This is a genomic window from Arthrobacter sp. efr-133-R2A-63 (assembly GCF_030209795.1).
Taxonomy (GTDB): Bacteria; Actinomycetota; Actinomycetes; order Actinomycetales; family Micrococcaceae; genus Arthrobacter; species Arthrobacter bambusae_A.
In genome coordinates this window covers 113,809-162,411 of record NZ_JARVRG010000005.1, presented here as the reverse complement: position 1 = coordinate 162,411, position 48,603 = coordinate 113,809, and the positions used below count along the sequence as shown (strand labels likewise).

The following is a 48,603-nucleotide window of genomic DNA, read 5'->3' as shown; positions in this document are numbered from 1 at the left end:
ACACACCCGGCACCACCCACACCCACAAGGGTCCAAGATCGCTCCGGAGCAACTTCCCAAACTTACCAGACACGCTCCCCCGGCACAACTCCCGAAACCAGGAACCACACCGGACAAAACACCATCCGCGACCCCCGGAAACCACACCCGAACGCAACAAAGCGAACCAGTAAAATGGTTTCCAATTGGAAGGGGGTCCGTCGCAATTTTTCCGCATCAGCGGCGGCGACTCGGTCTACTCTACACACCCCCAAGACCCGAGGCAAATCACCCCTGCATCGTCATCCCACATTTCAAAACCCGCTACAACACGCGGAATTCGGCCCCAAACACCACCCGAAGGAACGCCGTCCCGGGCGTAATCCGCAAACATGCCGTGCATCACAATCAACCCGCCGCACAAGCAGGCAAGCAGGCAAGCGAGCAAGCGGCCTAGTGCCCGGCGGCTCCCTCGGTCTTGCGCATCATGGTGGACAGCACGACGGCAACCACCGCAATCAAGGTGGCGGTCAGGAACGCTGCCTGCATCCCGGCAACAAAGCCGGACGCAGCCGAGACCACGGCGAAGATCGAAACCAGGAGTGCGGTCCCTGCGGCTCCCGCCACCTGCTGCAGGGTGCTCATGATTGCCGAGCCGTGCGAATAGAGGTGGGGCGGGAGCGGGTTGAGGCCAGTAGTGAACGCCGGGGTGAACAGCAAAGCCAAGCCCAGGCTAAGTACCGCGTAAAGGACCACGACCCACCACAGGGGGCTGCTCGCGGTGAGCATCGAGAACTGCCACAGCGTGAGTACCAACAGGATGGATCCTGTCACAGTCAGTGGGAGCGGTCCGATCTTGTCGAACAACCTACCGACCACCGGACCGAGCAGGCCCATCGCCAAGCCGCCCGGAAGAAGCGCCAGGCCGGTCTCCATCGGCTGCAGGTGGAGGACGTTCTGCAGGTAGAGCGGCAGCAGGATCACTCCGCCGAACAGGGCCATCATGGCAACCACCATGAGCAGCACCGAGACCGTGAACATGCGGAAGTTGAATGCCCTGAGGTCCAGGAGGGGCGCGTCGGACTTCTGCAACTTGAGCTGGCGGAAGACGAACGCCACCATGCACAGCACTCCGGTCACGAGCGCAGCGATCGGCAAGGCAGTCGCCCCGGCGTGGCCGCCGATCTGGCTCAGTCCATAGACCAATCCGCCGAAAGCAGGAACGGTCAGGACCACCGAGGCGAAGTCAAGCCTCACATTGCCACGCTCGCCCACGTTCGTCAGGAACTTGGCACCGATGCCCATGGCCAACAGGGCCACCGGCAGTACGAAGACGAACATGAACCGCCAGGAGAAATGGTCAAGGATGATCCCGGAAACCGTGGGGCCCAAGGCGGGCGCAACCGAAATCGCAATGGTCACGTTGCCCATCACCGCGCCGCGGCGGGACAGGGGCACCAAGGTCAAGATGGTTGTCATGAGGAGCGGGAGCATGATTGCCGTGCCGCCGGCTTGGACGATGCGTGCCAACAAGAGCACCCCAAACCCAGGGGCTAGAGCCGCGAGCAGGGTGCCGCTGCTGAACAGTCCGATGGCCAAGAGGAACGCAGCCCGAGTGGTGAGCCTCTGGAGGATGAAGCCGGTGGTGGGTATGACCACGGCCATGGTCAGCATGAATCCGGTGGAGAGCCACTGGACCGTGGGCGCGTCGACGTTGAGGTCCGTCATGAGCCGCTGCAGGGCGACGTTCATGATGGTCTCGTTGAGGATCACCACGAAGGTGGCCACAAGGAGCGTGACAATGACGGTGACAGACTCGCGCGACATCCTGTCCCTGGCGTGCTGTGTCCCCGTTTCCGGTGCGGGGCTGCCGGACCCGTCTGATGTGACGTCGGTAGACATGAGGATTCCTCAGCTGTGGGTGCGGTGGTGTCCGGCGCTCGGCACCGGTGAAGATTGCAACAGTCTAAGCCTCAACCGCACTCCCGTCAGCAGCTTAATCCAAACGTTTGCGCAGAGTCATCCGGATGTTAAGTGTCAGGAACTCAGCGGCACGTTGTCGATCAACCGTACGGGCCCGACCTGCGCCGCAATGATCGCAAGCCCTTCACCCCGGAACGGAGTTTCCTTGCAGTTTTCCGCGAGCGGTTCCAGCGTGCGGGGATCGACGACGTCGAAATAGTCCAGCTTCACGAGGGGCTGCGATTCGACGAGCGCGACGGCGGTGTCCAGCTCGAGCGGCTCGTTCGCCAGGGCGTGGGACTCGAGAAGGCGGAGGGCACGGGACAGCGCCAAGGCCGCCTCCCGCTCTTCTTCGGAAAGGAAACGGTTCCGGCTGGAAAGCGCCAGCCCTTCCGCATTGCGCACGGTAGGCACGGCCACGATGTCCACCGGGAAGCTGAGATCTGCCACCATCCGCTTCACCAGGGCCAACTGCTGGGCATCCTTCTGGCCGAAGTACGCGCGGTACGCGGCAGCACCGCCGTCGGCGGCTGGACCGCCAGGCAGACCGTAGTGCAGCAGTTTGGCGACCACTGTGAGGGCGCCGTCGAAGTGGCCGGGGCGCGAGGCTCCCTCCCATTTCTCGCCCAGGGGTCCCGAGGTCACCCGGACCAGCGGCTCCCCGCCGGGGTAGACCTCATCCACGGAAGGGGCGAAGACGAGGTCCACGCCCTCGGCGTCAAGGAGCGCCATATCGGCATCAAGCGTGCGCGGGTAGCGTTCAAGGTCCGCGGCCTCGCCGAATTGCAGGGGGTTGACGAAGATGGAGGCCACCACCACGTCGTTCTGCTCGACGGCGGTGCGGGCCAGTGCTGCGTGACCTGTGTGCAGCGCACCCATCGTGGGGACGAGGCCTTGCGAGCTGCCGCGCTTTTCAGCGAGCAACCGCACACTTTCGGCCCGCAGTTCCGCTGCGGTGGTGACGAGTTTGATGGCCATGGTCAGTTTCCTTCCTGCGTCCCGGCAGCGTCGTTGCCTGGACGGTCTTCACCGTTGTCCGGCGCACCTGGGCCGTCCAAGGCGTTGTTGATGTCGCCAAGCTGACCCTCTTTGAGCAGTCCGCGATTGGCAGCCCGGCGGGCAGTGGCCCGCGCCATGGCCCGGTAAGCAGCGAGCAGGTCGCCGCCCGCACCGCCGTCGTACTCCTTGAGGGCCTCCGCATGGGCGGCGACAGTCCCCACATCCCCGCGGGCCACGGGCCCGGTCAACGCGGATTCGCCTGAGGCCAGCGCGTTCTCCAAGGTGGCGCGGAGCAGCGGGCCGAGCATGCGTTCCGGCGCGTCGACGCCGATGTCCCGAAGCAGCTGGGATGACTGGGCCACGAGGGTGACCAGATGGTTCGAGCTGTGCGCGAGGGCTGCGTGGTAGAGCGTGCGGTCAGCCTCGGCGATGGCCACTGGTTCGGCGCCCATCTCCACCACGAGTGCTTGGGCGATGGGCAACATCGCGGCGTCGGCGGTGACCCCGAAGGTGCAGTCCATGAGCCGGGTGAGGTCCAGGCTCATGCCCGTGAACGTCATGGCCGGGTGGAGGGCGAGCGGAATGGCACCTGCAGCGCGGACCGGCTTCAGTATTCCGACGCCGAAGCGGCCGGAAGTGTGCGCCACGAGTTGTCCGGGCTGCCATGCTCCAAGCTTGGCCAGTCCGGCCACGAGTTCACCGAGGGCGTCGTCCGGGACGGCCAGGAGCACCAACTCGGACCGCTCCACGATTTCCTGGATTTCAAGGATCGGGACCCCCGGCAGCAGGGTCTCCGCCCGCTCCCGGCTCGCCTCCGACACGGCGGAAACCCCGACGACGGCGTGCTCGGCCCCGCGCAGGGCCGCACCCAAGACCGCACCCACCTTGCCGGCGCCGATGATTCCTACACCGAGTCGTCCTGGCCTAGCCATGGTCTGGTTCCTCCTGGGTCGATGCGTGCTGGATGGCATGCGTGCTTGGCGGGGCCGGCAGCGCCGTGGGCGGCAGTTGCGCCAGCCATTGCTCGCTGCTCTGCAGTCTGCGGGCTTTCCGGGCCCGGGCGGCCTGCTCGTCGAATACGCCGACCGCCTCCTCTGTGGCTGCTTGGATGAGCCGGGGCGCCACAGGCCCTGGAGTCGTATGCAGCACAAGGTCGGCCACGCCGAAGAGCCGGGCCAGGGGACCTTGGTGGAGGGCGATGGACTGGGTTCGTTGATGCGGGACCACCACCAGCCTCCGCCACAAGCGGCCGGAGCGCAGCAACAGGGCGGTCTCCGTTGACAGGAAGCCGTTGCGTCGCCAGCCCAACGGGGAAAGAATCCAGGCACGCCTGGGTGTGGTGACAAATCCCGCGTCGGAGTCCAGGCCGGTCAGCCCTGCCGTGAAGACGCGCTCGGGGTCTGCGGTACCGGGATCGGGCAGGACGAGCGAGAGCATCATCATCACCTCGGGCTTCCGCCCGACTGGAAGCAACATGGTGCGGTGCTCCCCTTCGCTACGGCGATGTTCGCCGTAGCCGGCAACGTTCACGTGGATCCGGTACCAGCCGAGAATGCGCCACAACGGCGGCTGCGTGACCTTGAGGGCCTGGATGCGGCCGGGAGGCACGGTCTGGGCCCGGGTGTCCAGGAGTCCGTATCGCAGGCGGATGCCGTCCGGGGATATTGCCGCGGTGAAGTTGTAGCCCGTGTTGAACGAACGCCAGTAGGCGGTACCCAAGCCGAGGATTGCTGGAATCAAGTAGAGGATGAAGGCCCGGGACTCGGTCAATACTGACAGCAGCACCGACGCGATGGCGCTGAGCACAATGAAGAAGCTCTGCTCGCTCAGGATCAGCGAGCCGACAAGCCTTCCAGGCGGAAGGTAGAGCACCACCTGTTCGGGTGCCTCGGGCACCTCGACTTTTTCGCTCCCGTCAGCAATGCCGGCAGCCCGGCCCAGGATAGTGGCGCGGAGCTGTTTGGCCTGCGCGAGCCTGAGGTAGGAAAGTCGCACGGCCGAATGGCCCGCGTCGGCTACCTCGAACTTCAGCTCCGCGAGCCCGAAAATGCGGGCGAGCAGCGGCTGCACGATGTCGATGGCCTGAACGCGGTCAAGCCGTGCCTGGCGCTGCTGCTTGAAAAGGAAACCGGTATTGACCCGGACGTAACCCTCGGCGAGCTGATAACGGGTGAAATACCAGCTGAGAAGGAACGAGCCCAAAGCCAGCAACAGCACGACGCCGCCCCCGGCCAGGAGCCAGAGCGTGCGTTCATTGAAGTTGTCCCCAATGGTCCCGCGGCCTTGGAGGGCTCGCTCGAAGGTATCGCGGCCGAAAAAATAGACGATCGCCGCCAGCGCCACCCATCCGCGCACGAAAGGCGACGCCGGGTGCACGCGGTGCCAATCGCCGTCGACGACGGTCTGTTCCTGGGTCACAGCCCGGCCAGCCTCGCTTCGCCTCGGGCCGAGAGCTGCTCGCGCAGCCGTGCGCCTTCAGCAGCGGGAAGTCCGGGCAAGTGGGCGTTGGTTCCAGTGGAAGCGGTGTGGAGTTTGAGGGTGCACAGTCCCAAGAGCCGCTCGACTGGCCCAACCGCGACATCGACGTACTGCATCCGGCCGTAGGGAACCACCATGGTCCGCTGGAAGAAGATACCGCGGCGGATCAGGAGGTCGTCGTCGCGTTCCGCATAGCCGATGGCCTTCACTTGCCGCGGGATCAACACGAGCCGCCACAGGGCGAGCAACAAAAGGGCCGCTGGAACGGCGACGGCGAGCCACAGCGGCGGCCACCTCCACCACCCCAGTTCCACGAAAAGCAAGGGCAGGCTGAACAGGCCGACCATGACCAGGTTGCCGATGGCCCACTCGACGAGCCGCACCGTCACGTATTTCGGCGAAACGCGCAACCACTGGATCCCGGGAGGATCAATCGCCACGGTACGCATATTCGCCTTCGCCCTTGGCCTCGCGATGTCGTGAATCCCTGATGCCGGGCCCGCCTTCCAGGTCCTCGGGCGGGATCCGGCAGAACCGCTCCACGACGAGCCCCACTATGGTCATGATGAGCCCTCCGCCGCCCATGATGAGCGCGAGCCAGAAGATTCCCTGGTCGCTGCGGAGGCTCCAGAGCCGGAGCTGCTCAATCACAATTCCCACGTGCCAGCCGAGCAGCACGGTGCCCGCATAGGCGCAGGCCTGGGCCAGGATCAGGGTTCGCGCGGCCAGGATGGGGTTGAGCATGGTCTTCTTCTTGCCGTTGCGCCAGCGCAGGACACGGATGCCCATGATCAACGTCAGCACGGCAATGACACCCATGGTCACCAACGCGGAAGGAGGAAGCACCGGCGTCGCCATGCTGTAGCGCGTGGTGAGCACGGTAGCCAGCCAGCCAATTGCGGCGAGAACGACGGCGATGATCGCCAACAAGAGCGGACGCATGGCCTTCATGGACTATTCCACCGCTCCTGCGGCAGCGACGCTGCCGGATCCGTCGAAACCGTCGAACGGCCGGAGGCCTGGAAAGTCCTCGGCTTTGGCGGCCAGATCGGCGACGCTCTCACCGTTGAGCCGCGCTGCAGGGTCCAGGAGCGCCCACGGATAGAGCACGAAGGCGCGCACGGCGGCCCGAGGATGCGGCAGGGTCAAGGTTTCGTCGTCGCTGGTGAGTTCGCCGTAGACGATGATGTCCACATCCAAAGTGCGGGGGCCCCAGCGGACCTCGCGGACCCGATGGTGGATTTGCTCGACGTCGTGGCAGTGCTGGAGGAGGTCCAGCGGCGCAAGGGTCGTCTCAATGGCAATCACCATGTTGAGGAAATCCGGTTGCCCCACCGGTCCGCCCACGGCTTTGGTCTGCACCACGGGAGAGACCCCGAGCAGGCGGATTTCCGGGCGGTCAACGAGGTCGGCAACGGCGGTGGACAGGGTGTCGTTCCGCTCGCCCAGGTTGCTGCCGAGGGCCAGGATGGCTTTGGTGAATCGGGAGGTCATGCACGCTCCCTGTGGACACTGACCGTGACGTCACCGAAGGGAACTTCGATGGGTGCCTTGGGTTTGTGGACTGTGACATCGATGGCGGCGACGTTGAAGCCCGCCAGGATCCCCTCGGCGATCCGCACCGCGAGGGCCTCGATCAGGTTGAGTGGCTCGCCCGAAATGACGGACGTTATGTACTCGGCGACTTCGCCGTAGTGCGCCGTGAACTGCAGGTCATCTGTTTCCGCGGCCTTGCCGAAATCGGTGTACAGCACCACGTCGACGACGAACGGCTGGCCATCACGGCGCTCGAAGTCGAAGACGCCGTGATGCCCGACGGCGGTCACGCCGGTCAGTGTGATCTTGTCCAAACCGGTCCCTCCCCCTCTGTTCACCAAGTTTAGTGTCTGATGCGCGCGGCGACCTTGACGGCGTCAAGGCTGGGGCCGACGTCGTGGACGCGCACGGCCCAAGCACCGTTCGCGGCACTGATTGCGGTGATGGCAGCGGTGGCATGGTCCCGTTCCTCCGGCGCCGCCGCCTTGCCGGCCACGGTCAGGAGCGTCCCGAGGAAGCGTTTGCGTGAAGCTCCGATCAGGACCTTGTGCCCCAGTTCGTCCAGCTTGCCGATGTACTTGAGGAGTTGCCAGTTCTGGTCCTCGTCCTTGGAGAAGCCCAGGCCGGGATCCACAATGATTTGTTCCGCCGTGACGCCTGCCGCGTAGAGCTTGTCGCGGACGCCCTTGAGCTCCTCGATGACTTCCTCCACGACATTTCCGTAGTCGGCAAGGCTGTTCATGGTTTCGGCGTCGCCTCGGCGATGCGTCAAGACATAGGGCACCTTGGTACGTGCGACGAGTTCGGCCATCTCCGGTTCGAGGCTCAACCCGGAGACGTCGTTGATGATCGCGGCGCCGGCCTCCACCGCCGCGGCGGCCGTCGACGCGTGCGTCGTGTCGATGCTGACGAGCGCCCCGGCCTTCACGAGTGCCTGGATCACCGGCAAGACCCGCCGTTGTTCTTCTTCCGGGGAGACGGGCTCTGCGCCCGGGCGGGTCGATTCCCCGCCGACGTCGATGATGTCCGCTCCGGAGTACAACATGCGCAATGCGTGGGCGATGGCGGTGTCCGCCGTGGGGTGCTTGCCGCCGTCGCTGAATGAATCCGGCGTGACGTTCAGAATTCCCATGACAAGCGTGCGGTCGGCCGGCAGGTCCGCGAAGCGGGCCGCTGGACGGGGTTTGCGGAGAATGGGCAGGGGGCTGGTAGCCGGGCCCGTTCCTGGTGCTGCTGCGAGGGAATCCATGGTCTTTGTTACCTTCCGAGTATGAGGCTCATGGCTTCGGCACGGGTGGCCGGGTCATGAAGTTGCCCGCGCACTGCGCTGGTGACGGTCTTGGCGCCGGGCTTGCGAATGCCACGCATGGACATGCACATGTGTTCGCATTCGACGACGACGATCGCGCCCCGGGGCTTGAGGTGGGTCACGAGCGCTTCGACGATCTGGGTGGTCAGGCGTTCCTGCACCTGCGGACGGCGGGCGTAAATGTCGACGAGACGGGCCAGCTTGCTCAGCCCCGTCACTTTGCCGTCGTGGGAAGGGATGTATCCAACGTGCGCGACGCCGTGGAACGGCACCAAATGGTGCTCGCACGTGGAATAGAACGGGATGTCCTTGACCAGCACGAGTTCCTCATGGTCGAGGTCGAACGTGGTGGACAGGACGTCCTCGGGATCCTGGTGCAGGCCAGCGAAGACCTCGGCGTAAGCCTTGGCAACGCGCTTCGGCGTATCCACCAGTCCGCCACGGTCCGGGTCCTCGCCCACGGCGATGAGGATCTCGCGTACGGCCGCCTCTATGCGGGGGCGGTCGACCTTATATGAGTGATGGCCGTGGCCGTGGCCACCTGATTTCCCCCCGGAGGTGCCGCCAAGGTCATCACTGGCGGCACCGCTGAAGTCGTCGTCGTCGATGTGAGTCACAGCAGAAAGCTTAGCCTTGATGCGAAACGTCGGTGCCCGCGTCCGGTCCCTGCCCCGTAAATGACTCCTGGCTGCCGACTCCCTGCGGATGCGGGGACTGAGCGTCCAAAGGCTCTTCGAGACGAGCGGCCTTGGCCTCTTCCTGGGCCTCACGTTCAGCCTTCTCTGCGCGGGATTCCACCGGCGGGATGGTCTGGACCGGGCGGGATTCCTTGGAGAGCCACACCTCGCGGAAGTCGCGCTTGCGGATGTCGCGGAAGATGTAGGCGATCTCCGCCTGGTTCAGCGTTTCGCGCTCAAGCAGTTCGAGGGCCAACTGGTCCAGGACGTCGCGGTTCTCGGTGAGGATGGCGTAGGCCTCATCGTGGGCCTGGTCGATCAGGCGGCGCACTTCCTCGTCGACGATGTACGCGACCGAGTCGGAGTAGTTGCGTTCCTGCGCCATGTCCCGGCCCAGGAAAGGCTCCCCGCCACCTGCGCCAAGCTTCACGGCGCCGATGCGCTCGCTCATGCCGAACTGGGTGACCATCTTGCGGGCCGTTCCGGTGGCCTTCTCGATGTCGTTCGAAGCGCCCGTCGAGGGGTCGTGGAAGACGATTTCCTCTGCAACGCGCCCACCCATGGCATAGGCCATCTGGTCCAGGAGTTCATTGCGCGTGATCGAGTACTTGTCGTCCTCCGGGACAACCATCGTGTAGCCGAGGGCGCGGCCTCGGGGCAGGATGGTGATCTTCGTGACAGGGGCGGAATTGCGGAGGGCTGCCGCCACCAGGGCGTGGCCGCCTTCGTGGTAGGCGGTGATCTTCCGTTCCATTTCCTTCATGACGCGGCTACGCTTCTGCGGGCCCGCCATGACACGGTCGATTGCCTCGTCCAGGGCGCGGTCGTCAATCAGGTTGGCATTGGACCTGGCGGTCAGGAGGGCGGCCTCGTTCAGCACGTTGGCAAGGTCCGCACCCGTGTAGCCCGGGGTCTTCTTCGCGACGCCCTTGAGGTCGACGCCGTGGGCCATCGGCTTGCCCTTGGCATGGACGTTCAGGATCTGCTCGCGACCAATCAAGTCCGGTGCTTCGACGGTGATCTGGCGGTCGAAACGGCCTGGGCGCAGCAGGGCAGGGTCCAGGACGTCCGGACGGTTGGTTGCCGCGATCAGGATGACGTTGGTCTTGACGTCGAAGCCGTCCATTTCGACCAGAAGCTGGTTAAGGGTCTGTTCGCGCTCGTCGTTGCCGCCGCCGATGCCAGCGCCGCGGTGACGTCCAACGGCGTCGATCTCGTCAACGAAAATGATGGCGGGCGCATTGGCTTTGGCTTGCTCGAAGAGGTCGCGGACACGGGAAGCACCAACGCCGACGAACATTTCAACGAAGTCCGAGCCCGAGATGGAGAAGAACGGGACGCCGGCCTCGCCTGCGACGGCGCGGGCCAGGAGGGTCTTGCCGGTGCCCGGAGGGCCGTAGAGCAGCACGCCCTTCGGGATCTTGGCGCCAACGGCCTGGAACTTTGCCGGTTCTGCGAGGAATTCCTTGATCTCCTGAAGTTCCTCGACGGCTTCGTCCGCACCGGCCACATCCGCGAAGGTGACTTGCGGCATGTCCTTGTTGACCAGCTTGGCCTTCGACTTGCCGAACTGCATCACCTTGGAGCCGCCGCCTTGCATGCGCGAGAGCAGGAACCAGAAAAGCACACCCAGCAGGAGCACGGGGACGAGGAGCGAGAACAGTCCGGAGAACCAGTTGTTTTCGACGGGCTGGTCCGTGAAGCCGCCGGATGGCTGGGCATTGGTGACTGCCTTGACGACGTCCCCGGCCCGCGCCGTGACATAGAAGAACTGGACGTTCTTGCCCTTGTCCTGGCCGTCGATGACGAGGTTGTCTTTCAGCGTCAGGTCAACGCGGTTCTCGGCATCGTAGATCTTGGCCTGCTCCACCTTGCCGCTCTGGGCGAGGATCGCGAGGCCCTTATCGGTGTCGATTCGGGTGGATCCGCCGGGGGCAAGGGTTGCAAATGCCACCAGGAGCAAGCCGACTACGACAACAATCCAGATGCCCGGGCCCTTGAAGAAACTCTTAGCTTTCATCTGTTCGGGGGCTCCGCCCCGTCCCTCCTGGTAGTGCTGCACGGCGCAGCTTCTGCGCGCGTGTGGTGCTGCGTCAGTTTCTAGCTTTACACCGTTCGGAGTGATTCACGCACAGTAAGAGGCAAAAGTTCCCTCTAGGCGTACATCAACGAGGAATTCCGGAAGCTCGCGGGAGAAATCCATGGTTCTTTCAGGATCCCCCGGCGCCACTGCACACATAGCGAAGCGGCCTCCCGAACAGGAGGCCGCTTTCGTTCCGCGAACAATACGCGGTGGTTCGCTGCGGGAAGAGTTACTCGTATACGTGCGGTGCGAGGGTTCCCACGAAGTCCAGATTGCGGTACTTCTCGGCGTAATCCAGTCCATAGCCGACGACGAATTCGTTGGGGATGTCATAGCCGACGTACTTGACGTCGATCTCCACCTTGGCGGCCGTGGGCTTGCGGAACGCGGTGCAGATTTCCACGGAAGCGGTGCCCCGCGACTCGAGGTTGGTCTTGAGCCAGGAGAGAGTCAGGCCGGAATCGATGATGTCTTCGACAATCAGGACATCCTTGCCCATGAGGTCGGTATCAAGGTCCTTGAGGATGCGCACGACGCCGGAGGACTGGGTCCCGGAGCCGTAGGAGGACACCGCCATCCAATCCATGCTGACGTGGCTGTGCAGCGCACGCGCAAGGTCTGCCATGACCATGACGGCACCCTTGAGCACGCCGACGATCAGCAGCTCACGGCCCTCGTAGTCCTTGTCAATCTGTGCAGCAAGTTCGGCGATCCGTTGCTGGATCTGCTCCTTGGTGTAGAGAACGTGTTTGAGGTCTGCCTGGACGTCGTTTGAATCCACCAATGGCTCCTGTGTTGATGCGTGGGTGCGGCTACTGTTGGGGCGATCTTTGATGCCGGAATACTAGCTTCCCACAGCCGCCGCCTTCGCGGGGAACGGCAGTTCCCCGCGCTGGGGCCTCCCGCCCCAATTCGCTGAGGGATACACGATAGACGCTGACGCTTCCGGGAAGCTGCACGGGTCCCGCCGATCCCTGCCGGCGCAGCAACGCTTCGGCTGCCTGGAGCCGCCCATAGCCGGGCTGTTGGCCCCCGACGTCGGCCGCAGCCTTGGCGATCACCCGGAACCTCAGGGCCGGGGACAACTCCCTCAAGGCGCCTTCGGGGAGCCACACGCCGTCGTCGCTCCGGTTCACGAGTCCCGCATAACTCTCTGCGGCAAGCTGCTCCAGGAAGTCAGCGTCCTGCTGGAGGATCGCGGCTGTACGGGCGAGCGACTCGGCAACGCCGGGCCCCAGCTTGTCCTCAAGCAAGGGCATCACCTCCACCCGGGTCCGAGAGCGGGCGAAGGCGGGGTCCGCGTTGCTGGGATCGTGCCAGGCTTCGAGTTCCTCGACCTCGCAGATTTCGAGCATTTCTGATCGGCGCAGCCCAAGGAAAGGACGAAGGAGCTTGCCGCGCGCCGGACGCATCCCGGCGAGGGAGCGGGTTCCCGAGCCTCGTGCCAGGCCCAGCAGGACCTGTTCGGCTTGGTCGTCCAGAGTGTGCCCGAGCAGGATCGCTCCACAATCGAGTTCGGCGGCCGCCGCTTCAAGGGCCGCGTGCCGGGCATCGCGTGCCGCCGCCTCGGGCCCGAACCCGGCAGCGGCCACCTCCACGGTCCGTAGCTGGACGGGCGAGAGGCCCAGGTCCTCCAGGATCGCCACGGTTCGCGCCGCGACCTCGCCCGAGCCTGCTTGCAGCTGATGGTCGACCACGACGGCGGCAACATGCACGGGGTGGCCCTGCACGCGGCCCCGACGGGCAAAGTAGGCCGCCACCGAAGCAAGTGCCAAGGAGTCCGGGCCGCCGCTGCAAGCGACGAGGATCCGCTCGGGATAGCCTGCGGAGGCCAGCGCGTCCTGCACCATGTTCCGCGCCTTGCCTACCACCGGCGCCAAACGCCCGGGACGTCGTCGTCCGCTGCTCGGACCGCTTCTACCGCTTGCGCCGGTACCCGATGTGGTGCCTGCGGTCACAGCCCCATCCGCTCAAGCCACAGCTTGGAGTCGTGGATTTCGGCTTCGGTAGGCAGTTTTTCGGCCGATTCCCAGACCCGGTTCAGGCCCTCCATGCCGGCCACCGCAACCACTTCACGGACGAACTTGGCGCCGTCGCTGTACTGGCGCATCTTGGCATCCAGGCCGAGGATGTTACGGATGAATTTCTCGATCATTCCGCGGTCCTTGCCCCGCGAGCTGAAGCGCTGCCTAATGGTCTTCACCGAGGGGACAAGGGTGGAATCGACGGCGTCCATCACAACATTCGCGTGGCCTTCCAGGAGGCTCATGACTGCCGTGAGATGCGAGAGCGATGCCTTTTCCTCGGGGTTTTGGAGCAGGTCCAGAATGGCCCCGCGGCCAGGAGTGGCGCCGGTGGAGCGGTCGCGCAAGGACCGCGCGGCCGCAGTGGCACGGTCCATGATGGAATCCACATTGCCGATCAGGTTGGCACTGAGGCGCTCGATTTCCTCGAGCATGTGGGTCCGGAGCCAAGGCGCGGCAGCGAACTGCACCCGGTGGGTCTGTTCGTGAAGGCAAACCCAGAGCCGGAAATCGTCCGGATCAACGTTGAGCTCGCGCTCCACAGAGATGATGTTCGGAGCCACGAGCAAAAGCCGGCCGGCAGGCGGCGCTTTCGAGTCCGGGGCGAGGGCCGCGAAGGGATCGTATTGGCCCAAGACCTTGCTCGACAAGAAGGCGAGCACGGCCCCGAGCTGCGCGCCGGTAATGGCGCCGCTCGCGGCCGCCGCAGCCGGTGTCATCGCCGGGCCGCGCCGGGAGTCCAGCATTTGCTGAAGGGCCGGCTGGAGCATCACTGCGAAACTCTGGGTATTGGCCTTCGCCCAGGACGCCCGGTCAACTACCAGGACATGGGAATCGCGGAGGTCGCGCGCGGCTTCCAAACCAGTGATGTCATGCACATGCGGTACAGAGATGTCCGCGCTGAAACGCAAGCTATCCACGGCTTTGCCGATTTGGGCCGGACTCAGCGGTGGACCGGGGGGAGCGAGCCGGGCAGCCGTGGAGGCGGCCAGCTCCCAGTTGATGAGGGACTGGGCTTGCTGCTGAGACTCCATATGAACCATAAGACCACAACAGGCTGAATCTGCGCCCTTAAGTTCGCTCAACGGCGAACCTCAGGGAGCGGGGGAATGTCAGCCAGCCCGGCAACCGCATGACGCGAGTGCCGTGGCGGACCTGTCCAGCGCGACCTTGTTCCCTTCTGCGCCCGGCATCAGCCCGTTGCCGATAAAGGAGAAGACCAGGAGACGGCCGTTCGCGTCCACAACGTAGCCGCTCAAAGCGATCACCGAATTCAAGGTGCCGGTCTTGGCCCGCACCAGGCCCGCCCCCTGGGAGGTGGTCGCATCGGTGTAGCGGTCGCCGAGCGTCCCGGTCAGTCCGGCTACCGGGAACCCCGCGAGGGCGGCACGGAGACGGGTGTCGGGTCCCGAGGTAATGGCCCGGACCACGTCCGCGAACTGCCGCGCCGACACCTGGTTGCCGAGGGCAAGGCCCGACACGTCTGCCAAGTGCATGGAGTCCGAGGCGACGCCGAGTTCCGCGAGCTGGGCGCCCACGGCCGCCGTCGCGCCGTCGTTGGATCCCGGCTTTCCCTCGGACAGCGCGGCCATCCGACCGAAAACCTCAGCGAGGTAGTTGTCCGACGTTTCCAGCATCAAGTCGACTTGCTCGCGGACGGTGGCAGACACCGCGCTGGCGAGGACGCCCTGCTTTCCGGTTGGAGCCGCGGCGCGTTCCACACCGGGGACCACCGTGAAGCCAGCAGCGGCACCCGCGGCTTGCAGCTTCCCCGCGAAAGCCTGGGCTGCGGTGAGCGCGGCGTCTTGCGGACGCGGGCCGTTGGTTGCCCCCGGGCTTGTCCGGGCCGAGTTCAGGGCGAGCGGAAAGACCGGCGCCGTTTCCCCGGCGGCGACATCGTCGAGGCTCCATGCCGGGTTCAAGGCAGGCCCGGTGAACAGTCCATCGTCCAACTGCACCGTGACCGGGCCCTTCACGCCGCGGTCCTGCAAAGCTTTTGCCGTGTCCGCCGCGAGGGTCTCCAAACCGGCATGGCCGAGCACCTCATTGGCTTGGGACGGGCCGTCACCGAGCAGGACATCGCCTCCAGCGCTCAGGATGATGGTCGACGGCGAAGGTCCCGCCAGGACCCGAGTGCTGAAGCGGGTCTCCGGGCCGATCGCCCGCAGCGCCGCGACTGCGGTGAGCAACTTCATGTTGGACGCCGGCACCCGGTTCTTGGCGCCGTCGCGATCGTAAAGCGGAAGCCCGGTCAACGCATCCTCGACGACTCCGGTGAAGTCTCCCCCGCCGTCGGGGGTCAAGAGGGCATTGAGCTGGTTCGTGACATCGGCCGGCAACGGGACCGGAGCGGAAGCGTCCAAGGGGGCAACGATCTGGGTGCGGCTCAGCTGCTTGGGGACCTGTTGCCAGTCCGGCACCTTGGGGCCGGGCGCACCGGCTGCCCCCGGAAAGCCGGGACCAATGAATCCAGCTGCGATCCCGAGTCCCATCGGCACGGCCAGGACCGCGATGACCAAGGTCAACAAGGCCAGTGGCAGAAAGCGGACGATGCCCTTCGACGCGGACTTCCTGGCCCTTGGCCCCCTTGGCCTGAGAATCGGAGTGTCCTGCTGTTCCGGAGCCTGCTTTTCAGTCCCCGCCTCGTCAACGCCCGTCATGCAGCCTTAGTCCTCAAAGTCTTGAATGTCCCCACCGTTTCAAGAAACTTGGGCCTCTCGCTATATCCTCAATAGTAGTCGGCGGCGTCGGCTGCTCTGTTGCCGCGCCCATGCCAATACCGCCAAGGAGCATTCCATGAAGCACGACGTCACGATCGAGATCCCCAAGGGGTCGCGCGTCAAGTACGAAGTTGACCACGAGACCGGTCGCGTCCGCCTGGACCGCGTCCTGTTCACCTCCATGCAGTACCCCACCCACTACGGGTTCTTCGAGAACACCCTGGGTGAGGACGGCGACCCGCTGGACGCACTGGTGCTCCTGCAGGACTTCGACCTATACCCCGGTGTCATCGTCGAGTCCCGCCCCATCGGCGTGTTCAACATGACCGACGACGGCGGCGGAGACGCCAAGGTCCTGTGTGTTCCTGCCGATCCGCGCTTCGACCACATCCAGGAGATCACGGATGTCAGCGAATTCCTGATCAAGGAAATCGAGCACTTCTTCACCCGTTACAAGGACCTTGAGCCGGGCAAGTGGGTCAAGGCTGAAGGCTGGGCCGACCGCGCAGCCGCCGAAGCCGAGCTGGAAGCTTCCATCAAGCGTTTCGTTCCGAGCGCGCACTAAAGCAATTCGACCTGCACGACGGCGGCGGGTGCGGTTCCCTGGGAACCGCACCCGCCGCCGTCGTACTTTAATCGGTGGGTCACCGACGCGGAACGAATCGGCCCGCAATCGCCGGGCACCCGCGGCCGTAACGAGCAGTTGGCTCCGAATTAACCGCTTGAAAGTCAGCTACCTGCCGGTAGTGTTTGATCCACCATGTTCACGCTGACCATCAACCAACGCGACAGCCGCGGCAACGGAGACCTCGTACCGCAGCTGCTCAAAGACCTGCGCCACATCCCCGCGTGCTTGGACTTTGACCGTTCGGTGGAGGACGAAGTCCAAGGCATCGTGGAATTTCCGCACCAGGCCGTGGATTCGGCGCTCATCGCCTTGCGGAGCGGACAGTGGTACGTGGGAATCGGCGTCGGACCGGTCAACGAACCCCTGCCCAACCAAATCAAAGACGCCTCCGGGCATGGACTGGTCTACGCACGCCGCGCCGTGGACCGCTTGCGGAATGGCAAGGAACGTGTCCCCGTGGCCGTCGAGGGGCCCGTCGCCGCACTTGCTGCCGAATCGGAGGCTGTGCTGCGGCTCTTGGGGCACATCGTGCAGCATCGAAGCGTTGCTGAGTGGCGCGTCCTGGACCTGCTGACGCCCGGCGTGCGTGGACAACAGAAGGCCGTGGCCCAGGAATTGGGCATCAGCACCCAAGCCGTGAGCAAGGCACTTGCCCGGGCCCAATGGGTGGAAGAGCACGCCGCCAGGCCGGCCGCAGCCCGCTTGCTGCAAATGATCCTCGAGGTTTACTGATTGCGTCGCCACGCCTTCAGCCATCTTGTACTCGACACACCCATTCCTCCCGGCCTACCTTGAGTCCATGATCTCCAGGGAAAAGCTTGGGCGGCTTCTTCCCGCTCTCAGGCAAGCTGTCACAGGCCACCGCCTCCTGTTTGCCGCCAAAACGGCCGTCGCCGCCGGACTGGCTTGGTACCTCGCGCCGCTGATGCCCGGGCCTGCCGCTGCGTATCCGTACTACGCGCCCCTGGGTGTCCTGGTCAGCATGCACCCCACCGTTGCGGCGTCCGCCAAGCATGGGCTGCAAAGCCTGCTTGGACTCGGGCTGGGCATAGCGATGGCCTTCGCCGTGACCACCTTCACCACCCCGAACGCACTGGCGGTTGCCGTCGTCGTCGGCCTGGGCGTGGTCATCGGCGGTCTACCAAGGCTCGGGAGCGCCTCCGAATGGGTCCCCATGGCGGCGTTGTTCGTGCTGGTTCTGGGATATTCGAATACGCAGGGCTTTTCATTCGCGTACGTCCTGCAAATGGGCATGGGAGTGGCAGTCGGATTCGCGGTGAACTGGCTGGTCTTCCCTCCCCTGCATCTTGAAGGCATTGATCCGGCCATCGACGGACACCAACGGGCGCTGTCCAAGCAACTCAGGGACATGGCCAGCGCCATGACGGAATCCTGGCCACCGGACCATGAAGAATGGGCGAGCCGCAGCGGCGAGCTCGCACGTACGGCGACCGACGTGCGGACTGCCGTCCAGGCGGCGAAGTTGAGCGCCAAGGCGAACCCACGGTCCCGCCGTCGGGCCAGGCGCCTGCCCGGCGACCTGGCCGGTTTGCGCGCGATGGAACGGCTGACTTTCCACGTCCAGGACATCACGGATGTCCTGGCAAGCGTCATCTGGGAAGAAGACGCGGGGACGGTCATTCCGGAGGGTGTCCCGCCGCATTTGGCGGAGGCCCTGGTGGACGTTGCGGTGGCGATTCGGCAATGGAGGCATGGAGACGCCGAAGACTTCAAGAGCTCCCTCGAAGCCGCCCGGGACAGTGTGGCCGCACTGAGTGGCACCCTCACGGAGGCCGCGGCCGACCAAGCGTCCGTGAACGCCACCGCTTCGGTCGCGATGAGCCTGCGGCGAATCATTACCGTGGTCTCCGACGCCGTGTGAGCTGCGGCGGGCATCCGCCGGCCAGCCCCGCTGCGCTTCGGCCTGTTACCGCTGCGCCGGGACCCCGGCTACAACAGGCGACGCAGGATGAGGGCCGCGCCGTCGTCGTAGACCGACGCGGTGACCTCATCCGCGACGGCGATGACTTCCTCGGGTGCCTGGCCCATGGCGACACCGCGCCCGGCCCAGCTGAGCATCTCGATGTCATTGCGGCCGTCCCCCACTGCCACCGTGTGGCGGGGGTGAGTGCCGAGCCGCTGGCGCAGATGCTCCAAAGCACTGGCCTTGGTGACCCCGGCGGCCGCGATATCCAACCAAGCCGTCCAACCCACTGAGTAGGTGACCCCGGAGAGCCCGATCTTGCGAATGGCTGTGGAAAATTCTTCGGCCGTGTTCTCGCTGCTGAAGACCACTACACGCACCGCGGTGGCGTCCAGCATCGTCTGGAAATCCACGCCGATTGCCTCAACGCCGAAGCTGGCGTCCTGGAATCGCTCGGTGGAGAGGAAGTTTCCGTCCTCATCCTCGAGCGCGTACTTTGCGGACGGAAGCTGCTCGCGAAGTGCCATCAACGCCGGAGCGGGATCGAAGGTTGCCTTGTGAATGACCTCGTAACCTGCGTCCAGCTGGGGATCGAGGCGCAACGTGACGCCGCCGTTGCAGCACACGGCATAGCCGCGTTCCAGTCCGATCTGCTCAATGATGGGCAGGGTGGCATTCAACGAGCGTCCGGTGGCGATCAGGACATCGTGTCCGTGGGCGACCACAGCCCTTGCGGCCTCGCGAACACCCGGTGTCATGTGGCCATCGTGGTCGACGAGGGTTCCGTCGACGTCCAACGCGACCATGAATTTATGATTCGAATTCCGCTGGTCATCGATGCCAGCGACTGAGGTATCAGTCAAAATAGTCATGCCTCCAGTGAAGCAGACCCCACCGACACCAGCTAGGACGAAGGCCACAGCAGGGGATTAACACGCGGTGAATACTCCCAGGTAGTCCACAGTGTGAATGTTAACTTGAGGCCCTGGCGCGCGGCCGCAGTCCGGCACGCAGGAGCTTGTGCCGAAGAAGGCCCGGCTCCTCCAAATCGGCCCAATTCCACCTGACTACGGTGATCCCCGATGCACGGATGCTCTCCTCACCCGGCTTCTCTTGTTGCCCGCCCTCGAATTCGCCCGCGATCAAGTGCTCCGGCCACCAGAACGCGGCCCGTGCAACGAACTGATCGGAATCGTCGGTGTGATGCGGGAGCGGCTGCTCAAAGCCAAGCAGCTCGATGACGGCCCTGCTGTACGACTCCCCCACTGAATCGGCGTTCGCGTTTGCCAAGCTCGCGATGCGGACTGCCCGGTGCTTGGTGGCATCAGCTACGATCCCGTCCAGTGCCAAGGCGATCTCAGGGTGCTCGATCAAGCAGGCATCCTGCCCGAGCGAACCCTGCTCCGCCAGCATGCGTGCGATTCCGTCAGCTACAACCAGCGCCCTGCTGAAGGACGAGGTACACATGACGTCCACGGCCGTCTGCACCGGACTGGTGCAGGAAAACCGGCCGGAAACCACTGCCTCAGCGTCGCGTCGAAGGACGTAACGCATGGGATGGTTGCCTGTGTTCCGCGCCTTTTCGGCGAGCACGCTCTTTCCGTGAACCACAAACGTTGCCGGCCGCCGTCCGGTGGTCCGCTCCGAGGAAGTGGCCAGATCGACGAACTCCGGGGGGCGCAGCGTCGGGACGCCGAGCACGACAGCTGCGGACTCACCGCAAAACACGGACTGCTCGAATGCCAGGCCCACCGCCGCCGCGGACCACTCGAACCTCTGGGCAGGCGTCGCTTCCACCCAGGTGGAGGTTTTCACGTAATACCCGCGCCTCAGCCGGACGAGGCGGCCTGCCCTGAATGGACGGTGAATCACGGCCGTGGAGCCTGTGAGAGCAAGCCGCTCGGCCGAGACAATGATCTGCGGAGGGATGTCCATGGAATTACTCTCCATGGATCGTCGCGCGGCGTCAGCCGTCCTTTATCCCTATGTGGACAACCCAGGCTGTGGAGGACCGGTCCGAGCCGGCATTCCGGGGGCCACGGAATGCAGGAGGCTACAGGACGGGGAGCACCTCGAGCCCTCCGATGTACTTCTGGAGTGCCTTGGGGACGTTCACGGAGCCATCCGGGTTCTGGTGGTGCTCCAGGATGGCCACGATCCAGCGGGTGGTGGCCAGGGTACCGTTCAGCGTGGCGACGGCGCGGGTGCCCTTCGCAACGCCGTCCTCGTTGACCGCACGCTCACGGATGTTGAGGCGACGGGCCTGGAAGGTGGTGCAGTTGGACGTCGAGGTGAGCTCGCGGTACGCGTTCTGGGTGGGGACCCAGGCTTCGCAGTCGAACTTCCGGGCCGCGGACATGCCGAGATCGCCCGCGGCGGTGTCGATCACACGGTACGGGAGTTCCACCTTCGCAAGCATTTCCTCTTCCCAGGCCAGGAGGCGCTCATGCTCGGCAGCGGCTTCTTCAACCGTGGTGTAGATGAACATCTCCACTTTGTTGAACTGGTGGACGCGGATGATGCCGCGGGTGTCCTTGCCATGCGAACCGGCTTCGCGGCGGTAGCAGGAACTCTGCCCGGCGTAGCGGATGGGGCCTGCCGAAAGGTCCAGGATTTCGTCCGAGTGGTAGCCGGCGAGGGCCACCTCCGAGGTTCCTACAAGGTAAAGGTCGTCTTCGGCGAGACGGTAGATCTCGGCGTCGTGCTTTACATCGAAACCGGTGCCCTGCATGATCTCCGGACGCACCAACGTGGGGGTGATCATCGGTACGAAGCCGGCCTCGATGGCCTGGTCCATGGCCATCTGCAACAGTGCCATCTCCAGCCGGGCACCGACGCCGCGGAGGAAGTAGAAGCGCGAACCGGAGACCTTGGCGCCGCGTTCCATGTCAATCGCGCCGATGAGTTCGCCGATCTCAAGGTGGTCCTTGGGTTCGAAGTCCGTAAATTCGCGCGGGGTGCCGACCGTCTTGACCACCACGAAGTCGTCCTCGCCACCCTCGGGCACGCCGTCCTCAATCAGGTTGGGGATGACGCGGAGCAGCTCTTCCTGCTTGGCCTGGGCGGCGTCGGCTTCGGCAGAGGCAGCCTTGACCGAGTTGGCCAGTTCCTTCACCTCGGCGAGCAGCGCTTGCTTTTCCTCGCCCTTGGCCTGTGCCACCTTCTTGCCGAAGACGTTCTGCTCCGCACGGAGGTTTTCGTAGCGGATCAGTGCCGCGCGGCGGTCTGCATCGGCGGAAATGATCGCGTCCACCACGGACTCGTCGGCGCCGCGGGCGCGCTGGCTGGCACGGAACTTGTCCGGGTTTTCGCTGAGGTCTTTTACGTCGATCACCAGACTAGAGTATCGAATCAGCGCGCAGCTCCGCCGCCAGCGTCCGACGGCGGAAGGCACCCCCTGCCGCCGCGCGCCGCCGCACCTTCCGCGGGATAGGGTTGAAGCACCATGAGCAACTGGATCCTGTACGTGATTCTGGCTGGGGGCGTGGTCTTTGCCGTCTCCAGTTGGTGGGGCGTGCGCCGGCTCAAGGCCAGGCATGCGCGCAGCGCCGTGCACGAAGCCGTGCACAAGCCCGAAGCCGGTTTGCAAAGGGTTGCCGTGATCCTCAACCCGGTGAAGACGAAAGCCGAGGATGCGCGGAGGATCATCCGGGACGCCTGCCATCTTGCGGGCTGGGACGAACCCCGCTTCTTCGACACCACCGCGGACGACCCCGGCCATTCGCAAGCCAAGGCGGCTCTGGCGTACAGGCCCGACGTCGTACTTGTCGGCGGCGGCGACGGTACCGTGCGCGTGGTGGCTGAGGCCCTCGCGCACACCAACGTGGCGATGGGCTTGATCCCCCTGGGCACCGGAAACCTGCTGGCACGCAACGTGAATCTGGATGTCAACGATCTGCGCGGCAACGTCCACACCGCGCTCTTCGGCCACCAGCGCTACATCGACACCGCCCGGATGGCGATCCACAACGAGCGGACAGGCGCCTCTTCCGAGCATGCGTTCCTGGTGATCGCCGGCATGGGGCTGGATGCCGAGGTTGTGGGCGACACCAACGACGGCCTCAAAAAAGCAGTCGGTTGGCTGGCCTACACCGAGGCGGGCGTCCGCCACCTGCCCGGACGGCGCAAAAGGGTCACCATTGCCATGGACGACGAGCCCGAGCAGTCACGGAAAATCCGAAGCGTCTTGTTCGCCAACTGCGGCCTGATCCCGGGGGGCATCGACTTCATCCCCGGTGCCATGATCGACGACGGGGTCCTGGACGTTGTGGTCATGAGCCCCCGCAGCGCCATCGGCTGGATCGCGGTGTATGCCAAGATCTTGTTCAAGCACAACCGGAACCTGCCGGTCATGAATTACTACCGTTCCGGCAAAGTGGTCATCAGCAGCAACGAACCGATGGCCACACAACTTGACGGCGATCCCTCGGGCGAGGCCACGCAAGTCACCGTCAAGGTGGAGCCGCGTTCCCTCCTCGTGCGCGTGCAATAACCGATGCCCGCGCAATAGGGCGACACGCTACTTGGCGTTCTTCGCCGCTTCCGTTGCTTTGTGTTCTGCCAAGGCTTTGGCAGCCGCGCGCGCTTCCGATTGCTCGCGAATCATGGCCTGTTCTTCTTCAAAGCGCAGCCGATCGGCCCGGTCGGCGTCGTCGCCGTCCCAGTCCTGGTTGTCCGCCTTGGGCTTGGGGTTGACGATCATTCCCTGGCCGCTGGTGTCATTGCTATTTCCCGACATGGCCCGCTCCCTCCGTTAGGGGCATGCGTCCATCAATTGTGGATCAAGCAAGCATACGCACAGTTTTATCCACGCGATAGGGGTTGAAGAGTCAATTATCCAACGCTTTGCGGGGGCGGATTCAGGCCGCTCAGGCGCCCGGTTCGCCACTCAGAATGCGACGAACCCAGGCATGTGCGGAGGCGAACGCGGCGTCGGAGGTATGCGGAGCCACCAAGGCTTTCTGCTCGTCCGCCCGCGCATAGGACCCCAGGAAGCGCGTGGCCGGGCTGATCCGGTGCAGACCTGCCAGGGCGTCGGCCACCCGGGCATCCGAGGCGTGGCCGTCGGCGTCGATGCTGAAGAAGTAATGGCCCAGGTACTGGCCGGTGGGCCGGGACTCGATGCGGCTGAGGTTGACCCCGCGGGTGGCAAACTGGTCAAGGATTTCCATCAGGGCGCCGGGGCGGTCTTCGGGCAAGGGCACGACGACGGTGGTCTTGTCCGCGCCCGTGCGTTCAGTCAATGCACCAGGACGGCTGACCAGGACGAAACGGGTCACCGCGCCAGGGTTGTCACCGATGTTCTCCGCAAGGATGTTCAGGCCCGGGCGTTCGGCCGCAACGAGGGGGGCGCAGATGGCGGCGTCATAGTGCGCATCGCCTTCGAGGAGCCCGACGGCGGCTGCCGCGGTGGAGGATCCCGGCACGTATTCCGCATTCGGGATATTTTCGTCGACCCACAGCCGGCACTGGGCCCAGGCATGGCCATGCGTGGAGATCCGGCGAATATCGGAGATCTTCACTCCGGGGCGGGCAACCAGCACGAACGTGATGGGAACGAGGGCCTCACGGATGATCCTCAGCTCGGTCCCGGTGGCAATGGCATCCAGGGTGGCGGTCACGCCACCTTCCACCGAGTTCTCGATCGGCACCATGGCTGCGTCCGCTGCACCCTGGCGAACCCTCACCAATGCCGTGTTCACATTGGTGCAAGGCACCCTGTTGGCGTCGGCCGCGCCGGGGACTTGCAGGAGCGCAGCCTCGGTGAAGGTACCTTCCGGACCGAGGAAGGTGTAGGTGAGCGCGGATGCCGACATGTATATATTCCTTAAGTGTTATGCGTTGTGGCTACAGGACGACAGGCTTGAGGCCGTTTTCCGAAACCATCGGGCGGCCGGTCTCAAACCACATGTCCATGCCTCCCGCGATGTTGGTGGCGGTGTAGCCCTGCCCCACCAGCCACTGAACCGCCCGGAAGGACCGTCCGCCCGTCCGGCAGATGACATAGAGGTCATCGTCCGGATCAAGTTCGTCAAGGCGCCCCGGGATCTGGTCAAGCGGGATGTGAAGCGCGCCCTCGGCGTGGCCCGCCACCCATTCGTAATCCTCCCGGACATCCAGGATTTTCGCGCCAGCCGGAACATCGCCGACGGGCACGGTCTCGAAATCGCTCACGTGAGTTCCTTCCAGTTGATTCAGATCTCCAAATCAACACTAATACCGGAGCCCGTCGCCATCATCGCCGAGACTCGTGGGGCGCGGCAGGTTACGGTACTTCCTCACTGCGTCATCACGGCACTAGTGTTGTCGCTAAATGTTCGCCGTTGCGGCGACCCGGGAACGCTCGAAGCAAGGAGACGGCACCATGGCTGCTGGCGAGCCCACCATCCTGGCAACCTCCGGCGGCTATAAGTCCGGTCATCGCACCAGGATGGAGTTCGACCTCCTGGTTCACCACGCCGTCGAACTTTCCGGGGTGAGCGGACGCGCGCCGCGGGTGGCGCATCTTGGCACGGCGTCCGGAGACCAGCGCTGGTTCGCCGCGGAACTGGACCAGGCCGCCCGGGTTTCGGGCTTCGATTTCACCCACCTGAACCTCTTCACCATGCCCAATTACGGCGATCCCGAGTCGTACCTCCTGGAGCAGGACGTCGTGTGGGTCAATGGTGGTTCCGTGGTCAATCTTCTGGCCGTGTGGCGTGCCCACGGGCTGGACGGAATTCTGAGGCGCGTCTGGGAACAGGGCGTGGTGCTGGCCGGAGTGTCAGCGGGCTCGATTTGTTGGTTCCAGGGCGGCACAACCGACTCCTACGGCCCTGAATTGCGCGCCGTGACCAACGGACTTGGCTTCCTCCCCTATGCCAACGGTGTCCACTATGACTCCGAACCGGGCCGCCGCCCGCTGGTCCACCAGCTGGTGGCGGACGGCGTGCTGGGGGAAACACACTGCACCGACGACGGCGTCGGGCTCGTTTACAGGGGCACGAAACTCGTGGACGTGGTTGCCGAAGTCAGGGGCAAGGCCGCCTATCGCGTCACCGCGGCACCCGGCGAAGCGCCCGACGGTGAGGCCGTTGCCGTTGAGGAGCGACTGGAGTCCCGCTTCCTTGGCTGACATCCACGAACTCGGCGCGGTCCAGCTGCGCCAGGCGCTGGCCACCGGTCAGCTCTCGGCCACTGAGGTTGTGGAACACTTCCTTGCGAGGATCGAACAGCAGAACCATACGCTGGGCGCGTTCGTCACGGTGACCGCGGACCAGGCCATGCTCGACGCCCGGGCCGCCGACGAAGCGTATGTTCACCAGCGCCGCGGGGGCCCCGGGCTCCCCCTTCTTCACGGTGTGCCGCTGGCCTTCAAAGACCTTGCCGATGTTGCGGGAGTCGTCACCACCCACGGCAGTGGAGCCCTGGACCGCAAGCCTGCCCCCGAAGACGGCGCCCTTGCCGCGGCACTCAAAGGCGCCGGCGCCATCTCACTGGGCAAGACCCAGGTTCCGGAATTCGGACTCACGGCCTACAGCGAGAACCGCATCGCACCGCCGTCGCGCAACCCGCACGCATTGAGCCGCAGCTCAGGGGGCTCGTCGGGGGGCAGCGCCGCCGCGGTTGCGGCGGGTTTGGTTCCCTTTGCGCCCGGGAGCGACGGGGGCGGGTCCATACGTATTCCCGCTGCGGCATGCGGACTGGTGGGGTTGAAGCCGGGCCGGGGCCTGGTGCCGGCCGGCGAAAGCGTGGGGGACGCGGCGCGCTTGGTGGTAGCCGGACCGCTGGCTCGTTCAGCCCCCGATGCCGCGCTGATGATGGATGCCTTGGTGCCAGACGGAATCCGGCCGGAAGGGGGCTACCTTGCTGGGCTCGAGGAGGTGCCGGCCCCCTTGCGCATCGGCACGAGCCTGGACAGCCCGTGGTCCACCGCATTTCCCTTTGCCCCGGAGCAGGAGGCCCTGGATGCCCTCGCCAAGGGCGTCGATCTACTGACCGGAGCGGGCCATTCAGTGCTCGACGCCGGGATCCGCTACGACAACCGTTACCCGGAAGCATTCACCACCGCCTGGACTGCCGGCGTCGGGAGCGCCCGTATCCTGCCGCATCGCGAAGCCCTGCTGACCCCGCTGACCCGGACCTTCCGGCGTCGGGCACAGCAACGTAGCGCCGCCAAGGTCAACGAAGCCCTCGGTTTCCTCCGGCAGTTCACCCACGACACGGTGGTCCAGTATGCACAATGGGACATCGTTCTGACACCGTCACTGGCACAGACTCCACGGCCCGTCGGCTGGTTCACCGGCTCCACCCCCGGAGGCGAGCAATGGCCGGCTCCCGACTGGCCGGGCGACGCAGACGACGACTACCGCAAGCAATGCGAGTTTGCGCCGTGGTCCTCCATGGTGAACGTGTGCGGTCTGCCGGCGGTCACGGTGCCCGTTCATTGGACCGGTCCAACCCCTGGAACGGGACTTCCGATGGCGATCCAGCTCATCGGGAAACCGGGCTCCGAGCTATTGCTCCTGCGGCTCGCAAGGCAGCTTGAACTGCAGCAAAAACCGGCACCTATCGCCGGCGGATAGTTGCCTGAGGCATCTAAAAAATGTGACAATGCGCTCAGTCAATGTCACCATGGATCAGATGAGCACAACTCTTGACACGCGGACGCCCGCCAAAAACGCGGGCGATACGTCATTTTTCGGCCACCCAAAGATGCTGGCCAGCCTCTTCTCCGTAGAAATGTGGGAGCGTTTCTCTTTCTACGGCATGCAGGGCATCCTGCTTTACTACATGTACTTCACCGCGGACCATGGCGGACTCTCGATCGACAAATCGCTCGCCGCCGGACTGGTTGGCGCGTACGGCGGAGGCGTATACCTCTCCACGATCCTGGGCGCCTGGTTGGCGGACCGGCTTTTCGGCTCCGAACGGGTACTTTTCGGTTCCGCCATCATGATCATGTCCGGCCACATCGCGCTTGCCCTCCTCCCCGGCATCCCGGGCCTGGTGGCAGGTCTGGTGCTGGTCGGCATCGGATCCGGTGGCCTCAAAGCCAACGCAACAGCGCTGGTGGGCACCCTTTACGGCGAGAAGGACGAACGCCGTGACGCCGGCTTCTCCATCTTCTACATGGGTATCAACGCCGGCGCCCTCATTGGACCGCTCGTTACCGGCTGGCTGCAGGAAAGCAGCGGCTTCCACTGGGGCTTCGGCGCAGCCGCAGTCGGCATGGCGATCGGCCTGGTCATCTACGCGCTCGGCCGAAACAAGCTCCCGGAAGAAGCCCACCGCGTCCCGAACCCCCTCCCCTCCGCACAGCGGAGCCGTTACGGGCTCATCTTCTTCGGCATCGCCATCGTGATCGCCGTGCTGTTGATGACCGGCGTGGTGAACCCCGGCAACCTGGCCAAGAGCATGGCCTACGCCGCCATCATCGCCTCGGTGATCTATTTCACGCTGATCTTCCGAAGCAAGAAGGTCACGTCGTTCGAGCGCAAGCGTGTTGTCGCGTTCATCCCGCTCTACATCGCATCGGCAGCCTTCTGGGCCCTCTTCCAGCAGCAGTTCACATTCATTGCTGTCTACTCGGAGGAGAAACTGGACCGCAACCTCTTCGGCTGGGAAATGCCGGCAGCCTGGGTACAGTCCATCAACCCTGTATTCATCATCGTCTTTGCGGGCGTCATGGCTGCCCTCTGGACAAAACTCGGTCCGAAGCAGCCGGGATCCCCCATCAAGTTCGCTGCCGGACTCTTCGTCATGGGCCTGGCATTCCTGGCCTTCATCCCGTTGTCCGGCGCCGGGAAGACCCCGCTGCTTGCGCTCGTGGGAATCCTGTTCCTTTTCACTTTGGCGGAACTGTTCCTGTCCCCCATCGGCCTGTCCGTGAGCACCAAGCTGGCTCCCAAGGCCTTCCACACCCAGATGGTGGCCTTGTTCTTCCTCTCGGTGTCTCTCGGCACCGCGCTGGCCGGCATCCTCGCCGGGCTGTACAACCCTGACAACGAACTGCCGTACTTCCTGGGCGTCGGCGGCACAGCCGTGGTCATCGCGGTGGCCTTGGCTGCCGGCGCGCCTGCCATCAAGAAATTGATGGGCGGCGTCCGCTAGTCACTTAACAGTCATGTAATCGAACTAGACCGCGACGGCGGCCGGTGCGTTCGGTGGGTTTCCCGCCAAGCGCACCGGCCGCCGTCGTCGTTGCTAGTAGTTGTAGTTGTAGCGAGAGGCCGTGGCGGCAAAAATCGCGATAAAGACCCAGAAAATGATCGCGCCGACAATTCCCAGATACCCCATCACAAGGCCCGCGATAGCCATGCCTTTGCCGGCTGGTTCCTTCTTGAGGGCCATGTGGCCAAGAATCACGGCGGCAATCTGCGGCAGGACAAAGAAGCCAAAGCCCACGAAGACAGCGATCCCGCAGCACATGCTCGCTATACTCAGGCCCTTGGGCTCGGCGGCCATGCCATAGTAAGCGGGCTGGCCGTAGGGGCTGGCCGGCTGCCCATACGGTGACTGGCCCTGCGGTGCCTGTGCATAGGGCGAGGCAGGCTGTCCGTAGGGGCTGGCGGGCTGGTGTCCGTAGGCGGGCTGGCCGTATTGGGCCGGGCCGCCCTGCGCCTGACCGTACGGTTCCTGGGACTGGTGCGGCCGCGGTTGCTGCGGCTGGCCGTAGGGGCCGGAAGCCGCCGGCGAGGCAAACGGCTGCTCGGCGTACGGGTTTTCGCCGGGTTGGGATGCGGGTGGAATGTAGGACGGCGGTTCGTAGCCCTTGGGCGGTTCGTCGCCCTTGGGCGGTTCGTCGCCCTCGGGAGCGTTCTCGGGTTTGGCTGGCTGGTCAGTCATGGAATATCCCCCTTGCGAGTCTTTGTGCCCAGCCTACCGCCGAGCGCAGGCGCACATAAGCTTGGGGGGTCCGAGCTGCCCAGCCCCATGCCGCACTCCGGTGAACGCGCGGTGAATCTTCCTTGGCCAAGCGGAAATACGAAGTCACAGGCACCGCAATAGTGGGTTTTCTCTTCAAGCTCACCGGACGGTCTGGCATGCTGGGTCAATGGCTAGCCGTGCGGGCACTGTTGCCCTTCCCCAGGACCTTGTAGACATCACCGCTCTTCTTGACGCGTACTACGACGTGACGCCGGATCTGAGTGATCCCGCGCAACGCGTCGCCTTCGGCACCTCCGGGCATCGGGGGTCGAGCCTCAAGGCCTCCTTCAATGAAGGGCATATCCTCGCCATCACCCAGGCGATTGTGGAATACCGCGCCGGGCAGGGCATCACCGGCCCTCTCTTCCTGGCCAAGGACACTCACGGGCTCAGTGAACCAGCGCAGAATTCCGCCCTCGAAGTGCTCGCCGCCAACGGCGTCAACGTACTGATCGACGCCCGCCACGGCTACACGCCCACGCCGGCCTTGAGCCATGCGATCCTGAAGTACAACAACGAAGCAGGGCCCGGGCAACCCCAGGCCGACGGCATCGTCGTCACTCCGAGCCACAACCCTCCGGCCGACGGCGGATTCAAGTACAACCCCCCGCACGGCGGCCCCGCCGACACGGATGCCACCGGCTGGATCGCCAACCGCGCCAACGAGCTCCTGGAAAACGGGTTGCGCGGCGTCAAGCGGATTCCGTTGAACGACGCGCTCAAGGCCGACGGCACGGGCAAGTTCGATTTCCTGAGCAGCTACGTGGACGATCTCCCGTCCGTCCTGGACCTCGATGCGATCCGCACCGCGGGCGTCCGCATCGGCGCGGATCCCATGGGCGGCGCCTCCGTGGACTACTGGGGTGAAATCGGGGAGCGTCACCAGCTCGACCTGACGGTGGTCAACCCCACCGTGGACCCGCAGTGGGCATTCATGACCCTCGACTGGGACGAGAAGATCCGCATGGACTGCTCCTCCCCGTCGGCCATGGCCTCGCTCATCAAGCGCATGTCGGACAGTGCGTCGGCCGGTACGGGCGCCTTCGACGTCGCGACCGGGAACGACGCCGACGCCGACCGCCACGGCATCGTGACGCCGGACGGCGGCTTGATGAACCCGAACCACTATCTCGCCGTCGCGATCGACTACCTGTACCGCAACCGCACCGGCTGGAACCCGGAGTCAGTGGTCGGCAAGACCCTGGTCTCCTCCTCCATCATTGACCGCGTGGCTGCTGGACTGGGCCGCAAGCTCGTGGAAGTTCCCGTGGGCTTCAAGTGGTTCGTTCCCGGCCTGCTTTCCGGCGAGGGTGCCTTCGGTGGCGAAGAGTCCGCGGGCGCCTCCTTCAACAAGCGTGACGGAAGCGTCTGGACCACCGACAAGGACGGCATCCTGTTGGCGCTCCTGGCATCGGAGATCACGGCAGTCACCGGCAAGTCACCGTCGCAGCTGTACAAAGGCCTCACGGACCAGTTCGGCGCACCCGTCTATGCCCGGATCGACGCCGCCGCCACGCGTGAGCAGAAGGCCAAGCTCGGCAAGCTCTCCGCCGCGGATGTCACAGCCACCACGCTGGCGGGCGAGGACATCACTGCCAAGCTGACCGAGGCTCCCGGCAACGGCGCCCCGATCGGCGGCCTCAAGGTTGTCACGGAGAACGCCTGGTTCGCGGCCCGGCCGTCGGGCACCGAGGACGTCTACAAGATCTACGCCGAGTCCTTCAAGGGTGCCGACCACCTCAAGCAGGTCCAGGAAGAAGCCAAGGCCCTTGTGGACGGCGTGATTTCCTAGCCCTCGCTAGTCTGGCCCGCCGGGAGGCGCCACAGCTTGAGGATTCGGCGAATGGTGTGGTTGCCTTCCGGCGCCATGTCCACCAGCGCGATCTGGTCGAGCACGACGGCGTCGCCCGGCTGGGGACGTTTTCCGTCGTGATGCGAAATATGCGGGCGGTAGTTCTCCATGACGTAGCGCGGGGTGGCTGCGCGCCCTCCGACGCTTGCCACGGCGTCGAACAATTCCTCGTGGAGGCCCTGCAAAACAGGATGGTGCTCCACGAGGCTGACCGGAATGGAGCCTTGGTGACCGAATCGGGCATCGGGTCCCACGGTGAGTTCCGCCCCTAGGGCGCCCATCGCGGGAGCGGTGACAAGCTCGCTGAGGTGGGCAGCGACGTCGTTATCCTCGGAGGGCTCGACGTCGAACCTCAAGAGGGTGATGTGCAGCGGCCAGTCACTGCGCGGGAAGACCATGCCGTCAGCCACGGCTTCGACGAACGCCACCAGAATCATGTTCCGCATAGGGAAATTTTGCCACCGCTCCCACCCTCCCAATTACAGACGTGAGCGGGCGTGGGCGGAAAAGGCGCCAAAGGTGAGCGAGCGTCGGTCGAGGAAAACGCCCGCTCACATATGCCGCCTTAAACACCGACGCCCGCTCACATATACCGCCTTAAGCGCGAACGCTCGCTCACCAGAGTGAGCGAGCGTCGGCGAAAAGGACGTCAAAAGTGAGCGGGGGTTAGACGGTGCGGACGACGTCCTCGTAGGCGAACTTCGGCTTGGCTTCGCCGAAGGCGTCCGGACCCGGCTGGCCGATGTTCACCACGAGGAAGCTCTTCTGGTCACCGGCAGGGAAGAACTCGGCGTCGATCGCAGCGAAATCGGCACCGGTCATGGGGCCGGCGGCGAAACCGAGGGAGCGGACAGCGAGGATGAAGTAGCCCGCCTGCAGGTGGGCGTTGTTGTTACCCGTGGTGGCGGTGAACTCGGGGTTGGCGTCGTACATGGCCTTTGGGGCGGAGTAGACCGGGAGGAACTTTTCCCACTGTTCGTGCCAAGCAGTGTCGTAGGAGAGCACGGCGACCAGCGGAGCAGAGGCGGTCTTGGCCTTGTTGCCCGGAGAGAGGGTCTCGACGAGCTTGGCACGGGCCTCGTCCGAACGGACGTAGGTGACGCGCAGCGGCTGGGAGTTGAACGCCGTCGGGCCGAACTTGGTCAGTTCGTAGATGGCCTGTGCTTGCTCCTCGGAAACCTCGCCTGCAAAGGAGTTTGCAGTGCGGGCTTCGGCAAAGATGGCGTCGACTGCTGCGGCGTCAATCACTGCTTCTTCGTGGGCGATCGTCATGCGCGTACCTTTCGCTGTGCCCGCAGCCATCGACGGCCGGGCGCTTATGCTTTCCATCGTTGCAACTTCAACTTCCCCCCGCCTCTTCCCCAGAAGCCACGTGACGTTCCACACAGCGGAATCGGCAGGCCGTCCGGGCGGTAAGGTTGCACCCGGACAATCACAACTTTCAGGGAAGGCTCCCGTAGATGAGCATGCTCGGAACCAAATGGAAGCTGCACGGCGACGGCAAGTCGATCCGGCCGGGCCACGTGGTGGCACCCGAGGAACGGCTTGCGTGGCCGCTGACCATCGGCGTCGGCATGCAGCACGTCGTCGCGATGTTCGGGGCCACCTTCCTGGTGCCTATCATCACGGGCATGCCGCCGGCCACCACGCTACTGTTTTCCGGCATCGGCACACTGTTGTTCCTGGTCATCACCAAGGGCCGCGTACCGAGCTACCTTGGTTCGAGCTTCGCTTTCATCGCCCCCATCCTGGCGTCGCAGCAGCAGTTCGGCGTTCCCGGCGCGCTCGGCGGAGTGGTGCTCGCCGGCGTCGTACTGGCTCTTGTCGGCGCGGTGGTCCAGAAGTTCGGCGCTGAGTGGATCAACCGGACCATGCCGTCTATCGTTACTGGCGCAATCGTCGCCCTGATCGGCCTGAACTTGGCGCCCGCCGCGAAGGCGAACTTCGACAAGGCCCCGGTCACTGCCCTCGTGACACTGGTGACAATCATCCTGGTGAGCGTCCTGTTCCGCGGCATTCTGGGCCGCCTGAGCATCCTGGTGGGCGTGGTGGTGGGCTACCTCACCGCCATCACGCGCGGCGAAGTGGACTACTCCAAGATGGACGCGGCGTCGTGGATCGGGCTGCCGCACTTCCAGACTCCGGAGTTCCACCTCGGCGTCGTGGGCTTGTTCGTGCCGGTTGTCCTGGTGCTGGTGGCCGAAAACGTGGGGCACGTGAAGTCCGTGGCCGCGATGACCGGACGGAACCTCGACGACGTCTCAGGCCGCGCGTTGATGGCCGACGGCGTCGCGACGGTCCTCGCCGGATTCGGCGGCGGCTCCGGCACCACCACCTACGCCGAAAACATCGGCGTCATGGCGGCCACGAAGGTCTACTCGACGGCGGCCTACTGGGTTGCCGGCGCCTTCGCCATCCTCCTGAGTTTCTCGCCCAGGTTCGGCGAACTCATTGCCACCGTTCCTGCCGGCGTGCTGGGCGGAGCGGCGACCATGCTCTACGGGATGATCGGCGTCCTCGGCGTGAAAATCTGGGTGCAGAACAAGGTCAACTTCTCCAACCCCATCAACCTGACCACGGCCGCCGTCGCACTGATTATCGGGATCGCGGACTACACGTGGACCATCGGCGAACTGAAGTTCACGGGCATCGCCCTGGGCTCGGCCGCTGCCTTGGCGGTCTACCACGGCATGAAGGGCCTGGCCCGTTGGCGCGGGACGGTTGCCGAGCCGGAGATGGAGCACTAACCTCTCGGGTTGTGCACAGGTCGCGTCCCCCAAGCGCGCTTTAGGGGACACGATCTGTACAGATTGCGTTGCCGGCTATGAGAGGCGCGTGCGAACAATCTCGCTGACCGCCCTGCCGTCGAAGCGGCCGGCGACCTTTTCGGTGACCGGCCTCATCACGTAGCCCATGTGCGTCAGGGACAGCTCCACGCCGTCGGCCTTGAGCGAGGCGATGACCTCGTCAACGATGGACTCGACTTCTTCGACGGATAGGGGTTCCGGCAGATAGGCCTCGATGACCTCGGCATCCGCGATCTCCGTGGCTGCCCGCTCGGCCTCTCCGGCCTCCTCGTACAGCCGGGCCACCTCGTGATACTGGGAAGCCTCCTTCTGCAACATGGCGGTGATCTGGGCGTCGTCCAGGTGGATCGGCGCCTGGCCGGCTTTCTCACGGGTGTCAATCTCGCTGAGGACGTTGCGTGTGGCGTTCAGGGCAATGCGATTGCCGTCCTTCATATGGCTGACGACGTCTGCGTGCAGCCGCTCTTTCAAGGTGGACATGGTGTGCTCCTCGATTCGATGGTGCCGTGCTGGCCGGCTGCCAGCCCGGCAGGCGGTGCCGGCGGCCCGAGGGGTCGTCGCATCGTAGGTGCATGGCAGCAGTCAGAGCCACGCTTTGTTCCTTAATTATCTGCCCGGTAACGCCGAGCAGCCCCGCTGAGCATGCCCCCTCTTGGCATCCAGGAATGGGCATATTCGCACTATGTCCATTCCTCGCATCCAGCAGGGGGCATGTCCCCAGCTGGATGCGAGTTAGGCGCCTTCCAGTACCTGGCTCGTGACCCACGCGAGGTACTTGGCTGCGTTGGCCACGGCGTCGGCGACGTCCGGCACGCCATCGCGACGCTGCGCGACGTCGAGCAGCTGCGCCGCGGCAACCACGCCGTGGCCCGCCAGCTCTTCGGGAGTCACCAAGATCCTGCCGGCTACCACAATCACCGGAATGCCCTGGCCGTGGGCTGAATCTGCCAATGCGATGGGGGCTTTGCCGGTCAAGGATTGAGAATCCATCGATCCCTCGCCGGTGATCACCAGGTCCGCGCCGCCGAGCTGTTCGGGAAGCCCCGTGAGGCCGGCCACGAGGGCGAACCCGCCTTCCAGGGTCGCCTGGGTGAAGGCCAGGAACGACGCCGGGAATCCGCCTGCCGCTCCGGCGCCGGGAACATTCACGTCCTGTCCCCCTGTTTCCCGCAGCAGGGACGCCCAATTGCGGAGGCCGGCGTCGAGCAGTTCCACCGCGTCTTCGTCCGCGCCCTTCTGAGGGCCGAAAACATGCGCAGCGCCGTCGCTGCCGAAGAGCGGGTTCTGGACGTCGACGGCGATCCGGAACCTCACCGCCGTCAGGCGCGGATCCAGCCCGGAGACGTCGAGGGAGACGACGTCAGCGAGCGAGCCACCGCCGAGCGGAACCACATTCCCCGCTGCATCCAGGGGCTTCAGTCCCAGCGCGCGCAGGGCGCCGCTGCCGCCGTCGGACATGGCGGAACCACCCACGCCGAGCACAATCTCGGTGGCCCCGGCGTCGAGGGCCGCCGCGATGAGCTGACCGCAACCGTAGCTGTGGGCGCGCAGGGCGTTGGCCGGCGTCGGCTCCATGTGTGCCAGTCCGGATGCTTGCGCGGTTTCGATCACCGCGGTGGCTCCGCCGAAGGCATTCTTCCGGATGGCCCACGCGGCGCCTACCGGCTTGAGAATGGGGCCGACGACGGCGTTGATCCGCTCTTCGTAGCCTGCCGCCACGGCTGCCTCCAGTGTTCCTTCGCCACCGTCCGCGATGGGAAACTGTGTCACCACGGCATCGGGATAGACGCGCAATGCCCCTTCGGCCATCGCAGAGGCTGCTTCGGCGGCAGTGAGGGAACCTTTGAAATTGTCCGGGGCAATCAGGATGCGCATGCCCCCATCCTGCCAGCGGGGCTAAGCTTTTCGCAGATCCGTGTGCGGAGATGTCGAAAACAGCCTGTGTCGTTCGTATAGGGGGTGAGACGCGGGCAAGGTGCCGGCGCCACATCCCAAGGAGGAACAGTCATGTCACGCTACCTGCTCAGCATCTACCAGCCCGACGGCCCCGCTCCGGAACCCGAAGTCCTCAACAGAATCATGGCCGATCTTGACGTCCTGAACCAGGAAATGCGCGACGCCGGCGCCTGGGTTTTCACGGGTGGCCTGCACCCCGCCAGCACCTCCACAGTGGTGCGCGTGAACGACGGCGAAATACTCACGACGGACGGCCCCTTCGCCGAGGCCAAGGAACACGTGGGCGGCCTGTGGGTGATCGAAGCCCCGGACCTGGACGTGGCACTTGGCTGGGGACGCAAAGCGGCGCAAGCCACCACGCTGCCTATCGAGGTCCGGCCCTTCGCGGGCTACCGGGAATAGCTTCCCATGGTCCATATTTCGGAGATCGGACAAATATTCCGCGAAGAGTATGGACGCTCCGTGGCCGTCCTGGTTCGCGTTTTGGGCAGCATCGATGCCGCCGAAGACGCGGTCCAGGACGCATTCACCGAGGCCGTCACCCGCTGGCCGGATACCGGGCTGCCGCCAAGCCCGGCGGGCTGGATCATCACCACCGCACGCAACCGAGCGATCGACCGGCTCCGCCGCGAGGCCTCCGGCCGGGAGAAGCTCGCCCAGGCCGCGATCCTGCACGGTGATATACACGTGGATGAACCCGAAGAGGTGGACACAGTGGAAGACGACCGGCTGAGGCTGATATTTACCTGCTGCCATCCGGCCCTCAACCGCGCCGCGCAGGTGGCCCTGACCCTCAAGCTCCTGGGCGGGCTCCGCACCGCCGAAATCGCCCACGCTTTCCTCGTCCCCGAGCCAACCATGGCCCAGCGACTCGTACGGGCGAAAGGCAAGATCCGCGATGCCCATATCCCTTACCGGGTACCGAGCGGGGCCGAGCTTCCTGAGCGCTTGAAATCCGTGCTGGCCGTGGTCTACTTGGTCTTCAACGAGGGCTACGCGGTGAGCTCGGGCACGGGGCTGGTGCGCGAAGAGCTCTGCCGCGAGGCCTTGCGCCTGGGCAGGCTCATCGTGGACCTCATGCCTGATGAACCGGAAGCCAAAGGGCTCCTCGCACTCATGCTCCTCCTCGATGCCCGCCGCGCCGCCCGGACAGCTTACGACGGCGGCCTGGTGCTCCTCGCGGACCAGGACCGCAGCCTCTGGGACGCGGACCACATTGCGGAGGGACAATCCCTGGTGCGGCAATGTCTGAAGAGGAACCAGCCCGGACCGTACCAATTGCAGGCAGCCATCAACGCGGTTCACAGCGATGCCGCACAGCCCGCGGACACCGATTGGGGCCAGATCCTGGCGCTGTACGGGCAACTCCTTGCGATGGAACCGACGCCGGTGGTTGCTTTGAACAGGGCCGTTGCCCTCGCGGAGGTGGAAGGCCCCGCCAAGGGGCTTGCCGCCGTCGACCTTCTGGAACTGGGCAATTACTACCTGTTCCATGCCGTGCGCGCGGATCTGCTCCGGCGCTTGGGTCGCGACGACGAAGCTGTCGCCGCCTACCGCGCCGCGCAGGAGCGCACCGACAACGACGCCGAGCGGGACTTCCTCGAGGGGCGGCTTCGGGCGCTCACCACCACTGGCCCCGGCCAAGCAGCACCGACTTCAGACGGTCCGCGCGGTCGGTGACCAGGCCGTCCACGCCCATGTCCAACAGCCTGGCCATTTCGGCGGAATCGTTGACCGTCCAGACGTGGACCTGGAGCCCCAGCCGGTGCGCGCGCCGCAGGAAACCGGGCGTCACTACCGTCAGCGGTCCGTAGCGGACCGGCACCTGGAGGGCCTCGACGTCGTGCAGGATCTTCCGGAGCCAGCGGCCTGGAAGAAGCGGTCCCAGAAGCGTGAAGGCTGCATTGCAGACGATCCCCGCCGAAGACGCCGTGCGGCGCCCGAGCAAGCGGAGGACCGCGCGACGACGTCGGTCGGAGAAGCTCGCGATCAGCACGCGGTCGTGGGCGTCGAGTTGGTCAATGACTCCGGCGAGTGCCTTGACGGTATGCCAGTCCTTGACGTCGACGTTCAGCCGCGCCTCGGGGAATTCCGTCAGGACCTCCGCCAAGAGGGGAATTGCTTCGCGGCCGCCGATGCGGGCTTTCGCGATGTCGGCAGCCCTGAGGCTGGAGATGGGGCCGTGGGCATCTGTGACCCGGTCGAGGGTGTCGTCGTGGAAAAGGAGCACCACGCCGTCGGCAGTGGTGCGGGCATCGGTTTCGAGATGCGTGAAGCCGAGCTCAAGCGCGGCCTTGAATGCCGCGGCGGAGTTCTCCAGTCCGTCGGGGGAAAATCCGCGGTGCGCGAAGGCAAGCGGAGCGGATTGTCCGTCCGGGCGACTGAAGAAAGGCAGGTTCAGGCTCACACGGGTAGCGTAACCCGGCCGTGCCGCCCGCGACGCCGTCAGGATTCCTGCGGGACGATCTCCACGCCGTCGCCGCAGTGAACCAGCGTGCGGCCGCGGCCGCCGTCGAGGTTTACCCAGACCACGCTGTGGTCGCTCGACACGGCGTCCACCTGGCCGGGGTTCTCAAACCCCGGTGCGAGCTTGACGCTCACGCGGTCCCCGCGGCGCAACTGCTTCCAATGTTCAGCCGGCACGGCACGGCGAACCGGGGCCTCGGGCCACCCCGTCGTCTTTCTCTTGGCCATCATGTCCCCTGTGATCGGCATCGAATACGGCATGAGCCTACGGGGGATAGTTGAACGGCAGTTGGACTGAATCTGTGTAAATGGGTGAGCGTTCCCAACTGACTGGCACTTGTTGTCGTTTAGAGGCCTGAAAACGACATTAAGTGCGAGTTAGTTGGGAGCGCCCGGCCGGAAAGTGGACCCTAGATGATGGCGGCGCGGAGTTGCTTCGCGGCCAGCGCGGGGTCGTCCGCACCGTAGATGGAACCGCCGACGACGGCGACATCCGCTCCGGCGCGCTGTACGGCTCCGATCGTGGACAGGTTCACGCCGCCGGCCACTGAGAACGGCACGCGAGCTTCCTCGCCCGCGCTCAGCAGGACATCCAGGTTGTAGCCCGGCTTTGCCTGCTCGTCGAGGCCGGCGTGGAACTCGATGAACTTGGCACCGAGTGCCCGGGCTTCCTTGGCGCGGGACACTTTGTCCGCAACGCCGATCAGGTCCACCACGATGCCCTTGTTGTGGGCTTTTGCCGCCTTGACCGCACCGGCGATGGTGGAGTCATCGGCACCCCCAAGTACGGAAACCAGGTCTGCGCCGGCCTTGAAGGCGATGTCTGCTTCGAGTTCGCCGGCATCCATGGTCTTGAGGTCGGCGAACACGATCTTGTCCGGGTGGGCTTCCTTGATGGCGGTCACGGCCGAAAGACCTTCGCTTTTCACGAGCGGGGTGCCGAGTTCGATGATGTCAACATATTCGGCCACTTTGCCCGCGATTTCGAGGGCGGCTTCGGTGGTGAGGACGTCGATGGCGACTTGCAGCTTCATGGAGAGAATCACTTTCGTTGTTGGTTGGGTGGTGTTGGTGCGGCGGAAATCAAGGGCTATTCGAGGTTCGCGTGGCGGAGCCAGAGTTCCTCGGCCGGGGTCGCGTCGTTGTCCCACAGCGACTGGAAGACTGCTTCGGCAGCGAGGAAGAGCACCTGCTCGAACAGGCTGCCGGAGTACTGGCGCGACAGCGTGGAACCGTGGTCCGTCTTCTGCGCCGCCGGAATGATGACGACGACGTCGGCCAGTTCCGCGAGCGGTGACCTCGCGTTCGTCGTGTAGACGGCGATCCTGGCGCCGGCTTTGGAGGCCGTTTCGGCGGCGCGCACGACGCCGGAGGTCGTCCCTGAGCCCGAGGCAAGGAGCAGGAGATCGTCCGAGCGGATGGCCGGTGTGGTGGTATCTCCCGCGATGTGCACGTCGAATCCGAGGTGCATCAGCCGCATCGCAGCCATCCGCAGGACAAGTCCGCTGCGGCCAGCTCCGGCAACAAAGATCCGGCCGGTTGCCGAGTTCCCCGCGGCCTGGACTTCCGTGGCCAGGCAGGAGAGCTGCCCAAGGTCCACTTCGGCGGCTGTTTCTGCGATCTCGCTTCCCACAAGGGCCAGGCCCAGGCCGACGTCCAGGCTCAGGTCGGCGTCTGCGGTGGTGGTCATGTGTTACCTCCTGCTCGGGTGAATGCTGCGTTTCAATCAATCGTTCAGGATTAAACGGATAGGGGTAACGATGAGCTCGGGCAGTCATAGCTACTCGTTTGGGTAGTAGGCGCGGGAGCTGAGGCGCTAGGGTGGCGGGATGACTCCAAGTACGTGGACGCTCCTGGAAGCGGTTGCCGCACTCGCGAACTCCCCGTTGATGAACATCGCCGAGCGGCTTCGTGAAGCGTCGTTGCCGTACGTGGGCAGCAGCGCGCTAGTGATCTTCACCGAGGATTGCACCGGCCGGCCCCAGAAGAAGGCCGGGGCGGAAGGCATCATCAGCCGCGTCTCCATTCCGGAGTTGGATCAATTGCGGGCCCGGGTCGCGGACGGCGAGGCCTGGCAAGGTGAAGCGACCATCGCCGGCAAGCAACGGCCGGTTCTTGCGCTGACGTCCGGGAGCAATGCGCTCCTGACCATTACCGAGCCTGCAATCCCCGAGGGATCTTTGGAGCGGGAGTCGGCGCTGCGGATGCTTGAGTACTTGTGGCAGCTCACGGCCCGGCGCATCCGGGAGAAGGTGGCGGACGCGCCGCCGTCGTACCTTTTGGAATCCCGCGCGGCGTCAGCCGAGCGGCTCCGCGTCACGGCCGAACTCGTGGACCGGTACTCCACCACCCTGGAGACACTTCTGGCCGCGCTGCGATCAAGCTCCCTCGACGATGCCACTGCCAGAAAAACCGTCACCGACCTGGCAGCCACCTCACTGGTCAATCTTCGGACACTCAGCGACCGGACAACAGACCTCGTGGAAGAGCCGGTGGCCAAGGCCTTCGAACGGCTGCGGGAGGAGTTGCGACCGCTCATGCACTTCAGTGGGCTCGACATCCAGTTCATCGAGCCACCAATCAACGGCCGCGCCTTGCCCGGCGAAGTGGCCCACGCCGCCCGGGCGATCGTGCGGGGTCTGGTGCTGGCCATCGTGGAGCAGCCCGCGGTCAGGCGTGTGCGGGTGCAGTGGGACTGCGATGGTGTAAACCTCCTGGTTAATGTGCGCGACGACGGCCTAGGCGAACTGACGGCGGATTCGCCCAACATTGCCCGGCTCAACAACCGGGTGGCGGCTCTGGACGGCCGGATGAACATCGAGGTCATGGCCGGCTGGGGAGCGGACGTGCAGGTGGTCCTGCCACTGGACCCTCCATCAGCCCCCGCGGGCGATATCGGTGGATGGGGCCTGGCGGAGCGCGAAATGGAAGTTCTTCAACTGTTGGCGGCCGGACAACGCAACCGGGCCATCTCCGCCAAACTGCACATCAGCGAAAACACAGTTAAATTCCATGTCAGGAATATCTTCAGGAAACTCGGAGTAGGTTCACGAACAGAAGCCATTGCCTTGGCGCACAGCCACGGGCTGCGGGCGCCGAACTAGTGGACCGGACCGGCGACCGGCGCGGCGGCCAGGGAACCCAGAGCTGACTAGACCCGCAGCGAAGCGAGCTTGGCCTCGAGGATCTGGGCCACGCCGTCGTCGTCGAAATGCGGGGCTTGCTGGCCCGCGGCGCTGATCGCCTCAGGGTGGCCGCTGGCCATCGCGTAACCGTGGCCCGCCCAGCGCAGCATCTCGACGTCGTTGGGCATGTCGCCGAAAGCCACCACATCCGCGGCGTCGATGCCCCTGGACGACGCATATGCAGCGAGAGTGACGGCCTTGTTGATGCCGGGTGCAGACATTTCCAGGAGGGCAGTCCGCGGCGCAGAGTGGGTGGTTTCCACGAGATGCGCGACGGCGGGCTGCACCTCTGCGAGGAAATCATCCGGGGTGCCGCTGCGCGTCACGGCAAGGAACTTCACGACGGCGTCGTCCGCGGTCAGCGTTTCGTCCAGCCACGCAGGGGTGAACTCGGGGAGGAGCTCGCTCGTTTCGTTCTCGATGAATCCGGCCTCGAGGTGGAATCCGGTGAGTGTTTCGGCCGCGAACAGTGCGTCGGGGCGGAGCTGCTTGATGATCCGGCGGGCTTCGAGCACGGACTCGATGCTCAAGGCGTTGGCCGAAATCAGCTTTTCCGCCTCAAGGTCCCACACCACGGCGCCGTTGGAGCAAATAACGATGCCGCTGTGGCCGATCTGTTCGCGGAGGGGGTAGAGCCAGCGCGGCGGACGCCCGGTCACGAACACCACCTCGATGCCCGCGTCACGGCAGGCATGGAATGCACGTATGGTGCGGCTGCTGATCTTGCCGTCATGTCCAAGGATGGTGCCGTCAATGTCACTTGCTACGAGCCGCATTATGTCAGTCTACGTGGGGGGCCGCCGTCGAACCCGACCCAAATCTAGTGCCGCTCGAAGTGGCCCGTGATGACGGCCCGGCCCAGGGTGTGTGCGGCCAGCGTGCGGACGAGCGCTTCCGTGGAGGCTCCGGCGTCGAGAGCCAGTTCTTCGACGTCGACCGCGTGCACGGCCACGATGTACCGGTGCGAGCCATGCCCAGGCGGTGGCGCGGCACCCAGGTAACCATGGAACCCGGCGTCGTTCTTCAGCTGTAGCGCACCGCCCGCCAAGTGCGAACCGCCCTCAACGCCGGCGCCTGCAGGCAAGGAGTCGGTACTGACCGGGATGTTGATGACGGCCCAGTGCCAGTAACCGCCGGCCCTCGGGGCATCCGGATCGAAGACGGTGACGACGTAACCCTTGGTGCCCTCGGGGGCTTCGCTCCAGCTCAACTGCGGGGATTCGTCCTTGCCGCCCGCCACACTGAATCGCTTGCTGGTCTGGGCGCTGCCGAGTGCCTCACCGTCCCTCAGCGAACCGCTGGTGAGGTTGAAGGATGGGACGCGGGGAAGGTCGGCGTAACTCATGGCTGCCTTTCGATGCTTGGTTCGGCCTCCGGGACGCCCGAGGCGTTGAGCTCGGCCCTGGTCGGCGGATTCGCGCCCGGCCGGGAGACTGTGATTGCCGCGGCGCGCGCTGCATGGTTGAGGATCCCGTCGAGCACTTCGGCTGGCATGGCGTGCAGCTCTTCCCGGTTTTGGGCCCCGGCCAGCCCGCGGTCAACGATGCCCGAGAGGAGCGCGGCCATGAAGGAATCGCCCGCACCCACGGTATCCGCCACCTCCACCTTCGGGGCGTCCACGTGGGCCTCCCCCGCCGCCGTAACGCCCCAGGGTCCAGCCGCGCCTCGCGTGACCACCACGACGGCGGGTCCGCCGCTGCCGCCCAGGTTCAACCAGCGCCGGGCCGATTCCAAGACGTCGACGCCGGGATAGAGCCACTCAAGGTCCTCGTCGGATGCCTTGACCACGTCGGCAAGCGCCACGAAACGCTCCACCTGGGCCCGCGCATAGTCGCGATCCTTGATGATGCTGGGCCTGCAGTTGGGATCGAAGCTGATGGTCGCGTTCGGATGGGCATGCTCGACGGCGGCAAGGACTTCCGCTGCTCCCGGCTCCAACATGGTGGCAATCGAGCCCGTGTGCAGGAGCGACGTCCCCTGGAGCATGAAAGGCAAGCGCGCGGCGAGGCCGGGAAGCTCCCAGGCGAGGTCGAACGTGTAGCTGGCAGCGCCGTCGTCGTCGATCAATGCGGTGGCTACGCTCGTGGGACTCTCGTCCGGCGGCAGCGGAACCATGACGGAACTGGAGCGCAGATGGGCCGCGATCGAGTCGCCGTAGGCGTCCTTGCCGAAGCGGCCGATGAACTGGACTGCATGGTCCAGCCTGGCCAGGCCCACGGCAACGTTGAGCGGACTTCCGCCCACGTGGGCGTCGATTCCCGAGGAACGCTGGACGACATCAACCAGCGCTTCACCTATGACTGTCAGCATGGGACAACTCTGCCACGTTGATGTGGTGTGCGTCTCCCGATGACAGCCGGTGACTTTCCCGGCAAACCGTCACACCAGCAGCCGCTGCACCAGCTCCCGGCACTTCTTGTACGCAACCGCCCTGGGGTCGATCAGGTCGAAATGGTCGCCAGGCACCTTGAGGAACTGCGCCGCGCCCCCGGAAGCAGTGGCCGCGGCAACATAAGCCTCGGACTGGCTGCACGGGACGTCCTCGTCCGCGGCGGCGTGGACGGCAAAGACCGGGACGGCGATGGGGAGCGAACTCATGGGGTCCGCGTAGATATGCCGTTTGGGGAATCTGACCGAGTCCCCACCCATCAGGTTGTCGACGGCGCCGTTGCTGAGGTTGAGCCGCTCGGCATCCGCCAGGTTCAGCAGGCCAGACTGGCTCACGACGCCGGTAAGCTGCACTGCCGCGCCATTGTCATGCCGATGGAGCTGCCGGTCGGCGTCTGCCGCGCCGATCTTGGAAAGCTTGTCGCGCCCGGCGGCCCAGACGGCCAGATGGCCGCCCGCGGAGTGTCCCAGCGCCACTACTTTGCTCAGGTTGAGCTCATGCTTGCCGGCGATCTCGCCCAGGTGGTCAATTCCGTCGAGGACATCTTCGAACGTATGCGGCCAGCCGCCGCCGTTTCCTGCCCTCCGGTATTCAAGGTTCCAGGCCGCAATTCCGTGCGCAGCGAGGTCCCGCGCAATCGGCTCGCCGAGTTCCGCGCCGTACTGGGAGCGCCAGTAGCCTCCGTGGATCACCACCACCACGCCGTCGGGTCTGCTGCGGTGTGATTGGAGCGAATTGTCTGGTACGAACAGCTCGCCCCATTGGCTGGAGTGCTGGCCGTAGTAGTACTTGTGCCGCTTCATCGTGTCCTCCTTTGTGCCGAGCCTATCGCGGAGGAGCGACGCGGAGCGGGAGCAATGGCCTGAGGATCAACGCAGAGCCCCTGTTCCCCCATTCCCAGTACGATGTTGCCTGCTTCCAGGTGTCGCAGCGATAAGCCCTGAGGGTCCGGCTCCCCTGCACTGTCAGCCCTCCGCCGTAAGCTGGAGGCATGGCTAGCAATTGGGACAGCTTGGATCCACAGCTGCGCGAATCAGTACAAGCGAATGTGGAACTCTACGAACGCGTTCGGCCTGCCCTGAAACTCGTCACCCGGGACGTCCTGTTGACCTTGCGGGACATGCTCAAGAACAGCGAGTCCGTTCCGCTCTTCGTCACCGGACGCACCAAGACGGTGGAATCTTTCCGGGAGAAGATTTCCCGTACCGAGGTGCCCCTGGATGGCGGCCCGCGGGTGCTGAAGTTCCCGGACCCGTTCCGGACCCTGAACGACATGGTGGGGCTGCGCGTCATCACCAAGCTTCCGGCCGAGAACGCCGCTGTTGCCAACTTGATCAAGCGCCAGCGCCAGCTTTTCGATTGCCGCGGCGACCTTGAGAAGGACATCGGTTCGATCGAGTCCGGTACCTATGGCTACTCGAGCCGCCACCTTATCCTCCGCACCATCCAGAACGAGTCCGTGAAGGCCTACCAGCAGGTCTTCAATCCGGACATCCCGCCAAATGGCAGCTACTTCTTCGAATGCCAGATCCGTACGGTTTTCGCGCACGCCTGGAGCGAAATCGAACACGACATCCGCTTCAAGGCCGAGGATCCGCGCGCTTGGACGCCGCATTTCGACCGGCAGTTCACCGCCACCGCCGCAATGCTGGAAACGGTGGAGAGCGCCTTCGCCGACCTCCACGAACGCTACGAGGAAGTCCGCGGCTACTGGGATCTCGATGGCGAAGGTTCCATGCCGCTCACGCCCAACCGGGTGCGGGACGTCTGGCGAACGCTGCTTCCGCACGTTGACCGTAAAGTTGATGATGACTGGGGTTGGGCTGCGGAGCTCCTTGCGGCCCACGGACTGAACAAGACCGTGGAACTCGCCGGACTCCTCAGCGCCAACCGGATCACCGAGGTCCGCAAAGCCCTGGACCACCGTTACTCCCCCGGACCGGACCGCCTCCTGGATGACCTCCTGCTGTGGCAGTACGGCACTGAACACATCGACCTCACCGCTGAGGCGCCCGACGTCGTCCCCCACCCCCGGCGGGACAGCCTCCAGCGACGTCTCAAGCAGATTGAGCGGTACCGCCTGACCAACAGCTAAGGACCCATGACACCCGAGCAGCTCCAGTCCCTCCGTTTTACGCTGCGCTCGCCCCGCAGGCTCAAAACAGAAGCGTTGGCTGGTTTGGTGGTGGCGCTTGCCCTCATTCCTGAGGCCATCGCGTTCTCCGTGATTGCCGGCGTGGATCCGCGCATCGGCCTCTTCGCGTCCTTCACGATGGGGGTCACCACAGCGATCGTGGGTGGCCGGCCCGCCATGATATCCGCAGCCACCGGTGCCGTCGCGCTCGTGATTGCCCCCGTCATGAAGGATCACGGGCTCAACTACTTGATCGCCACGGTCATCCTCGCCGGGGTCTTCCAAATAGTCCTGGCGGTCCTGGGCGTCACGCGGCTCATGCGATTCATTCCGCGTTCGGTGATGATCGGATTCGTGAATGCCTTGGCGATTCTGGTGTTCATGGCCCAGTTGCCTGAGCTCATCGGCGTCCCCTGGATGGTGTACCCGATTGTGGCCGTGGGGCTGCTGATCGTCTTCGCGTTGCCCAGAATCACGACGGCGGTGCCCGCACCGTTGGTGGCGGTCGTCTCCCTCACGATCGTGACGGCGCTGGCCGGAATCCGCGTTCCCACTGTGCATGACAAGGGCGAACTCCCCAACAGCCTTCCCGGGCTTTTCGTGCCCAATGTGCCTTTGACCTGGGAGACCTTCCAGACCATTGCGCCGTTCGCCTTGTCCATGGCGCTAGTGGGCCTGCTGGAATCCCTCATGACGGCCAAGCTCGTGGATGACATCACGGATACCCGCTCCAACAAGACCCGGGTCTCCTGGGGCCAGGGCATTGCAAATATCGTCACCGGTTTCCTGGGTGGCTTGGGCGGCTGCGCCGTGATTGGCCAGACCATGATCAACGTGAAGGGTTCGGGTGCCCGCAGCCGGCTGTCAACCTTCCTGGCGGGAGCGTTCCTGTTGGGGCTCGTGGTGACGCTCGGGGACGTGGTGGGCACCATACCTATGGCCGCTTTGGTGGCTGTGATGATCTTCGTTTCCCTCATCACCTTTGACTGGCATTCGATCCGGCCCGCAACCCTAAAGCGGCTCCCGAAGTCCGAGACCGGCGTCACGCTCGTGACGGTGGCCGTTGTGGTGGCGACGCACAATCTGGCCATCGGGGTAGGAGCCGGCGTCCTCACGGCCATGGTGCTGTTCGCCCGCCGAGTGGCCCATTTCGCCACCGTGGAGCGGAGTGAATTCGAGCTCAACGGCCGGACCGTGGCGAGCTACACGGTGGATGGCGAGTTGTTCTTCGCCTCCTCAAACGACCTTTACACGCAGTTCGACTATGCAAAGGATTCCTCGGAGGGAATCGACCACGTGGTCATCGACCTGCATGCCTCGCACATCTGGGATGCTTCCACCGTGGCCGTGTTGGATTCCGTTACCGAGAAATACCGCAGGCACGGCCGCGAGGTGGAGCTCATCGGCCTCAACGCGGCGAGCGTCCGAATGCGCGAACGGCTGGCGGGCAAGCTCAACGCAGGCTAACGTCCCGGGCCCACCCAACGAACACCCCCCAGCTGACTCGCAGTTGTTGTCGTTATGAGCCACCAAAACGACAACTAATGCGAGCTAGTTGGGCACACGCCGCCCGGGTTCCCTGGCCGTGGGGGCCCGCCGGCGAGGGGCCCTGCCTGAGCTTGCGAAGGCTGGGAGCCGGTGGGGACTTGCGAGGCGAGGGTGGCGGTGGGGACTAGTTGGGCACTACGGAGTCTTGAACTCCCACGGCGCGGCCTTGGTGGTTCCCGCGCCGATGGTGCGGCCGGCGAGCCGATCCAGAAGCAGGGTGACGGCTCCCTCGAGCGCTTCCGGTTCCGGAGTCCCGCCTGCCGAACCGGGTGCCAGGACATCAAATCCGGCAGGCTGCATCGTGTCCGAAATGACCACCTGGGCTACTCCGCGCCTGGCCAGCTCCCCCACGGTGAGGTCAAGAAGGGTCCCGGGCGGCAGGGCCCCGATGATGGCGCCGTCGGCACCCCCGGAGAGCATGAACCGCCGCCACCCTTCGCCGATGAGGATCACAGGCTGGTAGCCGTGCTGGGGCAATATGCGTGCAGCGGCCGTCGCGAGTGCCCGGTCCCACGGCCATTCCAGGTCGCCGATGGCAATCGCGACGAGGTCGGTCTTGCCGCGGCGCATTCCGCGGGCCGCCTGATTGGGTACGTAACCCAATTCCTTGGCCGCTGCCTGGACCCGCTCTTGTGTCGCGTCGCTGATGCGGGTGGTGCCACCGAGGCGCCCGGACAAGACATAGGACACGGTGGTGAGGGAAACGCCGGCACTCCTGGCGACGTCCCGGATGGTCGGCTTCGCTCCAAGTCCCATGGCCTAGCGCTTTCCCTTCTTGCGGGAGCCCTTGCCACGGCCCTTGTCCGGGTTCGGGGCATAACGCTGGGCAACCGCCGGTTTTTTGGCGCCCGTGCCTCGCCGGTCCGGCTTGGGTGCCTTCTTGGGCTTCTCCTGTTGAGCCGATGGCTGCCGCGAACTTTGCGCAGTGCGGCCCCGGACAATGCCAATGAATTCCTCGATGACCTCGCTCGTGGAATCGCTCGGCCAGGCGAGGCCGATCTGCGTCCCTTCGGCCCCTGTCAGGCGGCGCGCCACCGTG

Annotated in this window: 50 protein-coding genes (1 of these 50 only partly in view); 14 read left to right on the top strand and 36 right to left on the bottom strand. The window is 65.0% G+C overall.

The annotated features are described in order from the left end of the window. Positions 1 to 432: 432 nt before the first annotated feature. The 15 genes from QRN45_RS03170 to dacB form a co-directional block, all read right to left on the bottom strand. Complete coding sequence (locus QRN45_RS03170) at positions 433 to 1,881, bottom strand: DHA2 family efflux MFS transporter permease subunit (RefSeq protein WP_284762415.1); 1,449 nt, start codon at positions 1,879 to 1,881, stop codon at positions 433 to 435. Between the two features lie 135 nt (positions 1,882 to 2,016). Then, positions 2,017 to 2,919, bottom strand: coding sequence for a pantoate--beta-alanine ligase (gene panC, locus QRN45_RS03165; protein WP_284762414.1), 903 nt, complete (start codon positions 2,917 to 2,919; stop codon positions 2,017 to 2,019). Between the two features lie 2 nt (positions 2,920 to 2,921). After that, entirely contained in the window at positions 2,922 to 3,872 is a 951-nt protein-coding gene (locus tag QRN45_RS03160; protein WP_284762413.1) for a Rossmann-like and DUF2520 domain-containing protein, read from the bottom strand. Continuing rightward, a complete protein-coding gene (locus tag QRN45_RS03155) occupies positions 3,865 to 5,358 on the bottom strand; it encodes a PH domain-containing protein (RefSeq protein ID WP_284762412.1) in 1,494 nt (497 codons plus the stop codon). The genes QRN45_RS03160 and QRN45_RS03155 overlap by 8 nt, the downstream gene beginning before the upstream one ends. Continuing rightward, positions 5,355 to 5,867, bottom strand: a complete 513-nt coding sequence (locus QRN45_RS03150; protein WP_078106984.1) for a PH domain-containing protein — start codon at positions 5,865 to 5,867, stop codon at positions 5,355 to 5,357. Before QRN45_RS03150 ends, QRN45_RS03155 begins: the two co-directional genes overlap by 4 nt. After that, positions 5,848 to 6,369 (bottom strand): DUF3180 domain-containing protein, encoded by a 522-nt coding sequence (locus QRN45_RS03145; RefSeq protein ID WP_078106985.1) that lies wholly within the window; start codon positions 6,367 to 6,369, stop codon positions 5,848 to 5,850. Before QRN45_RS03145 ends, QRN45_RS03150 begins: the two co-directional genes overlap by 20 nt. 3 nt (positions 6,370 to 6,372) lie before the next feature. Further along, positions 6,373 to 6,912, bottom strand: a complete 540-nt coding sequence (gene folK, locus QRN45_RS03140) for a 2-amino-4-hydroxy-6-hydroxymethyldihydropteridine diphosphokinase (RefSeq protein WP_241707696.1) — start codon at positions 6,910 to 6,912, stop codon at positions 6,373 to 6,375. Beyond that, positions 6,909 to 7,268, bottom strand: a complete 360-nt coding sequence (folB, locus tag QRN45_RS03135) for a dihydroneopterin aldolase (protein ID WP_264637161.1) — start codon at positions 7,266 to 7,268, stop codon at positions 6,909 to 6,911. Before folB ends, folK begins: the two co-directional genes overlap by 4 nt. 29 nt (positions 7,269 to 7,297) lie before the next feature. Next, the gene (folP, locus tag QRN45_RS03130; protein WP_241707694.1) at positions 7,298 to 8,203 is read right to left on the bottom strand and encodes a dihydropteroate synthase; all 906 of its coding nucleotides are present in this window, start codon (positions 8,201 to 8,203) and stop codon (positions 7,298 to 7,300) included. 8 nt (positions 8,204 to 8,211) lie between these two features. Continuing rightward, entirely contained in the window at positions 8,212 to 8,880 is a 669-nt protein-coding gene (gene folE, locus QRN45_RS03125; protein ID WP_241707693.1) for a GTP cyclohydrolase I FolE, read from the bottom strand. A 10-nt stretch (positions 8,881 to 8,890) separates the two neighbouring features. After that, on the bottom strand, positions 8,891 to 10,960 hold the full coding sequence (gene ftsH, locus QRN45_RS03120) for an ATP-dependent zinc metalloprotease FtsH (protein WP_284762411.1): 2,070 nt from the start codon (positions 10,958 to 10,960) through the stop codon (positions 8,891 to 8,893). Between the two features lie 292 nt (positions 10,961 to 11,252). Further along, complete coding sequence (gene hpt / locus QRN45_RS03115) at positions 11,253 to 11,804, bottom strand: hypoxanthine phosphoribosyltransferase (RefSeq protein WP_059388924.1); 552 nt, start codon at positions 11,802 to 11,804, stop codon at positions 11,253 to 11,255. A gap of 31 nt (positions 11,805 to 11,835) precedes the next feature. Continuing rightward, on the bottom strand, positions 11,836 to 12,873 hold the full coding sequence (gene tilS / locus QRN45_RS03110) for a tRNA lysidine(34) synthetase TilS (protein WP_284762410.1): 1,038 nt from the start codon (positions 12,871 to 12,873) through the stop codon (positions 11,836 to 11,838). A 104-nt stretch (positions 12,874 to 12,977) separates the two neighbouring features. Further along, the gene (locus QRN45_RS03105) at positions 12,978 to 14,081 is read right to left on the bottom strand and encodes an Rv3626c family coenzyme F420 biosynthesis-associated protein (RefSeq protein WP_241707690.1); all 1,104 of its coding nucleotides are present in this window, start codon (positions 14,079 to 14,081) and stop codon (positions 12,978 to 12,980) included. 78 nt (positions 14,082 to 14,159) lie between these two features. Continuing rightward, positions 14,160 to 15,707: a D-alanyl-D-alanine carboxypeptidase/D-alanyl-D-alanine endopeptidase gene (gene dacB / locus QRN45_RS03100; RefSeq protein ID WP_264637160.1), complete on the bottom strand. Its 1,548-nt coding sequence runs from the start codon at positions 15,705 to 15,707 to the stop codon at positions 14,160 to 14,162. A 136-nt stretch (positions 15,708 to 15,843) separates the two neighbouring features. Between dacB and QRN45_RS03095 the strand changes: the two genes are divergently transcribed. From QRN45_RS03095 to QRN45_RS03085, 3 genes are all read left to right on the top strand, one after another. Continuing rightward, entirely contained in the window at positions 15,844 to 16,332 is a 489-nt protein-coding gene (locus QRN45_RS03095) for an inorganic diphosphatase (RefSeq protein WP_078106994.1), read from the top strand. Between the two features lie 195 nt (positions 16,333 to 16,527). Continuing rightward, on the top strand, positions 16,528 to 17,127 hold the full coding sequence (locus QRN45_RS03090; protein ID WP_241707688.1) for a hypothetical protein: 600 nt from the start codon (positions 16,528 to 16,530) through the stop codon (positions 17,125 to 17,127). 67 nt (positions 17,128 to 17,194) lie between these two features. After that, a complete protein-coding gene (locus tag QRN45_RS03085; RefSeq protein WP_078106997.1) occupies positions 17,195 to 18,277 on the top strand; it encodes an aromatic acid exporter family protein in 1,083 nt (360 codons plus the stop codon). 68 nt (positions 18,278 to 18,345) lie between these two features. Here QRN45_RS03085 and QRN45_RS03080 read toward each other — a convergent pair whose 3' ends face one another. From QRN45_RS03080 to serS, 3 genes are all read right to left on the bottom strand, one after another. Next, the gene (locus QRN45_RS03080; protein WP_284762409.1) at positions 18,346 to 19,191 is read right to left on the bottom strand and encodes an HAD family hydrolase; all 846 of its coding nucleotides are present in this window, start codon (positions 19,189 to 19,191) and stop codon (positions 18,346 to 18,348) included. 100 nt (positions 19,192 to 19,291) lie between these two features. Continuing rightward, positions 19,292 to 20,254 carry a hypothetical protein gene (locus QRN45_RS03075; protein ID WP_284762408.1) on the bottom strand — a complete coding sequence of 321 codons (963 nt, stop codon included), beginning with the start codon at positions 20,252 to 20,254 and terminating at the stop codon, positions 19,292 to 19,294. A gap of 118 nt (positions 20,255 to 20,372) precedes the next feature. Then, on the bottom strand, positions 20,373 to 21,653 hold the full coding sequence (gene serS / locus QRN45_RS03070; protein ID WP_241707685.1) for a serine--tRNA ligase: 1,281 nt from the start codon (positions 21,651 to 21,653) through the stop codon (positions 20,373 to 20,375). 111 nt (positions 21,654 to 21,764) lie between these two features. On the opposite strand from serS, the gene QRN45_RS03065 reads away from it, so the two are divergent. Beyond that, complete coding sequence (locus tag QRN45_RS03065; RefSeq protein WP_241707684.1) at positions 21,765 to 22,811, top strand: diacylglycerol/lipid kinase family protein; 1,047 nt, start codon at positions 21,765 to 21,767, stop codon at positions 22,809 to 22,811. 27 nt (positions 22,812 to 22,838) lie between these two features. Here the strand turns inward: QRN45_RS03065 and QRN45_RS03060 are convergent, their stop codons facing one another. The 3 genes from QRN45_RS03060 to QRN45_RS03050 form a co-directional block, all read right to left on the bottom strand. Next, entirely contained in the window at positions 22,839 to 23,057 is a 219-nt protein-coding gene (locus QRN45_RS03060; protein WP_078107002.1) for a hypothetical protein, read from the bottom strand. Positions 23,058 to 23,187: 130 nt separating this feature from the next. After that, on the bottom strand, positions 23,188 to 24,135 hold the full coding sequence (gene pheA / locus QRN45_RS03055; protein WP_284762407.1) for a prephenate dehydratase: 948 nt from the start codon (positions 24,133 to 24,135) through the stop codon (positions 23,188 to 23,190). A gap of 31 nt (positions 24,136 to 24,166) precedes the next feature. Continuing rightward, positions 24,167 to 24,493, bottom strand: a complete 327-nt coding sequence (locus QRN45_RS03050) for a rhodanese-like domain-containing protein (RefSeq protein ID WP_078107004.1) — start codon at positions 24,491 to 24,493, stop codon at positions 24,167 to 24,169. Positions 24,494 to 24,683: 190 nt separating this feature from the next. Here QRN45_RS03050 and QRN45_RS03045 point away from each other — a divergent pair, with 190 nt between their 5' ends. Genes QRN45_RS03045 through QRN45_RS03035 form a run of 3 tightly spaced genes read left to right on the top strand, consistent with a single transcriptional unit; the run spans position 24,684 to position 28,411 of the window. Beyond that, entirely contained in the window at positions 24,684 to 25,433 is a 750-nt protein-coding gene (locus tag QRN45_RS03045) for a Type 1 glutamine amidotransferase-like domain-containing protein (protein WP_284762406.1), read from the top strand. Then, on the top strand, positions 25,426 to 26,883 hold the full coding sequence (locus QRN45_RS03040; RefSeq protein WP_284762405.1) for an amidase: 1,458 nt from the start codon (positions 25,426 to 25,428) through the stop codon (positions 26,881 to 26,883). The genes QRN45_RS03045 and QRN45_RS03040 overlap by 8 nt, the downstream gene beginning before the upstream one ends. Positions 26,884 to 26,932: 49 nt before the next feature. Next, positions 26,933 to 28,411, top strand: coding sequence for a peptide MFS transporter (locus QRN45_RS03035; protein WP_502870691.1), 1,479 nt, complete (start codon positions 26,933 to 26,935; stop codon positions 28,409 to 28,411). Positions 28,412 to 28,504: 93 nt separating this feature from the next. Here the strand turns inward: QRN45_RS03035 and QRN45_RS03030 are convergent, their stop codons facing one another. Then, entirely contained in the window at positions 28,505 to 29,146 is a 642-nt protein-coding gene (locus tag QRN45_RS03030; protein ID WP_284762403.1) for a DUF4190 domain-containing protein, read from the bottom strand. Positions 29,147 to 29,354: 208 nt separating this feature from the next. On the opposite strand from QRN45_RS03030, the gene pgm reads away from it, so the two are divergent. After that, entirely contained in the window at positions 29,355 to 31,019 is a 1,665-nt protein-coding gene (gene pgm, locus QRN45_RS03025) for a phosphoglucomutase (alpha-D-glucose-1,6-bisphosphate-dependent) (protein ID WP_284762402.1), read from the top strand. Here the strand turns inward: pgm and QRN45_RS03020 are convergent. Next, complete coding sequence (locus QRN45_RS03020; RefSeq protein WP_284762401.1) at positions 31,016 to 31,525, bottom strand: 2'-5' RNA ligase family protein; 510 nt, start codon at positions 31,523 to 31,525, stop codon at positions 31,016 to 31,018. The genes pgm and QRN45_RS03020 overlap by 4 nt on opposite strands. Before the next feature lie 220 nt (positions 31,526 to 31,745). After that, positions 31,746 to 32,351: a malonic semialdehyde reductase gene (locus tag QRN45_RS03015; protein WP_284762400.1), complete on the bottom strand. Its 606-nt coding sequence runs from the start codon at positions 32,349 to 32,351 to the stop codon at positions 31,746 to 31,748. Positions 32,352 to 32,539: 188 nt separating this feature from the next. Between QRN45_RS03015 and QRN45_RS03010 the strand changes: the two genes are divergently transcribed. After that, on the top strand, positions 32,540 to 33,826 hold the full coding sequence (locus QRN45_RS03010) for a uracil-xanthine permease family protein (RefSeq protein WP_284762399.1): 1,287 nt from the start codon (positions 32,540 to 32,542) through the stop codon (positions 33,824 to 33,826). 75 nt (positions 33,827 to 33,901) lie between these two features. Here QRN45_RS03010 and QRN45_RS03005 read toward each other — a convergent pair whose 3' ends face one another. After that, positions 33,902 to 34,366, bottom strand: coding sequence for a GatB/YqeY domain-containing protein (locus QRN45_RS03005; protein WP_284762398.1), 465 nt, complete (start codon positions 34,364 to 34,366; stop codon positions 33,902 to 33,904). 252 nt (positions 34,367 to 34,618) lie between these two features. Next, the gene (locus QRN45_RS03000) at positions 34,619 to 35,761 is read right to left on the bottom strand and encodes a glycerate kinase (protein WP_284762397.1); all 1,143 of its coding nucleotides are present in this window, start codon (positions 35,759 to 35,761) and stop codon (positions 34,619 to 34,621) included. A gap of 132 nt (positions 35,762 to 35,893) precedes the next feature. On the opposite strand from QRN45_RS03000, the gene QRN45_RS02995 reads away from it, so the two are divergent. Beyond that, positions 35,894 to 36,244: a YciI family protein gene (locus tag QRN45_RS02995; protein ID WP_264637146.1), complete on the top strand. Its 351-nt coding sequence runs from the start codon at positions 35,894 to 35,896 to the stop codon at positions 36,242 to 36,244. Between the two features lie 6 nt (positions 36,245 to 36,250). Continuing rightward, entirely contained in the window at positions 36,251 to 37,522 is a 1,272-nt protein-coding gene (locus QRN45_RS02990) for an RNA polymerase sigma factor (RefSeq protein ID WP_284762396.1), read from the top strand. Here QRN45_RS02990 and QRN45_RS02985 read toward each other — a convergent pair. The 4 genes from QRN45_RS02985 to hxlB form a co-directional block, all read right to left on the bottom strand. Beyond that, positions 37,464 to 38,243, bottom strand: coding sequence for a glycerophosphodiester phosphodiesterase family protein (locus QRN45_RS02985; RefSeq protein WP_241707712.1), 780 nt, complete (start codon positions 38,241 to 38,243; stop codon positions 37,464 to 37,466). The genes QRN45_RS02990 and QRN45_RS02985 overlap by 59 nt on opposite strands. A 44-nt stretch (positions 38,244 to 38,287) precedes the next feature. After that, positions 38,288 to 38,536 (bottom strand): hypothetical protein, encoded by a 249-nt coding sequence (locus tag QRN45_RS02980; protein ID WP_078107057.1) that lies wholly within the window; start codon positions 38,534 to 38,536, stop codon positions 38,288 to 38,290. A 182-nt stretch (positions 38,537 to 38,718) separates the two neighbouring features. Beyond that, positions 38,719 to 39,342, bottom strand: a complete 624-nt coding sequence (hxlA, locus tag QRN45_RS02975; RefSeq protein ID WP_078107016.1) for a 3-hexulose-6-phosphate synthase — start codon at positions 39,340 to 39,342, stop codon at positions 38,719 to 38,721. A gap of 56 nt (positions 39,343 to 39,398) precedes the next feature. Then, positions 39,399 to 39,998, bottom strand: a complete 600-nt coding sequence (hxlB, locus tag QRN45_RS02970) for a 6-phospho-3-hexuloisomerase (protein WP_284762395.1) — start codon at positions 39,996 to 39,998, stop codon at positions 39,399 to 39,401. Between the two features lie 139 nt (positions 39,999 to 40,137). On the opposite strand from hxlB, the gene QRN45_RS02965 reads away from it, so the two are divergent. Next, the gene (locus tag QRN45_RS02965; RefSeq protein ID WP_284762394.1) at positions 40,138 to 41,412 is read left to right on the top strand and encodes a helix-turn-helix transcriptional regulator; all 1,275 of its coding nucleotides are present in this window, start codon (positions 40,138 to 40,140) and stop codon (positions 41,410 to 41,412) included. 47 nt (positions 41,413 to 41,459) lie between these two features. On the opposite strand, the gene QRN45_RS02960 is transcribed toward QRN45_RS02965, so the two are convergent. The 4 genes from QRN45_RS02960 to QRN45_RS02945 form a co-directional block, all read right to left on the bottom strand. Then, a complete protein-coding gene (locus QRN45_RS02960; RefSeq protein ID WP_284762393.1) occupies positions 41,460 to 42,269 on the bottom strand; it encodes an HAD family hydrolase in 810 nt (269 codons plus the stop codon). Positions 42,270 to 42,313: 44 nt separating this feature from the next. After that, positions 42,314 to 42,838: a YbhB/YbcL family Raf kinase inhibitor-like protein gene (locus QRN45_RS02955; protein ID WP_284762392.1), complete on the bottom strand. Its 525-nt coding sequence runs from the start codon at positions 42,836 to 42,838 to the stop codon at positions 42,314 to 42,316. Continuing rightward, the gene (locus QRN45_RS02950) at positions 42,835 to 43,803 is read right to left on the bottom strand and encodes a carbohydrate kinase family protein (protein WP_241707666.1); all 969 of its coding nucleotides are present in this window, start codon (positions 43,801 to 43,803) and stop codon (positions 42,835 to 42,837) included. The genes QRN45_RS02955 and QRN45_RS02950 overlap by 4 nt, the downstream gene beginning before the upstream one ends. 69 nt (positions 43,804 to 43,872) lie before the next feature. Beyond that, a complete protein-coding gene (locus tag QRN45_RS02945) occupies positions 43,873 to 44,685 on the bottom strand; it encodes an alpha/beta hydrolase (RefSeq protein WP_078107022.1) in 813 nt (270 codons plus the stop codon). Positions 44,686 to 44,873: 188 nt separating this feature from the next. Between QRN45_RS02945 and QRN45_RS02940 the strand changes: the two genes are divergently transcribed. Both QRN45_RS02940 and QRN45_RS02935 read left to right on the top strand, forming a co-directional pair. After that, on the top strand, positions 44,874 to 45,977 hold the full coding sequence (locus QRN45_RS02940) for a GTP pyrophosphokinase (protein WP_241707665.1): 1,104 nt from the start codon (positions 44,874 to 44,876) through the stop codon (positions 45,975 to 45,977). Positions 45,978 to 45,983: 6 nt separating this feature from the next. Continuing rightward, a complete protein-coding gene (locus QRN45_RS02935; RefSeq protein ID WP_284762391.1) occupies positions 45,984 to 47,483 on the top strand; it encodes a SulP family inorganic anion transporter in 1,500 nt (499 codons plus the stop codon). Positions 47,484 to 47,699: 216 nt separating this feature from the next. Here QRN45_RS02935 and QRN45_RS02930 read toward each other — a convergent pair whose 3' ends face one another. Beyond that, on the bottom strand, positions 47,700 to 48,320 hold the full coding sequence (locus QRN45_RS02930) for a LacI family DNA-binding transcriptional regulator (RefSeq protein ID WP_284762390.1): 621 nt from the start codon (positions 48,318 to 48,320) through the stop codon (positions 47,700 to 47,702). 3 nt (positions 48,321 to 48,323) lie between these two features. Beyond that, positions 48,324 to 48,603: the final stretch of a LysR family transcriptional regulator substrate-binding protein gene (locus QRN45_RS02925; protein WP_372489624.1), read on the bottom strand. 455 nt of this gene lie beyond the right edge of the window; the window shows 280 of its 735 coding nt (coding positions 456-735); its start codon lies beyond the right edge, outside the window; its stop codon occupies positions 48,324 to 48,326.

Bases quoted from the DNA above. Each gene is read 5' to 3' on its own strand.
- QRN45_RS03085 (WP_078106997.1), top strand. From the start codon at position 17,195: ATGATCTCCAGGGAAAAGCTTGGGCGGCTTCTTCCCGCTCTCAGGCAA.
- QRN45_RS03160 (WP_284762413.1), bottom strand. From the start codon at position 3,872: ATGGCTAGGCCAGGACGACTCGGTGTAGGAATCATCGGCGCCGGCAAG.
- pheA (WP_284762407.1), bottom strand. From the start codon at position 24,135: ATGTCGGCATCCGCGCTCACCTACACCTTCCTCGGTCCGGAAGGTACC.
- QRN45_RS03105 (WP_241707690.1), bottom strand. From the start codon at position 14,081: ATGGAGTCTCAGCAGCAAGCCCAGTCCCTCATCAACTGGGAGCTGGCC.
- QRN45_RS02935 (WP_284762391.1), top strand. From the start codon at position 45,984: ATGACACCCGAGCAGCTCCAGTCCCTCCGTTTTACGCTGCGCTCGCCC.
- QRN45_RS03170 (WP_284762415.1), bottom strand. From the start codon at position 1,881: ATGTCTACCGACGTCACATCAGACGGGTCCGGCAGCCCCGCACCGGAA.
- QRN45_RS02965 (WP_284762394.1), top strand. From the start codon at position 40,138: ATGACTCCAAGTACGTGGACGCTCCTGGAAGCGGTTGCCGCACTCGCG.
- folK (WP_241707696.1), bottom strand. From the start codon at position 6,912: ATGACCTCCCGATTCACCAAAGCCATCCTGGCCCTCGGCAGCAACCTG.
- QRN45_RS03150 (WP_078106984.1), bottom strand. From the start codon at position 5,867: ATGCGTACCGTGGCGATTGATCCTCCCGGGATCCAGTGGTTGCGCGTT.
- QRN45_RS03095 (WP_078106994.1), top strand. From the start codon at position 15,844: ATGAAGCACGACGTCACGATCGAGATCCCCAAGGGGTCGCGCGTCAAG.
- QRN45_RS03065 (WP_241707684.1), top strand. From the start codon at position 21,765: ATGAGCAACTGGATCCTGTACGTGATTCTGGCTGGGGGCGTGGTCTTT.
- QRN45_RS02930 (WP_284762390.1), bottom strand. From the start codon at position 48,320: ATGGGACTTGGAGCGAAGCCGACCATCCGGGACGTCGCCAGGAGTGCC.
- tilS (WP_284762410.1), bottom strand. From the start codon at position 12,873: ATGGTGCAGGACGCGCTGGCCTCCGCAGGCTATCCCGAGCGGATCCTC.
- pgm (WP_284762402.1), top strand. From the start codon at position 29,355: ATGGCTAGCCGTGCGGGCACTGTTGCCCTTCCCCAGGACCTTGTAGAC.
- hxlA (WP_078107016.1), bottom strand. From the start codon at position 39,342: ATGAAGCTGCAAGTCGCCATCGACGTCCTCACCACCGAAGCCGCCCTC.
- QRN45_RS02960 (WP_284762393.1), bottom strand. From the start codon at position 42,269: ATGCGGCTCGTAGCAAGTGACATTGACGGCACCATCCTTGGACATGAC.
- dacB (WP_264637160.1), bottom strand. From the start codon at position 15,707: ATGACGGGCGTTGACGAGGCGGGGACTGAAAAGCAGGCTCCGGAACAG.
- ftsH (WP_284762411.1), bottom strand. From the start codon at position 10,960: ATGAAAGCTAAGAGTTTCTTCAAGGGCCCGGGCATCTGGATTGTTGTC.
- QRN45_RS03145 (WP_078106985.1), bottom strand. From the start codon at position 6,369: ATGAAGGCCATGCGTCCGCTCTTGTTGGCGATCATCGCCGTCGTTCTC.
- QRN45_RS02950 (WP_241707666.1), bottom strand. From the start codon at position 43,803: ATGCTGACAGTCATAGGTGAAGCGCTGGTTGATGTCGTCCAGCGTTCC.
- folP (WP_241707694.1), bottom strand. From the start codon at position 8,203: ATGGATTCCCTCGCAGCAGCACCAGGAACGGGCCCGGCTACCAGCCCC.
- QRN45_RS03000 (WP_284762397.1), bottom strand. From the start codon at position 35,761: ATGCGCATCCTGATTGCCCCGGACAATTTCAAAGGTTCCCTCACTGCC.
- QRN45_RS03035 (WP_502870691.1), top strand. From the start codon at position 26,933: ATGGATCAGATGAGCACAACTCTTGACACGCGGACGCCCGCCAAAAAC.
- QRN45_RS03075 (WP_284762408.1), bottom strand. From the start codon at position 20,254: ATGGACATCCCTCCGCAGATCATTGTCTCGGCCGAGCGGCTTGCTCTC.
- QRN45_RS03005 (WP_284762398.1), bottom strand. From the start codon at position 34,366: ATGTCCACCTTGAAAGAGCGGCTGCACGCAGACGTCGTCAGCCATATG.
- QRN45_RS02955 (WP_284762392.1), bottom strand. From the start codon at position 42,838: ATGAGTTACGCCGACCTTCCCCGCGTCCCATCCTTCAACCTCACCAGC.
- panC (WP_284762414.1), bottom strand. From the start codon at position 2,919: ATGGCCATCAAACTCGTCACCACCGCAGCGGAACTGCGGGCCGAAAGT.
- QRN45_RS03060 (WP_078107002.1), bottom strand. From the start codon at position 23,057: ATGTCGGGAAATAGCAATGACACCAGCGGCCAGGGAATGATCGTCAAC.
- QRN45_RS03080 (WP_284762409.1), bottom strand. From the start codon at position 19,191: ATGACTATTTTGACTGATACCTCAGTCGCTGGCATCGATGACCAGCGG.
- QRN45_RS02995 (WP_264637146.1), top strand. From the start codon at position 35,894: ATGTCACGCTACCTGCTCAGCATCTACCAGCCCGACGGCCCCGCTCCG.
- QRN45_RS03020 (WP_284762401.1), bottom strand. From the start codon at position 31,525: ATGCGGAACATGATTCTGGTGGCGTTCGTCGAAGCCGTGGCTGACGGC.
- QRN45_RS03010 (WP_284762399.1), top strand. From the start codon at position 32,540: ATGAGCATGCTCGGAACCAAATGGAAGCTGCACGGCGACGGCAAGTCG.
- QRN45_RS03030 (WP_284762403.1), bottom strand. From the start codon at position 29,146: ATGACTGACCAGCCAGCCAAACCCGAGAACGCTCCCGAGGGCGACGAA.
- QRN45_RS02940 (WP_241707665.1), top strand. From the start codon at position 44,874: ATGGCTAGCAATTGGGACAGCTTGGATCCACAGCTGCGCGAATCAGTA.
- QRN45_RS02945 (WP_078107022.1), bottom strand. From the start codon at position 44,685: ATGAAGCGGCACAAGTACTACTACGGCCAGCACTCCAGCCAATGGGGC.
- QRN45_RS03090 (WP_241707688.1), top strand. From the start codon at position 16,528: ATGTTCACGCTGACCATCAACCAACGCGACAGCCGCGGCAACGGAGAC.
- QRN45_RS03045 (WP_284762406.1), top strand. From the start codon at position 24,684: ATGGCTGCTGGCGAGCCCACCATCCTGGCAACCTCCGGCGGCTATAAG.
- QRN45_RS02980 (WP_078107057.1), bottom strand. From the start codon at position 38,536: ATGGCCAAGAGAAAGACGACGGGGTGGCCCGAGGCCCCGGTTCGCCGT.
- QRN45_RS03015 (WP_284762400.1), bottom strand. From the start codon at position 32,351: ATGACGATCGCCCACGAAGAAGCAGTGATTGACGCCGCAGCAGTCGAC.
- hxlB (WP_284762395.1), bottom strand. From the start codon at position 39,998: ATGACCACCACCGCAGACGCCGACCTGAGCCTGGACGTCGGCCTGGGC.
- QRN45_RS02990 (WP_284762396.1), top strand. From the start codon at position 36,251: ATGGTCCATATTTCGGAGATCGGACAAATATTCCGCGAAGAGTATGGA.